Raw genomic sequence first — 55,249 nt, 5'->3', positions numbered from 1 at the left:
TGTCCGCCGAGCTCGAGCATCGCGCCGTCGACGACGTCGGTCCACAGGCGACCGCCGACGCGCTCGCGGGCCTCGAGGACGGCGACCGACAGACCGGCCTTGCGCAGCTCGTTCGCGGCGGTGAGGCCGGCGGCACCGGCTCCCACGATCACGACGTCACGGGTGATCTCGGTCATTCACGACTCCTTCGTCAGAGAGCTGGTCGTCGGCGCGTGGTCGGGCCGGCGACGGAGGTTGCGCCGCACGAGCGGCCAGAACACGAGCAGCACGGCGGTCGCGATGAGGCTCGTCCACACCTGCGCGCGCCCGGACTCCGACGTCAGCATGATGGCGACGACGGCGGTGATCGCGGCGATCAGCAGGATGTTGAGCCACGGGTGCAGCCACACCTTGAGCTTGAGCGCGGCGACCTCGTCGGGCGTCATCTTCTGCCGCAGCCGCATCTGCGTGAGGGCGATGAAGACGTAGACGAAGAGGGCGACGAGGCCCGCGGAGTTCATGATGAAGTCGAAGATGCCCGAGCTCGGGGCGACGAAGTTCACGAGCGTCGCGATGAGCCCGCCGATCGTCGAGGCGAGCAGGGCGAACACCGGCACCCCGGTGCGGGAACGGCGGGCGACGACCTTCGGGGCGAACCCCTTGTCGGCGAGCGCGGCGAACATGCGCGAGGCCGAGTAGAGGCCGGAGTTCAGGACCGAGATGACAGCCGTGAAGATGACGAGCTGCATGATCACGTCGGCGAACGGGATGCCGAACCGCGACAGCGCGATCGTGAAGGGCGCGTTCGCGACATCGGTCGGCACGGGCAGTTCGTCCCAGGGGACGACGGTGACGATGACGAGGACCGACCCCACGAAGAACAGCAGGATGCGCCAGATGATCGTGCTCGTCGCCTGCCGGATGCCCTTGGCGGGGTCGACGGACTCGGCCGAGGCCATGACGGCGATCTCGGTGCCGAAGTAGGAGAAGATCACGAGCGCGACGCCGGTGAAGGCGACGCCGATTCCGTTCGGCGCGAACCCGCCGTGCTCCCACAGGTTCGGGACGGCGAACGTTGCGTTCGGCCAGAGTCCGAGGGCGAAGAGGATGCCGGCGCCCAGGAACACGACGATGGCGAGCACCTTGATGCTTGCGAGCCAGAACTCGACCTCGCCGAAGGTGCGCACCGAGATGACGTTCGTGCCGACGAAGATCGCGATGAGGATGAGCGACCACGCCCACGACGGCAGCGCCGGGAGCCACGTGTGGAGCGTCTCGCCGCCGAGCACGGCCTCATAGGCGAGCACGCCGACCCAGAAGTACCAGTACAGCCAGCCGACGAGGTAGGCCGCCCAGTCGCCGAGACCGACGCGGGCGTACTCCATGAAGGAACCGATCGCGGGGCGGGATGCCGCCATCTCGCCCAGCATGCGCATCGCGAAGAAGACGAGCAGGCCGCCGATCAGGTACGAGACGATCGCGGCGGGTCCGACCTCGCGGATCACGTTGCCGGAGCCGACGAACAGGCTCGCCCCGATGATCCCGCCGAGCGTGATCATCGTCACATGACGCGAGCGCAGTTTGCTGGAGCGCGCCTGCGTCACCGCGCCGAGCCCCGCCGACGTCTCGGGCGAGACCGGCTGCGACCAGTTGTCGGACCCCGCCATACTCAGACCGTCTTCAGCGCCCGCGCGAGGACGTCGAGGCCCTCGGTCAGCAGGTCGTCGCTGATGGACAGCGGGGGCAGGAAGCGGATCACGTTGCCGTAGGTGCCGCACGTGAGCACGATGACGCCCTCGGCGATGCAGGCCTTCGCGACCGCGGACGTCAGCGCGCCGTCGGGCGCACCGGTGGTCGGGTCGACGAACTCGATCGCGATCATGGCGCCGAGCCCACGGACCTCCGCGATGCGGGGGTCGGATGCCGCCATGGCGCCCAGTCGCGCCGTGAGGAGCGCCTCGATCTGCTGCGCGCGCTCGATGAGGCCGTCGTTCTCGAAGGCGTCCATTGCCGCGAGCGCCGCCGCGCACGCGACGGGGTTGCCGCCGTACGTGCCGCCGAGGCCACCGGTGTGCGTCGCATCCATGATGTCGGCGCGACCGGTGACCGCGGCCAAGGGCATGCCCCCAGCGATGCCCTTGGCCGTGGTGATCAGGTCCGGCACGATGCCGAAGTGCTCGCTCGCGAACATGGCGCCGGTGCGGGCGAAGCCCGACTGCACCTCGTCGGCGATGAAGACGACGCCGTTGTCCCGGCACCAGTCGACGACGGCCGGCAGGAAGCCGTCGGCCGGGACGACGAAGCCGCCCTCGCCCTGGATGGGCTCGATGATGACGGCGGCCAGGTTGTCGGCACCGACCTGCTTCTCGATCATCGAGATCGCGCGGGCCGCGGCATCCGCCCCCGACAGTCCGTCGCGGAGCGGGTACGAACCGGGCACGCGGTAGATCTCCGAGGCGAACGGGCCGAAGCCGCTCTTGTAGGGCATCGACTTGGCGGTCAGGGCCATCGTGAGGTTGGTGCGGCCGTGGTACGCGTGGTCGAAGGCGACGACGGCCTGCTTGCCGGTGAACTTGCGGGCGATCTTGACGGCGTTCTCGACCGCCTCGGCGCCCGAGTTGAACAGGGCGCTCTTCTTCGCGTGGTCGCCGGGGGTGAGCCGGTTGAGGTTCTCGGCCACCTCCACGTAGGACTCGTACGGCGAGATCATGAAGCAGGTGTGCGTCAGCTGCGCGGCCTGGGCCGCGATCGCCTCGACGACCTTCGGGTGCGCGACACCCACCGTCGTGACGGCGATACCCGAGCCGAGGTCGATGAGCGAGTTGCCGTCGGCGTCGACCACGACGCCACCGCCGGCGGCGACGGCCGCGATCGGGACGGTGTGCCCGACGCCCGCGGCGACGGCCTCGGCCTTGCGCGAAAGGAGCTCCTGCGAGCGGGGCCCGGGGATCGCGGTCTCGAGGCGGCGCTCCTGCGGGAGGGACGGTCCGCCGAGGGGCGTGGTGACGGCTGCGGTCGAGGTGCTCATGCGGCGAGCGTAGAGGGGCGCGGGCGAGCGGTCACTCGCCGTTGCGTCTATCCTCAGCGCAGAGGTGTACATCGTGTACACACCGGAGGAGGCGAGATGGTCACGCGCGAGGCCGAGCCGACTCTGCGGGCGCTGCTCGCGCGCCGCGAGCTGGCGCTGCGCCTCGCCGACGACGAGTCCGCCTTCCGGCCGGGGGCGCTCGACCGACCGACCCGGTGGGTGCACAGCTCCGACCTCGACGATCCGACCCCGTTCCTCGCCGAGGACCTCGTCCTCCTGACTACCGGCACCCAGTTCCCGACCGACGGCGACTACCCCTTCGACGCGTACGTCCGGCGGCTCGTGGACCGCGGCGTGGCGGCGCTCGGGTTCGGTACCGAGGTGGTGCGCGACGGCATCCCGCCCGACCTCGCGGCGGCGTGCCGGGCGGCGGGCCTCCCCCTGTTCGAGGTGCCGTACAGCACACCCTTCATCGCCGTCGCCCGCGCCAACGCCGAAGCCGTCGCCGCGCAGGCCTACGCACGGCGCACGTGGGCGCTGTCGGCGCAGCGCGCCCTCGCCCTCGCCGCGCTCCGCCCCGACGGGCTCGGCGCGACGATCGCCGAGCTCGCCAAGCAGCTCGACACGTGGGTCGGGATGTACGACGCCGCCGGCGAACTCGTCCGAGAGCACCCCGCCGGCGCGCTCTCGCCCACCGCGGCGGACACCCTGCGCGCCGAGGTCGGCGCGGTGCTGCGGCGCGGCGCGCGCGCCGGCTCGTCGCTGCACTCGGACGCCGCCGCCTTCACGCTGCAGACCCTCGGACGCGGCGGCGAGCTGCGCGGCGTTCTCGCGATCGCCGCCGGCGAGCTCGACCGCGCCGGGCGCGACGTCGTCACCGCGGTGATCGCGATGGCGGGGCTCGCCCTCGAGCAGCATCAGCGCCTGTCGCGGGCGCGCAAGGCGCTGCGCTCGGGGATGGTGCGCTCGCTCCTCACCGGGGATCCGGCGCTCGCGCGGCAGATCTCCCGTGACGTCTGGGGCGCCCTGCCGCCCGCGCCGGTGGTGGTGGCAGTGACGGATGCCGCCGGTCGCCGCGCGGACGCGCTGCTCGACCTGCTGGAGCTGCGCGCCGAGGAGCGCCACGGCGGGCTGTTCTTCGGGAGCGTCGACGACGACGTCGTGATCGTGGTCCCGGCATCCGCGTCACCGGTCCTCGACGAGTTCGCCGAACGCTTCGACGCGCGGCTCGGGGTGTCGGATCCGACGCCCTACGCCGGCTTCGCGAAGGCGCTGGACCAGGCCCGCGCGGCGCGCGGACGGGCCGGGGGCGCGGGCGTGGTGGGATTCGCGGAGGTGCAGGCCGGCGGCATCCTGTCGGCGCTGTCGGCGGGGACCGCGCCGACGGTGGCCGCCGCCTTCCTCGAGCCGCTGCGCCGGCACGACCGCGAGCAGGGCGGCCGGCTCGAACAGACCCTGCGCGCGTGGGTGGCCGCCGACGGGTCGAACGACGGCGCCGCATCCGCGCTCGGCGTGCACCGCCACACCGTCCGCACACGCCTCGCCGCCGCGGAACGCGTGCTCGGCGTCGACCTCTCGTCGTTCGCCGGGCGCGCCGAGCTGTGGGCGGCGCTGCAGCTCGGCGGGTGAGGCCGGCGCGCGTGCCGTGCCGCGCCGTGCTCGGCTGCCGTGCCGAACGGCGGAGATTCCTGCGACACGCCGGGGACGGCGGGGCTCGAACGGCGTGTCGCGGCGCATCTCCGCTGCCCGGTCAAGGACTCCTCCACCGGTGCGGCACCGCGCCCGGGGTCCACGGATCCCCGGGCCGGCGGACCGCCGCGGCGGGGTCCGCGAGAGGGTGCCGTCGTGTGCGACGACGGTGCGGGGCTGATGACGACAGCGGACCTCCGGCGATCGGGGCTGCGCCGCTCCGCGATCGCAGCCGCGGTGCGGTCCGGATCGATCGCGCGGGTGCGCCGCGGGACGTATGCCGCCCGCGGAACGTGCAGGGCCGTGAGGGAGGCCGCCGTGCACGGCGGCGTCCTGGGCTGCGTGAGCGCGGCGCGGCACCTCGGCCTGTGGACCCTCGCCCCCGAGGGTGAGACGCACGTCTGGCTGCAGGCCGACGGCCACCGATTTCCCCATGACGGATGCCGGTGCGTCGACCACTGGGATGCGGCGCCGTCGCGCGGGCGGCTCGCCGCGGCATCCGTTCCCCGCATCCTCCGGCAGATCTGGCTCTGCCGCGGTGTCGAGGAGTTCTTCGTGGCGGTCGAGTCGGCGCTGCATCTCGGGATGCTGACGCCCGAGGGCCGCGCGTGGCTGCAGCGCACCTGCGGGGACGGCGCCCGCGAGGCGCTGGAGGCCGCCGGTGCGGACTCGGAGAGCGGCCTCGAGTCGCTCCTGCGGTGGCGGCTCCGAGGCACGGGAATCGCGCTGCGCGCGCAGGTCCTCATCGCCGGCGTCGGACGGGTCGATTTCCTCCTCGGCGATCGACTGATTCTCGAGGCCGACGGAGCCGAGCACCACGGTTCCGCCCCCGCCCGGCACCGCGATCTGCTGCGCGACGCGAACGCCGCCGCCTGGGGCTACGTCACGCTGCGGTTCGAGGACGCGATGATCGTGCACGACTGGGACACGGTGCGCGCCGCCATCGACGGTCTGGTGGCCGCCGGCATCCACCTCGATCACGGCTGAACCCGAGCCGAACGGCGGAGATCCCGTCCGACACGCCGCGGAACGGATGCCGCACCACGGCGCGTCGCGAGAATCTCCGCCGTTCGGCCCGGCGGCGGCCTCACTCCGGCGCGTGCGCCTCGAGGAACTCGTACAGGTCGGTCGTGTCGACGCCCGGGAAGGCCCCGGTGGGGAGGGTCGCGAGCAGGGTGCGCGGCGTCCGGACGTTCGGCCAGGCCTGGTCGCGCCACGTGCGTTCGAGTTCGGCGGGCGGACGTCGGCAGCAGACCTCGACGCCGTGGCGCGACACCCCGCGGTTCGGGGTCTCGCGGCCGATGAACCACTTCGTGTCATCGAAGCGCACCCCGACGCTCACCGAGTGGGCGCCGTCGCTCGAGGGTTCCACCCTCGCGGTGCACCAGTAGGTGCCGTTGCCGGTGTCGGTGTACTGGTAGTACGGGTTGAACTTGTCGGGGATGTCGAAGACCACCCGGCTCGTCCACCGCCGGCAGCACAGCTGCCCCTCGATCGACCCGAACCGGTCGGCGGGGAAGTTCACGTCGTCGTTCTCGTACGCCTTCGTGATCGTCCCTGACTCATGCACCTTCAGGAAGTGCACCGAGATGCCGAGGTGCCGCGTCGCGAGGTTGGTGAAGCGGTGCGCGGCGGTCTCGTACGAGACGGAGTACGCGTCGCGGAGGTCCTCGATCGAGATCGCGCGGCGCGATTTGGCGTCCTGCAGGAACGCCGCGGCGTGCGACTCGGGCACCATGAGTGCGCCGACGAGGTAGTTCGTCTCGACCCGCTGCCGCAGGAACTCGGCGTACGACCGCGGCTCGGCGTGCCCGAGGATCCGACCGGCGAGCGCCTGCAGCACGGGCGTGCGCGAATCCCCGCGCCCCGGGATGCTGCTCGAGAGGTAGAGCCGGCCGGTGCGGTTGTCGGCGACCGATCGGGTGGATGCCGGCAGGTCCGACACGTAGTGCAGCGAGTACCCGAGGTGCGCCGCGATCTCGGACGCGGTGCGCTGGGTGAGCGGCCCGCCGGGGTGGTCGACGGCCGCGAGGATGCGCTCGGCCTGCGCCTCGAGCTCGCCGAAGTAGTTGTCCTGCCGTCGCATCAGGTGCCGCAGCTCGACGTTCGCGCGCCGCGCCTCTTCGGGGGTCGCCGAGCGCTCGTCGTTCAGCCGCTCGATCTCGCCGTGCAGGGCGAGCAGCGTCTCGAGCACGCCGTCGGGGACCGACTTGCCGATGCGGAACGGCGGGATGCCGAGGGCCTGAAACGTCGGCCCCTTCATCGCGCGTTCGACCGCGATCTCGAGACTCGCGCGCTCGTCGAGCGGCTCGGCGGCGAGGAGCGCGTCGATCGTCGTGCCGAGCGCGCGGGCGATCGTCTGCAGCAGCGAGAGTTTCGGCTCGCGCTTGCCCGTCTCGATCATCGAGAGCTGGCTCGGTGCCCGCGAGACGGCGGCGGCGAGCTCGTCGAGCGTCATGCCGCGAGCGGTGCGCACCTGGCGGATCCGGCGGCCGATGCTGAGCGCGTCGGCCGCGGTCGAGACAGGGGCGGATGCCGCATCCGCCCGATCTTCATCGATCGTCATGTCCGGGAGTGTGTCACGAGAGCAGAAGAACGCGCAATCTTCACCTCGGAAACCTCGACCGGGGGCGCGCTTCTTCTCGCACAGTGGTGTCACGACCCGCTCCCGACCCCTCAGGAGGACGCCATGACCTTCCCCACCACCCCCTCGGCCCGGCCGATGCGCGCCGGCGACCAGACCCAGACCGCGGCCGAGCTGCAGGCCGAGTGGGATGCCGACCCGCGCTGGGACGGCATCGAACGCACGTACTCCGCCGAGGACGTCGTCCGCCTGCGCGGCTCGGTCCGAGAAGAGGCGACCCTCGCCCGGCGCGGTGCCGAGAACCTCTGGAACCTGCTGCACACGGAGGACTACGTGAACGCCCTCGGCGCCTACACCGGCGGCCAGGCCGTGCAGCAGGTGCGCGCCGGGCTCAAGGCGATCTACCTCTCGGGCTGGCAGGTCGCCGCCGACGGCAACCTGGCCGGCCAGACCTACCCCGACCAGAGCCTCTACCCGGCCAACTCGGTGCCGTCGGTGGTGCGCCGCATCAACAACGCGCTCGCGCGCCAGGACCAGATCGAGCACGCCGAGGGCGGCGCCACGCGCGACTGGCTGGCGCCCATCGTCGCCGACGCCGAAGCCGGTTTCGGCGGACCCCTCAACGCCTACGAGCTGGCGCTGTCGATGATCCAGGCGGGGGCCGCCGGCATCCACTGGGAGGACCAACTGGCGAGTGAGAAGAAGTGCGGCCACCTCGGCGGCAAGGTGCTCGTGCCGACGCAGCAGCACATCCGCACGCTCAATGCCGCACGCCTCGCCGCCGACGTCGCGGGCGTGCCGACCGTCATCATCGCCCGCACCGACGCCCTCGCCGCCGACCTGCTCACGAGCGACGTCGACCCGCGCGACCAGGAGTTCACGACCGGCGAGCGCACGAGCGAGGGGCTCTACCGGGTCCGGCCGGGGCTCGAGGCCGTCATCAGCCGCGGCCTCGCCTTCGCGCCGTACGCGGACCTCCTGTGGGTCGAGACCGGCGAGCCCGACATCGAGCTGGCCCGCGCCTTCGCCGAGGCGATCCACGCGCGCTTCCCGGGCAAGCTGCTCGCCTACAACTGCTCGCCGAGCTTCAACTGGAAGCGCCACCTCGACGACGCGCAGATCGCGACCTTCCAGCGCGACCTCGGCGAGCTGGGCTACGCGTTCCAGTTCATCACCCTCGCGGGCTTCCACGCCCTCAACCACTCGATGTTCGACCTCGCGAAGGGCTACGCCGAGAGCGGCATGACCGCCTACGTGGCCCTGCAGGAGGCGGAGTTCGCCGCCGAGAAGGACGGCTACACCGCCACCAAGCACCAGCGGGAAGCCGGAACCGGCTACTTCGACCTCGTGTCCACGGCGCTCAACCCCGACAGCGCCACCCTCGCCCTGGTCGGATCGACCGAGACGGCGCAGTTCCACTGACCGGATGCCCCGGCATCCCCTTTTCTCAGGAGTACGACATGACCCTCATCGACACCCCTCCCCCGACGACCACGACCACGACCACGACGCTGACGATCCGCGGACCGCTGCGCGAGCGCTACGACGAGATCCTCACGCCCGGTGCGCTCGATTTCGTCGCGCAGCTGCACGAGCGCTTCGGCGGGCGACGCCACGACCGCCTCGCCGACCGGATGCGGCGGCGCTTCGAGATCGGCAACGGTCAGGACCCGACGTTCCGCTCCGACACGGCGCACATCCGCGAGGACCCGGACTGGCGGGTGGCCGGCGCCGGACCCGGCCTCGAGGACCGCCGCGTCGAGATCACCGGCCCCACCGACCCCAAGATGACGATCAACGCGCTGAACTCCGGTGCGCGCGTCTGGCTCGCCGACCAGGAGGACGCCACGAGCCCGACCTGGCGCAACGTCATCGAGGGGCAGCTGTCGCTGCGCGACGCGATCCGCGGCGAGCTGCGGTACACGAGCCCCGAGGGCAAGGTCTACGAGGTCACCGCCGAGCGGACGCCGACGATCGTCATGCGCCCGCGCGGCTGGCATCTGATGGAGAAGCACATCGACATCAGCGACCGGCACGGACGGACCCTCGCGGCATCCGGTTCGCTCGTCGACTTCGGTCTCTACTTCTTCCACAACGCCGAGCGCCTGATCGCCGACGGTCGCGGCCCCTACTTCTACCTGCCGAAGATCGAGTCGGCCGAAGAGGCGAAGCTGTGGGACGACGTCTTCACCTTCAGCGAGCGGTTCCTCGGGATCCCGCACGGGACGATCCGGGCGACGGTGCTGATCGAGACGCTCCCGGCGGCGTTCGAGATGGAGGAGATCCTGTTCGAACTGCGCGACCACGCCGCGGGCCTGAACGCCGGGCGGTGGGACTACATCTTCTCGATGATCAAGAACTACCGGGGGCGCGGCGCGCGCTTCGTCCTGCCCGACCGCAGCCAGGTGACGATGACGGTCCCCTTCATGCGCGCCTACACCGAGCTGCTCGTGCAGACCTGCCACAAGCGGGGCGCGTTCGCGATCGGCGGCATGAGCGCCTTCATCCCGAACCGCCGCGACGAGGGCGCGACGCGCACCGCGTTCGAGAAGGTCGCGGCCGACAAGCGGCGGGAGGCGGGCGACGGGTTCGACGGCACGTGGGTCGCGCACCCCGACCTGATCCCGGTGGCGCAGGCCGAGTTCGACGCCGTGCTCGGCGAGCGGCCGAACCAGGTCGACCGGCTGCGCGAGGACGTCGCCGTGACCCCCGCGCAGCTCATCGACTGCCACATCGGGCTGCCGATCACGGCGGCGGGCGTCCACGGCAACGTGTCGGTCGGCATCCGCTACATCGAGGCGTGGTTGCGGGGCCTCGGCGCCGTCGCGATCGACGGACTGATGGAGGATGCCGCGACCGCCGAGATCAGCCGGTCGCAGATCTGGCAGTGGATCCACCAGGGCCGCACGACGGAGGACGGCACCCGCATCACCCGCGAGTACGTCGAGGGCCTCATCGCGCGGGTGCTGGACGAGGTCCCCCGCCACGACCACGACCGGTTCGACGACGCCGCGGAGGTGTTCCGCGAGGTCGCCCTCGGGGCCGACTTCCCGACGTTCCTCACGCTCGGCGCGTACGCGCGCTTCCTCGTGGAGTGACCCGTCGTCGGGCATGCTGGAGCGCATGACCGACGATGACGTCGCCTTCCGCGCGAGCACGCAGGACGGCTCCTACCCCCGACCGCAGCTCGTCCGCCCGCAGTGGGCCGACCTGACGGGGACGTGGGGGTTCGCGTTCGACGACGAGGATGCCGGTGCCCACCTCGGCTGGGAGGGCACCGGCATCCGTTCGGGTCGCATCGTCGTCCCGTTCCCGCCCGAGTCGGCCGCCTCAGGTGTCGGCGACACAGGTCCGCACCGCGTGATGTGGTACTCGCGGGAGATCACGGACGCCGACCTGGATGCCGCGGGCCACGCGGAAGGCCGGCGACTGATCCTGCACTTCGGGGCCGTCGACTACCGCTGCGAGGTCTGGGTCGGCGGCCGGTCGGTGGGCCGGCACGAGGGCGGCCACACCCCGTTCGCGTTCGACGTCACGGACGCCGTGGCCGCCGGCCGCACGATCGTGGTGCGGGTCGAGGACGACCCGACCGACATCGCGCAGCCTCGCGGCAAGCAGGACTGGCTCGACCACCCGCACGTCATCTGGTACCACCGGACGTCGGGCATCTGGCAGCCCGTGTGGCTCGAGAGCGTGCCCGAGGCACACGTCGGCGCCCTTCGGTGGTGGACGGACCTGCGCGCCGGGACCGTCACGCTCGACGTCGAGCTGTCGGGCCCCGCCGCCGAGACCGAGGTCTCGGTGGAGCTCTCGTTCGAGGGGCGGCGGCTCGGCGCCGCGAGCGCGACGGCGACGTCGCGCGAGGCGACGATCGTCGTCCCCGTCGCGGCCCTCACGAACGGTCAGGCGTACGAGGACCTGCTGTGGTCGCCCGAGAACCCGCGCCTCGTGGACGCGACCATTCGGGTCGGTGACGACGTCGTGGCGTCGTACCTCGGCATCCGCACCGCCCATGTCGCCCGCGGACGCTTCTGGCTCAATGATCGCCCGTACTACGTGCGATCGGTGCTCGAGCAGGGGTACTGGCCCGACTCCCACCTCGCGGCGCCGTCGGCGCAGGCCCTGCGCGAGGAGGTCGAGCTCATCCGCTCGCTCGGGTTCACCGCCGCGCGGGTGCACCAGAAGTTCGAGGATCCGCGGTTCCTCTTCGCCGCCGACCGCCTCGGACTGCTCGTGTGGGGTGAGGCCCCCGGCACGTACACCTTCACGCCGACGGCGATCGAACGCACGACCCGCGAGTGGCTCGAGGTGGTGCGGCGCGACGTGTCGCACCCGTCGATCGTGACGTGGGTGCCGCTCAACGAGAGCTGGGGCGTGCAGCACATCGCCGCGGACCCGCGCATGCAGCACTTCGCGCGCGCGCTCGTCTCGCTGACGAAGGCGCTCGACCCGACCCGGCCCGTCGTCTCGAACGACGGGTGGGAACAGGTCGACACCGACATCGTCGCGATCCACGACTACGAGTGGCGCCCCGAGGTCATGCGGCAGCGGTACGCGACGGATGCCGACATTCACCGCCTCTTCGACACGGTCGGCCCCGCGGGCCGGACGCTCATCATCAGCGGCGACGTGTCGGACGCCCCGATCATGCTCACCGAGTTCGGGGGTGTCTCGTTCGACACCGAGGCGGCGGAGGATGCCTGGGGCTACTCGACGGCGACCTCACCCGACGACTTCGCCGAGCGCCTGTCGGGCCTCCTGGCGGCGGTGCACGCGAGCGAGGCCCTCGCGGGCTTCTGCTACACGCAGCTGACCGACACCCTGCAGGAGACGAACGGGCTCGTCACCGCCGACCGCACCCCGAAGATCCCGATCGACCGGATCCGCGCGGCGATCACGGGCGAGCCGGCCGAGTAGCGGCATCCGCTCGTCCCGGCCATGGCGCTGGGGGCGTCAACCGATGCAATGGATCCGAGCCGCCACGCCGCGTGCGCGTCCCGACGGGCGGCGTGTCGCACCGGATCCATTGCATCCGTGAACGCCGCCCCGGACGGGCAAGGGAGAGCGGATGCCGTCACTCGCGGCCGTGACGCGGCTTGCGCTCGGGCCGGTCGCCGTACGAACGCTTCGGCCGGTCGTCGAAGGAGCGCTTCGGGCGCTCCCCGCCGGGGCGGCCGCGGTCGGGACGGATCTCGATGAGCTGCCCCGAGATGCGGGTGCCCTTGAGGCGTTCGAGCACGGAGGCATCCATCGACGTCGGCAGCTCGACGAGCGAGAAGTCCGGGCGGATGGTGATGGCCCCGAAGTCGTCGCGGCCGAGGCCCCCCTCGTTCGCGAGGGCGCCGACGATCTGACGCGGCTCGACGCGCTGCCGGCGCCCGACCGCGATGCGGTACGTCGTGAAGTCGCCCTTGCCGCGACGCTCCCGGGGGCCGTCGGCACGCGCCGGACGGTCCTTGCGCGTGCCGCGCTCGGCGTCGGCGGCGACCGCCTTCGCGAGTTCGTCGCGCTCGGGGTCGAGCAGCAGCGGTGTCTCGCCCTGCGCCACGACGGCGAGCGCCGCGGCGACGTCCTGCTCGGGCACGTCGTGGTTGCGGACGTAGTGCGCGATGACGTCGCGGAACCCGCTGATGCGGTCGGTCTCGGCGAGCGCCGCCGTGATGGCGTCGTCGAAGCGCGCGAGACGGGTCGAGTTGATGTCCTCGGTCGTCGGCAGCTGCATCTGCGTGGGCGCCTGACGCGTCGCGCGCTCGATGTGGGCGAGCAGGTAGCGCTCGCGCGGGGTGACGAAGCTGATCGCGTCTCCGGTGCGGCCGGCGCGACCGGTGCGGCCGATGCGGTGCACGTACGACTCGGTGTCGGTGGGGATGTCGAAGTTCACGACGTGGCTGATGCGCTCCACGTCGAGGCCGCGGGCGGCGACGTCGGTCGCGACGAGGATGTCGAGCTTGCCGTCCTTCAGCTGCTGGATGCTGCGCTCGCGCTGCGGCTGCGGGATGTCGCCGTTGATGGGGGCGGCGCTGAACCCGCGGGCGCGGAGCTTCTCGGCGAGGGTCTCGGTCTCGTTCTTCGTGCGGACGAAGATGATCATCCCGTCGAAGTCCTCGACCTCGAGGATGCGGGTGAGCGCGTCGACCTTCTGCTGGTACGACACGATCAGGTACCGCTGCGTGATGTTCGTGTTGGTGGAGGTCTTGGTCTTGACCGTGATCTCCTCCGGGCCGCGCAGGTACTGCTGCGCGAGTCGGCGGATGGATGCCGGCATCGTCGCCGAGAACAGGGCGACCTGCTTCTCGGCGGGGGTCTGCGCGAGGATCTGCTCGACGTCCTCGGCGAAGCCCATCTTCAGCATCTCGTCCGCCTCGTCGAGCACGAGGTTCTTCAGCTGCGAGAGGTCGAGGGTGCCTTTCTCGAGGTGGTCCATGATGCGGCCGGGCGTGCCGACGACGATGTGCACGCCGCGGCGGAGAGCCGACAGCTGCACGCCGTAGCCCTGACCGCCGTAGACGGGGAGGACGTGGACGCCCTTCATGCGCGCGGCGTAGGACTCGAACGCTTCGCACACCTGGAGCGCGAGCTCGCGGGTGGGGGCCAGGACGAGGGCCTGCGGCGTCTTCTGCGTCAGGTCGAGGTTCTCCATGATCGGCAGCGCGAACGCGGCGGTCTTGCCGGTGCCGGTCTGGGCCATGCCGACGACGTCGCGGCCGCCGAGGAGGACGGGGATGGTCGCGGCCTGGATCGCGGAGGGCGTCTCGTAGCCGAGGTCTTTGATGGCGGCGAGGACGGGACCGGTGAGGCCCAGCTCGTCGAAGCCGGGGAGGGCGGGGGTGTCTGCGGGCTCGGTCGGGGTCTGGGGGTCACTCACCTATCCACCGTAGTGGAGCCGGGCTGGGAACCATCCGGGCGGGCGTAGGATGAGAGGTCGCGCCTGACGACCGGAACGGACTGCCTCGTGATCGAGATCCTCACCCCCGACCAGATCGACCGCGCCCGCACGACGGGCGGGCTCGTCGGCGACATCCTGCACGGCATCAAGGAGCGCGTGAAGCCGGGCACGAACCTGCTCGAGATCGACGCGTGGGCGAAGGACATGATCCTCGGCGCCGACGCCGAGTCCTGCTACGTCGACTACGCGCCGTCCTTCGGCCGCGGACCCTTCGGCCACTACATCTGCACCGCCGTCAACGACGCCGTGCTGCACGGCCGTCCGCGGGACCAGCGTGTCGCCGCGGGCGACCTCCTGACGCTCGACCTCGCGATCAAGACGGGCGGGGTCGCCGCCGACGCCGCGATCAGCTTCACCGTGGGCGGCGCGCCGCACGCCGAGAACGACGCCCTCATCCGTGCGACCGAGGAGGCCCTCGCCGCCGGCATCGAAGCCGCCCAGCCGGGCGCGCGCATCGGTGACATCTCCGCCGCGATCGGCGACGTGCTGACCGGGGCCGGCTATCCCGTGAACACCGAGTTCGGCGGGCACGGCATCGGCACGACGATGCACCAGGACCCGCACGTCTCGAACATCGGCCGTGCCGGCCGCGGGTACCGCCTGCGCCCCGGACTCATGCTCGCGATCGAGCCGTGGGTCATGGTCGACACCGACGAGCTGAAGGTCGACGAGGACGGCTGGACGCTGCGCAGCGCGACCGGATGCCGCACCGCGCACACCGAGCACACGGTGGCGATCCTCGAATCGGGCAACGAGATCCTCACGCGTCCCACGCGCTGACCCCCGACACACCCCTCGCCCGCGCGACGCCCGACGGTACGCTCGGAGGGTGACCGAACGCGCTCCCGTCTCCCGCAAACTCTCCGCCATCGCCGAGTCCGCGACCCTGAAAGTCGACGCCAAGGCCAAGGCCCTGCAGGCCGCCGGTCGTCCGGTGGTCTCGTACGCGGCCGGCGAGCCCGACTTCGCGACCCCGCAGTTCGTGGTGGATGCCGCGGCCGAGGCGCTGCGCGACCCCGCCAACTTCCGGTACACCCCCGCGGCCGGCCTGCCCGTGCTGCGTGAGGCGATCGCCGCGAAGACGCTGCGCGACTCGGGCCTCGAGGTCGCCCCCTCGCAGGTGATCGTCACCAACGGCGGCAAGCAGGCCGTCTACCAGGCCTTCCAGGCGGTCGTGAACCCGGGCGACGAGGTCCTGCTGCCCGCGCCGTACTGGACCACCTACCCCGAGGCGATCGCCCTGGCCGACGGTGTTCCCGTCGAGGTGTTCGCCGGCGCCGACCAGGAGTACAAGGTCACCGTCGACCAGCTCGAGGCCGCCCGCACCGACAAGACGACCGCGCTCGTGTTCGTGTCGCCGTCGAACCCGACGGGCGCCGTCTACACCGCCGACGAGACGAAGGCGATCGGCGAGTGGGCCCTCGCCCACGGCATCTGGGTCATCAGCGACGAGATCTACCAGAACCTCGTCTACGAAGGCGCTCGCGCGGTGTCGATCGTCGAGGCCGTGCCCGAGCTCGCCGGCCAGACGATCCTCGTCAACGGCGTCGCGAAGACCTACGCCATGACCGGCTGGCGTGTGGGCTGGATGGTCGGGCCCGCCGACGCCATCAAGGTCGCCGGCAACCTGCAGTCGCACCTCAGCTCGAACGTCAACAACATCGCGCAGCGCGCGGCCCTCGCCGCCCTCACCGGCCCGCAGGACGAGGCCGAGAAGATGCGCCAGGCCTTCGACCGCCGTCGCGGACTGATCGTCTCGGAGCTCGCGAAGATCCCCGGCGTCACGGTCCCGAACCCGCTCGGCGCGTTCTACGTCTACCCGGATGTCACGGGACTGCTGCGGCGCGAGTGGGACGGTGTGCGCATCGACACGTCGCTCGAGCTGGCCGACTACATCCTCGAGCGCGCCGAGGTCGCCGTCGTCCCGGGCGAGGCCTTCGGCCCGTCCGGTTACCTGCGTCTGTCGTACGCGCTCGGCGAGGAGCAGCTGCTCGAGGGCGTCCAGCGCCTGCAGCGCCTCTTCGGCTGACGCGCGCCCTCCGGGCGGCGATCTCCGAGGTCCCACTCCAGCCGGGAATGGGCCCGCCGTTCCCGGCCGGATCGGGACTTCGGTCGAAGCTCCGAGTCAGAGCTCGACGTCGAAGAGCACCGGCTCGGGCTGCAGCAGCACCCCGAACTCGGACTGCACGCGCTGCTGGATGAGTCGCGCCAGCGCGGCGACCTCCTCTGCGGTGGCGCGTCCGCGGTTCGTGAGGGCGAGCGCATGCTTCGTCGACAGCGACGCGCGCGAGCCCGGCAGGCGGAAGCCCTTGCGCATCCCCGCCTGCTCGATGAGCCACGCGGCGCTGATCTTCACCGGCGCAGGTCCGTCCGCCCGCGGCGGGATGAACCCGTCGAACCGGTCGAGCGGGATCACCCGGTCGGCCTCGGGCTCGGGCGCCATCGACCAGCGCGGCGCCTCGGGCGGCAGCGTCGCGGCGAACTGCGCCGAGACGATCGGGTTCTGGAAGAACGACCCCGCACTCCACGTGTCGTGGTCGTCCTCGTCGAGCACCATGCCCTTGCGGGAGCGGATGTCGAGCACCGTCTCGCGGATCCACGCGAGCGAGACCGCGGCATCCGGTTCGAGGCCCAGCGCCGACCGCAGCTGCGCACCCCGCACGGGGACGTCGCCGTGACCGACCTGCGTGAGCTCCAGCGTGACCGAGAGGATGACGGCGGAGCGCTCGGGGACCGACCCGTAGTGCTTCTTCAGCACCGAGGTGCGGAGCCCGAGTCCCAGATCGGATGCCGGGACCACCGACACCTCGCCGGTCGCCTCGTCGATGAGCTCGACCTCGACGAGCGTCTCGACGATCTCCTGGCCGTAGGCGCCGACGTTCTGGATGGGGGCGGCGCCGGTGGTGCCGGGGATCCCCGACATGGCTTCGATGCCGCTGAGTCCTGCGGCCACGGTCTGCGCGACGAGGTCGTCCCAGTTGTGACCGGCCTGCACCTTCAGCCGCACGCGGCCGGGGTGCGGCGACGGCAGGCGCTCGATGCCGCTCGTCCGCACGAGGACGGCGGTGCCGTCGAACTCGTCGTCGCCGAACAGCAGGTTCGATCCGCCGCCGACGACGAGCCAGCGGTCGCCGTCGTCCCACACGTCTCGGAGGGCGGCGACGAGCTCGTCGGTCGTGGTGACCTCGACCATGCGGCGCGGCATCCCCCCGACGCGGAGCGTCGTGAGCTGCGTCAGCGGGACGGGGGCGATCTCGGGCATCAGGATGCCGCGCGCACGCGCACCTGCGCCTTGCCGAGAACGGTCGTGCCGTCGTGCGAGACGGTCAGGTCGATGCGCACCGCGTCGTCCTCGATCGCGCCGACCTTGGCGACGACGGAGACGTCGGCCCCCGCATCGGTGTCGACGACGACGGGGCGCGTGAAGCGGACGCCGTAGTCGAGGATGCGGCCCGAGTCCCCCAGCCACGACACGATCGTCTCGACGGCGAGGCCCATCGTGAGCATGCCGTGGGCGAGGACGCCCGGCAGCCCCACGCGCTCGGCGACGGCGTCGTTGTAGTGGATCGGGTTGAAGTCCCCCGAGGCGCCCGCGTACCGCACGAGCGCGGCGCGGGTCAGGTGCACGGTGCGCTCGGCGACGACCGCGCCGACCTCGAGGTTCGGGCCCATGGCGGTCATTCGTCGCCTCCCACCAGCAGGACGGAGGTCGCGGTGACGACGTGGTCACCGGCGGCATCCGTGATCTCGGCCTCACTCGTCACCATCGCACCCTTCCCGAAGGCGCGGATGCCGGTGACCGTCAGGCGTCCCGTCAGCTCGTCGCCGGCGACGATGGGCCGCGTGTAGCGGAAGCGCTGCTCGGCGTGCACGACGCGTTCGAGCACGATGCCGGAGTCCGGCTCGCTCAGCAGCTGCTGCAGCGTGGCGTCCTGGATCACCATCGCGAAGGTCGGCGGCGCGACGACGTCGGCGTAGCCGAGCGAACGCGCGACCTCGGGATCGTCGTGCTGCGGGTCGGTCGCGAACACCGCGCGGGCGAACTCGCGCACCTTCTCGCGGCCGACGAGGTACGGGGCGGTCGGCGGGAAGGCACGACCTTGCAACTCGGGATTCACGGGCACCGGTCGATCCTACCGTCCGGGTCCGGCGCCGGCCCGGTTCAGCGGGCGCGGTGGGCCCGCACGGCCTTGATCGACAGCTGCACGGCGATGAAGGTCAAGTAGACCGCGAAGAGGACGTTCGCCGTGAACGGGTCGACGAGGGTCGCAAGCCACGCGCCGAGGGCGGTGGTCGTGCACGCGGCGATGCCGATGACGCCGGCGGCGACGAGGTCGACGTTGTGGCGGCGGAGGTTGCCGATCGTGCCCGAGATCGCGGTCGGGATCATCATGAGCAGCGAGGTGCCCTTGGCCACCAGGTCGCTCGCGCCGAAGAGGAACATGAGCGCGGGCACGACGATGACGCCTCCGCCCACCCCAAGCAGCCCCGCCATCACGCCGGTGAAGACACCGAGGACGGCCAGGCCCGTTCCCGTGAGCCACGTCAGCGGCAACTCGGCCTCGCGGGACGGCACGACGATGAAGAGCATCACGATGACGACGACGAGGAAGGCGATGAAGCCCCAGCGGATCGCGTTCTGGGGCAGGCGGGCGAGGAGCCACGTACCGATCTGCGCGCCGACGACCGCGGCGGCGGCGAGGATCAGCGCAGGCACCCAGGCGACGGCCCCGACGGCCGCATACGACACGACGCCGACCGCGGCGGTGGGCACGATGGCGGCGAGCGAGGTGCCGGCGGCGCGCTTCTGATCGAAGACCAGCAGCGTCAGCAGAAGGGGCACGATGACCGTTCCGCCGCCCACGCCGAACATGCCCGACATGAGCCCGGCGAGCAGGCCGATGCCCAGCGCGCCCAGGTAGTAGCGGGGGGTGCGGGCGACGGGGGGTGTCGTGGTCACGAGGCGGGGTCCGACACGAAACGCATGCCTCGACCCTACTCCCGGCCCGGCGGACGCCCGCGCGGAGCCTCGGCCTACGATCGAAGGATGTCCCCTTCGCTCGTCCTCGTGGCCAATGCCGGTGAATCCTCGATCAGCACGTTCCGTGTGACGGATGGCGGGCTCGAGCGGCTGTCGGTCACGACCGGCACCACCGGATGCTCGAACTTCGCCGTCGACCCCGAGCGCGGCCTCGTCTACGCGTCGGTCAAGGCCGACGACGAGAACACGGATGCCGGCATCCTCACCCTCTCCCTCGACCGCGAGACGGGCGACCTCACCCCGCTGACCCGCGTGCCGCTGCCCGGTGGCGCGATGAACTACCTCTCGCTCACGCGGGACGGCGCGGTGCTGCTGGGCGCGGCGTACTCCGGCGGGTACGGGATCGTCTGCGCCGTCGACGCGTACGGGGTGGTCAGCCCGCCCGCCGCCGAGGTCCGCTTCCCGCGACTGCACTCGGTGCTCGCGAGCACCGACGGCCGCCACGCCTACTTCGTCTCGCTCGAGAGCGACCTCCTCGCGCAGTTCTCGCTCGGCGACGACCTCGGGCTGACCCCGCTCGACCCGCCGGTCGCCGCGGCTCCGACCGGCAGCGGCCCGCGTCACCTCGCGTTCGGCGACGACGAGCAGACCCTGTACGTCTTGACGGAGTTCACCGGCGAGGTCCTGCGTTACCGGCGCGACGCGGCGGCGGGGACGCTCGAGCTGCTGTCGGCGACGCCCGCGCACGACCCGTCCGAGAAGCTCCGCCACAGCGTCATCGACGAGGACCCCCGCGAGAACCGCTACGTCTGGGGTGCCGACATCCACCTCACCGACGGCGTCGTGTGGGCCTCGGAGCGGACCGCGAGCACGCTGGCGGCCCTGCGCATCGCGGCGGACGGCTCCCTCTCCGAACCGACCGGCTTCGTCGTGACCGAGGAGCAGCCGCGCGGCTTCGCCGTCAGCGACGACCGCACGCTGCTCGTCGCGGCGGGCGAGCGCTCGACGACCGTCTCGCTCTACCGCGTCGACGGCGCGGACCTGCACCTGCAGGGCCGATACGAGACCGGCCGCGGCGCGAACTGGGTCCGCTTCGCCTGAGCGCGCTCAGCGCAGGAACTGCTCCGGGTCGAACTCGGCGATGGGGATGATGCGCACGCGCGGCAGCTGCGCGTCGAAGGCTCCGGCGTCGTACTCGAGGTCGAAGAAGCGGATGCCGGGGATCTGGGCGAAGCCGGCGTTGCGGAACTCCTCGAAGGCGAGCACGCCGACGCGGCGCGAGCCGTCGGCGAGGACGCCGAGGTCGTCGACGAAGTCGCCGTCGTGACTGACGAGGACGACGTCGTCGCCGTGGTCCTGCAGGGCGCGGAGGGTGCGCTGAATGGCGAGGTCGACGACCTTCTCGTCGGGGTCTCCCGACAGCGGCACGGGCTGGTAGCCGAGGGCGAGGAGCGCCTGCACGAACGACATCGGCAGGTTGATGGACGCGTTCAGGAAGAAGAGCCCGCGGGCGTCCTGGTTCCAGCTGTCCGCGACGAACGAGAGGATGCGGTCCCACCGCGGCCGCTCATCGGGCTGCGGACGCCGGCCGAGGATCGATCCGCCCAGGGTGGCGTCGATGTTCTCCCCGTCGACGAGCACCCAGGTCCTGCGATTGCCGGCCATGCCGCCTCCTCCGCGCACCGCCACCAGCGGACCGGTGCGCCCGACTCATCCTAGGCGCCGCGCCCCGCTCACCAGCGGCGGCCGAAGACCCCCGCGAGCACCGCGTGCGCGAGCGGCAGGAGCGACCCCGTCATGAGGACACCGCCGAGCACCGGATCATCGGGGCGGATCACCGCGCCCCCGACGAGAAGGCCGGCGAACAGCATGCCCGATAGGGTGCGACGGCCGAGCTGCTCGAGCCGCGCGACGCGACGCTCCAGCGCCGGGTCGGGCAGGGTGATGCGATGGTCCTCGACGCGGGTGATCAGGTCGTCGACGCGGCCCGGCAGGCGCGAAGCGGTCGTCAGCGAGGTCACCGCGCGCCGCAGCACGTCGGTCACGGCGTTGCGCCCCTCCTCCCGGACGAGGCGCGACGCGTACGGCTCGACGGCATCCCACAGGTTGAACGCGGGGTCGAGGGCGCTGCACACACCCGAGGTCAGCGACATGGCGCGCACGATGAGCAGGAAGTTCTCCGGCAGCTGGAACGGCAGCGTCCGCACGACGTCCTGGAACTCGATCGCGAACGCGCGGAACTCCCGCGGGTCGACCTCGCGCAGCTCGGCGAAACCCATCCCGCCGAAGCGCGCGAACAGCTGGGTCATGGCGCGCTCGAGCTCGCTCGTGTCGGCGCTCGGCAGCAGGACGCCGACATCGCGGATGCTCTGCACGAGGGCCACGCCGTCGCGCGCGGCGACGGCGATCATGAGGCGGCGGAGACCGGCGCGCAGGCTCGGCGGGACCTCGCCCATCATGCCGAAGTCGATGAACGTGAGCCGCCACGGCGGGGTCGCGGGAGCCGCGGCATCCGTCGTCGGCATCGGCGTGACGAAGATGTTGCCCGGATGCGGGTCGGCGTGGAAGAACCCGTGCGTGAACACCTGGTCGAACATGACGGAGGCGAACACCTGCGCCACCTCGGCGGGATCGATGCCGGCGGCCCGGAGCGACTCGTGGTCGGTGATCTTGATGGCCGTGACGTCCTCGAGGGTCAGGGTGCGCCGCGAGGTGCGCTCCCAGACGACGGCGGGGACGCCGACGCGCGGGTCGCCGGCGAAGTCCGCCGCGAACCGCTCGCCGTTGGCGGCCTCGTGCAGGTAGTCGATCTCCTCGAGACTCGTCTCGGCGAACTCTTCGACGAGCTGCGGCGCGTCGACGCGGTCCGACACGATCCGTACGTGACTCAGCCACCTGCCGACCCGGCGGAGTGCCGCGAGGTCGGTGTCGACGATGTCCTGGATGCCCGGGCGCTGCACCTTCACGACGACGGAGTCCAGCCCGGTGAGGGCCGCGTCCTCCGGCGACAGGCGTGCGCGGTGAGCCTGGCCGAGGGATGCCGCGGCCACCGGCACGGTCTCCATGGCGGCGAACGCGCGGTCGAGGGTGACCCCGAGCTCGCCTTCGGCCTCGGCGCGGATGAGCGGGAACGGGACGGCGGGGACCTCGTCCTGCAGACCTTCGAGCTCCTTGGTGATCTCGGGCGGCAGCACGTCGAGGCGCGAGGACATGAACTGCCCGACCTTGATCATGAGACCGCCGAGGTCGATCGCGAGCGCGTGGAAGCGCCGGGCGATGCGCTGCATGCGCGCCGAACGGCCGCGCACGCCGAGCCAGCCGAGACCGATCCGGGGAAGGAACAGCTCGAACCACCACGTGACCACGAGGGCCCTCGCGGCGAAACGGAGGATGCGGCGGTAGCGCGCCCGTGCGTCGCGGTCGTCGGGAAGGTCGTCGCCTTCCCGACGACGTGCTGCCACGCGGGTCAGCCCTGCGCGAGCAGGGCGTAAAGCCGGCGGCGGGCCTCGTCGAGGATCTCGACGGCCTGTGCCACCTGCTCGGGAGAGCCGGAGCGCGCCACCTGCGCGGCGGCCTGGGCGAGCTCGACGCCCGCCTTGGGCAGCGCGGTCGCGCGGTGCGGGTGCTCCTTCTGCGGCGCGGCGGTCTCCCACGGGGCCGATCCCACGGCCTCCTCGGCGACCATACGGCCGGCGTCCGTCAGCGAGTAGGTCTTGCGACCGTTCGCCTCCTCGGCGACGATCAGGCCCTCGTCGGCAAGGAGCTGAAGGGTGGGGTAGACCGAGCCGGCGCTCGGCTTCCACGACCCGCCGCTCCGCGAGTCGATCTCCTGGATGATCTGATACCCGTGCATCGGCTTCTCGGCGAGGAGGGCGAGCACCGCGGTGCGGACGTCGCCGCGGCTCATCCGGGGGGACGCGGGACGCTGGTCGAACTGGGTGCGGAACTGTTCGAACGCCTCCATGAGATTCGCGCCGAGGCCGCTGAGGTCGAAGCCCTGGGACCCCGATCCGAAGCCGCGACCGCCGCCGCCGAAGCCGCCCGAACCGAAGCCCTGCGAGCCGAATGAGCTGTTCATGATGTCTCCTTCAGATGGTGACCGATAGCCAACGATATATCGCTGACGACACCCGAGGGGCCGCGTCAGCAACTTCCCAGGGATCGTGATCAGGCCTTTTTCGGGCACCGTCGATGGCGTGACTGCCCAGGTAACGTTCGGGTAACGCCCAGGAACGTGGGACAGAGTGGGCGACTCGTGCCCGCCCGAACGGACACGCGCGCTCCATCGGAGCGTGTTCTCGCTACACGGAACCTTTCTTTCTGCATGCCTACAGACACGCCATCCACCCCCACCCGCCGATCCATCCGCACGACCCGCACCGACGCACGCCGACTCCGGCGCCGTCCGGTCCTCGTCCTCACGACGTTGACCACTGCGTTCGCCATCGCCGCGAGCGCCACCGCCATGGCCCCCGCTCCGGCCACGGCACGTGCCGAATCGACTCCGGCGATCGCGCTGGCCTCGTTCACGAAGGCACTGCCCGACTCGATCACCGCCGGCGTCGCCACCTCGGTCCCCGCCTCGAAGATCCAGTCGACGCTCGACCGCGCCGACGACGCGGTCGCGGCCTCGAAGAAGGTCACGGCGGACATCGCCTCCTCGAAGCTGGACGTCGGAACGGACGACACCACGGTCGAGACCGATGACCTCGCTCAGGCCGTCTCGGACCTCGAGAACGTCTCCGCCCTCCCGCTGCTGCTCGACACGCGCGACGCCACCGCCGCCGTCGAAGAGGCCGTGGCCGAGGTGAACGAGCAGACGGGCGCGCTCCAGGGCCGCCTGGACGCCGCCATCCAGAAGGAGAAGGAGCGCCTGGCCGAGGAGAAGCGCAAGGCCGAGGCTGCCGCGAAGGCCGCCGCCGAGAAGAAGGCCGCCGAAGAGGCTGCCGCGGCCGAGGCATCCCGGTCCACCTCCTCCAGCTCGTCGTCGTCGGGCTCGTCGAGCTCCGCCGGTACGACCAAGCGCGCCGCCTCGGGCACGTCCGCCGGCGCCGCGCAGGCGACCGCGCGCAGCATGCTCGGAAACTACGGCTGGGGCGACGACCAGTTCTCGTGCCTCGTCTCGCTGTGGAACAAGGAGTCGGGCTGGAACTACCAGGCCTACAACTCCTCGAGCGGCGCCTACGGCATCCCGCAGGCCCTGCCCGGCAGCAAGATGGGCAGCGCCGGCTCCGACTGGAAGACGAACCCCGCGACGCAGATCGCCTGGGGCCTCGGTTACATCGACGGCCGCTACGGCAGCCCCTGCGGCGCGTGGGGCCACTCCCAGTCCAACGGCTGGTACTGACCCCCGCACGACCCCGGATGCCGCGGGTCCCCGACACCACGTCGGCGGACCCGCGGCATTCGCCGTTTCAGGAGGTGAAGACCGCCTCGGCGACGCGGGCGAGGTCGTACAGGTCGGTGACGCCAGCGAGCTCCCGCGCCGAGTGCATCGACAGGATGGGGATGCCGACGTCGACCGTCGCGATGCCCAGTCGCGTCGCCGTGATCGGTCCGATGGTCGAGCCGCACGGCACCGCGTTGTTCGAGACGAACTCCTGCGAGCCGACACCGGCGGCCTCGCACCAGCCGTGCCACGCGGCGGCCCCGGCGCCGTCGGTCGCGTAGCGCTGGTTCGCGTTGATCTTGAGGATCGGGCCGGACCCGAGCCGCGGCTGGACGACGGGGTCGTGCTTCTCGGCGTAGTTGGGGTGCACGGCGTGGCCGACGTCGCTCGAGACGCACCACGACGACGCGAGGGCGCGCAGCTGCTGCTCGCGGTCGGCGCCGAGGCTCAGCTGGATCCGCTCGAGCACGTCGGCGAGGAAGGGCCCGGCGGCACCCGAGCGGGTGGCGGAGCCGACCTCCTCGTGGTCGAAGACGGCGAGCATCGCGATGCGCTCCCCGTCGAACCCGTCCGCCGCGCGCGCGAGCGCGACGACACCGGCGTGCACCGATGCGAGGTCGTCGAGCCGCCCCGAGGCGAAGAACGCATCGTCCTTGCCGAAGACCGCGCCGCGTGCGGCATCCGCCGTGACCACGTCGTATCCGCGGATGCGGGTCGCGTCGACGTCGGCCTGCGCCGCGAGCTCGCCGAGCAGATCCGCCGAGTCGGCGTCCCCCAGACCCCAGACCGGCTGGGTCTGCCGCTGCCGGTCGAGGGCCAGCCCGTCGTTGACCTCGCGGTCGAGGTGGATCGCGAGCTGCGGCAGGCGCAGGAGCGGTCCGGTCGCGGCGAGGACGCTCGTGCCGTCGTCGAGCACGAGGCGACCCGCGAGGCGCAGCTCACGGTCGAGCCATGAGTTCAGCAGCGGCCCGCCGTAGACCTCGACGCCGGCCTGCAGCCATCCGTGCGACCCGGTCGTGGGGCGGGGCTTGAGCTTCAAGGCGGGTGAGTCGCTGTGGGCCCCGAAGACGTGGACGCCGGTCGCGGCATCCGCTCTCTCCGGGACGATCCAGGCGAGCACCGCACCGTCGCGGACCACCAGGAACCGGCCACCGGGCTGCGCCGGCCAGGCCTCGCGCTCGTCGAGCTCGCGGAAGCCGACCTCGCGCAGTCGACGGGCGACCTCGGCTGCGGCGTGGTAGCTCGACGGCGAGGCAGCGACGAAGTCGGCCAGGTCGGCGGCGTGGTCGAGTGCGGCCGTGCCGGACACGGGCGTGGACATGGGACCTCCAGGAGGGATGCCGGACGGGACCTCTCGATCGTAGACACAGCCGCGCCGCAACCCCGTGGCGGGGCCGGCCCGGGCGGGGTAGACCGGGCGCATGGCGAAGAAGGACGACGCGGTCACGCTCGAGGTCGACGGGCACGAGGTGCGGCTCTCGAGCCCCGACAAGGTGGTGTTCCCCGAGCCGGGCATCACCAAGCGCGACCTCGCCGACTATTACCTCGCCGTCGCCGACGGCGCCCTCCGCGGCGTGGCCGATCGCCCGATGGTGCTGAAGCGCTTCGTGAAGGGCATCGGCCAGGAGGCGTTCTTCCAGAAGCGCGTGCCCGAGAACCGGCCGGACTTCGTGTCGACCGCGACGCTCCGCTACGCCTCGGGGACGAGCGCCGAAGAGGCAGTGATCCGGGATGCCGCGGGCCTGGTCTGGGCGGTGGGGCTCGGATGCCTCGACCTCAACCCGCATCCGGTCCGCGCCGACGACCTCGACCACCCGGACGAGCTCCGGATCGACCTCGACCCGATGCCCGGCGTGGACTGGACGCAGATCGTCGACGTCGCCTTCGTCGCGCGCGACGTGCTCGCCGACGTGGGGCTCGTGGGCTGGCCGAAGACGTCGGGGTCGCGCGGCATCCACATCCTGGTCCGCACCGACCGTGCCCACGACTACCCGCAGGTGCGACTGGCCGCGCAGGCGTTCGCGCGCGAAGTCGAGAACCGCGCGCCGGGGCTCGCGACGGCGCACTGGTGGAAGGAGGAACGCGGCGAGAGCGTGTTCGTCGACTTCAACCAGAACGCGAAGGACCGCACGGTCGCCTCGGCCTACTCGGTGCGCCCGCTCCCCGACGCCCGCGTGTCGATGCCGGTCGACTGGGACGACCTGCGCGAGGTCCGCCCCGAGGCGTTCACCATGCGCACGGTTCCCGCCCTGTTCGCCGAGCGCGGCGACGCGCACGCGGGCATCGACGACGCACCCGGTTCGCTGGGCCGACTGCTCGACCTCGCCGAGCGCCTGGGACCCGCGGAGAAGGCGCCCCGGGGCGGCGACGGCACCGGGCGCCGCCAGTCGACGATGCCGCTCATCGAGATCTCGCGCGCCGCGACGAAGGACGAGGCCCTCGAAGGTCTCGAGCGGTGGAAGGCGCGGCATCCCGACGTCGTCCGGCACCTCTCCCCCGCCGACGTGCTCGTCGACGGCATGCGCGGATCGAGCTCGCTCTGGTACCGCGTCCGCGTCAACTTGCAGCACGTCCCCGAACCCGAGCGGCCCCCGCAGGAGCCGCTCGAGGTCGACTACGATCCCTGGACGCGCTCCGCCAGCCGCGGCTCCTGAGACTCCTCACGCCGGCGCCCTGAGCCAAGGGCGAAGGTCGCGCCGAGGCCGATCACCAGGAAGCCCGCGGCGGTCAGCGCCGAGGCGCGGGTGCCGTCCGAGAACGCGGTACGCGCGGCATCCGCGATCTGCGCCCGCGACGGGTCCGCCTCGAACCCGGCGATCGCGGCGCCGGCCGAGTCGACGACGGCCGAGACGACGGTGTCGGCCTGCGCGGCGGGCACCCCGGCGTCGTCGAGGGATGTCGCGAGCACACCTCCGGTGGTCGTGAACAGCACGGTCCCGAGGATCGCGACGCCTAGCGCCGAGCCGACCTGGCGCGCGGTGGACTGCATGCCCGACCCCTGACCCGACTTCTCGACCGGGACATCCTGCAGGATGACGCCGGTGAGCTGCGCGGTCGCGAGTCCGACGCCGAACCCGTACACGGCGAGCGCCGGAATGAGCCAGCCCCAGGCGGCATCCGGTCCGATGATGAACCCGGCCCACGCGATGCCGACGATCTCGGCCAGGATGCCGACGCGCACCACGACGACAGCCGGAACCTTGCCGCTGAACGCGCCCGCGGCACCGCTCGCGACAAACGAGCCGCCCGCCAGGGCGAGCAGCAGGAAGCCCACCTGCAGGGCGTCGAAGCCGAGGACGAACTGCAGCCACAGCGGCAGGGCGAGGATGAGTCCGAACTCGCCGAGCGAGACGACGAGGGCGGCAATGTTGCCGTTGCGGAACGACGAGATGCTCAGCAGCGAGAAGTCGATCAGCGGGTCCTGTCCGCGGCGGGCACGGCGCAGGCCCCACCAGACGAAGAGCACGAGCGCGACGAGGGTCACTGCGAAGGCGAACGGGATCGGCGAGATCGTCAACGGCCACTCCCAGCCGCCGATGGTGAGCCCGTCCTCGGCCGTCCACCACCCGAACGTGCGGCCCTCGATGAGACCGAACACGAGCGAGCCGAAGAGGATGACCGACAGGAGCGCTCCGACACCGTCGATGGACCGCTTGCGGGCCTCGCGGGATTCCGCGACGGTCAGCAGGACGCCGATCACGATGATGATCCCGAGCGGCACGTTGATGCCGAACGCCCACCGCCACGAGAACGCGGTCGTCAGCCATCCGCCGAGCAGCGGCCCGACGGCGGCCATGCCGCCGATCGTGGAGCCCCAGACAGCGAAGGCGATGCCGCGTTCGCGGCCGCGGAAGGTCGAGTTGATGAGCGACAGGGTGGTCGGCAGGATCATGGCGCCGCCGATGCCCTGCACGAAGCGGGCGAGGATCAGCAGCTCACCGGTCGGCGCGAAGCTCGCGAGCACCGACGAGGCGGCGAAGATCGCGACGCCGAGCAGCATGATCCGCCGTCGCCCGAACCGGTCCGCGAAGGCGCCGAACAGCAGCAGCAGCGAGGCGAAGACGAGGGTGTAGACCTCCTGCACCCACTGCACCTCGGTCGAGCTGATCTTCAGCTCCTCGACGATCGAGGGCACCGCGACGTTCACGATCGTCGAGTCGACGATGATGAGCGAGACCGCGACGCTGATGAAGACGAGACCGAACCACCGCCGGGAGTCCTTCGCCATGAGATTTACCTCGCTTTTCTAGCAATCCGACAGCGATAGTACTCCTCCGGCGGCAGAGGGCACCTCGTCAGATGCTGTGGAGTCGGACAGAGCGGATGCCGCCGTCCGCGAGCTCCAGCGTCACGAACGTGTGGTCCGGCTGCCGACGGCGATCCGTCGGTGAGCCGGGGTTGAGCAGCCGCATGCCGCGCGGCGTCGTCGTGTCCCACGGGATGTGACTGTGGCCGAAGATCAGGAGGTCGGCATCCGGGTAGGCGACGTCCATCCGTTCCTCGCGACGCTGCTTCTGCCCCGTCTCGTGCACGACCGCGATCCGCACGCCCTCGACCTCGCGGCGCGCGACCTCCGGCAGAACGGCCCGCAGGTCCTCGCCGTCGTTGTTGCCGTAGACCCCGAGGACCTCGCCGTGCTGTCGCAGGTCGTGGAGGACGGATGCCGCGACCCAGTCCCCGGCATGGACGGTGAGGTCAGCGGCATCCGCTTCTCGCACTACCGCGTCGGGCAGGCGTCGCGAGCGGCCGGGGATGTGCGTGTCGGAGATCAGGAGCAGCCGGGTGGTCATCGCGGCAGGGTAGCCGAGGCGCCCGGTGGGCGACAGCCCCTGCGGACCGATGGCGAGGAAGCGCAGAGTGGATGCCCCGGTGCGACCGCCCGGGCACGCGAGGAAGGACCGCGACATGAGCACACCCGAGACCGGCGACAACGACGGCATCCGCCTCGACCCGGCCGATGCGCCGCTCGGCGACACGACCGTCGGCGACACCGCCGCGGCCGACGCGGAGTTCGAGGGGCGCCCCCTCGACTATGCCCCGGCAGAGGATCCCGAAGAGACGTATGCCGCGAGCGACATCCAGCCCGAATCGCAGGGCGAGGACCCCGTGGTCGTCGAGCTGGGCGAGGAGGGCGAAGGCGACCTGTCGCCCGAGGACCTCTGACCCGTTCACGGTTGCAATAGATCCGGCGCGACACGCCGACGCCCGCTCCGGCGGTGCGGCGTGTCGGGCCGGATCTGTTGCGTACACGTACGTGAACCCGGCGGCATCCGCGCACATCGTTCCGCGCGATAGCGCTGACTCGGGACGCACGCAAGCCCCCTCGGACCTGTATTCGAGCGCCCGCACACTGCGGGCATGAGTCAGCGGGCACGTTTACGGAACGCCACGGTCGTCGTGACCGGGGCGACCAGCGGCGTCGGCCGCGGAACCGCCCTCGCTCTCGCGGACAGGGGCGCGCGGGTCGTCCTCGCGGCACGCCGAGACACAGGTCGAGGCGTTCCGCTGACCTCGAGGCGAGGGCCGGTCAGGACTCGCGAGGCGGCGTGACCAGCAGCGCGACCAGGTTGAGGCCGGCCGCCACGACGATCGCGACGCGCAGGTCGGTGAGGTCCGCGATCCACCCGATCAGCGGGGATCCGAGCGCCTGACCGATCGCGAGCGCGAGGAAGGCGACGCCGACGCCGGTCGCGGGGCTGTCGACGAAGACGCGGGTGCTCCAGACGAGCAGCACGCCCGTCACCGCGATGTAGACCGCGCCGAAGACCCCGCTCGCGAGGGCCGCGGCCGCGAACGACGACGGGGCGAGGGCGAGGACGGCGGTGGCGACGGATGCCGCGGCCACGAGCGCGCGCCACGTCGCGACGATGCCGACCCGGCCGATGACGCCGCCCGCGAGCGCGCCGACGAGCCCGCAGACGCCGAGGACGATCCACACGATTGCCGCCGACCCCGCGCTCTGACCGCCCACGTCGCGGAGCAGGTCCTGCCCGAACGTCCAGACGGGCCCCGTCCCCGATCCCGACACGGCGGCGGCCAGCGCGAGCGACGTCGCGCCGGCGACGAGCCTCGAACGTCGCCGCTGCGTGCGCGGCCGGGTGGTGCGCTCGGACGGCACGACCATCGCCGCCCACACCGCGGCGGCGGCGCACATCCCGGCGAACACCGCCCACGCGAGACGCCACTGCTCGTCCGCGAACAGCGCGACCGGTCCCGACACGAGCACGCCGAGCCCGGTGCCCGCGTTGACGACGGTCTGCACGCGGTCCCGACGCGCCTCTCGGACGCGGCGAGCGACGACGTGCGCGAGGGGTGGCGAGGCGACGCCGGTGCTGGAGCCGGCGACCGCGACCCCGAGGGCGAGGATGCCGGGGTCCGGCGCGGCGGCGATGAGGCCGCATCCGATCGCACCGAGCACGCCCGCGGAGGTCGCGACGAACCGCGCTCCCAGACGAGGGGTCGCCACCGTGGCGTAGAGGATGCCGACCGCGTACGCGGCGTAGCTCGTGGCGGCGATCGCGCCGATCACGGCGCCGTCGAGGTCGAAGGCGACGCGGAAGGCAGGCACGAACAGGCCGTACGCGAATCGGGCGAGCCCGTAGCAGACGGCGATCAGCGTGATCCCTGCCGCGGACAGGACCACCGTGCGCCGCGCCGTCAGAGTGTCGTCGGTCACCGGCATCCTCACTTCACAGATCTGTGAAGTAGCCTAGGTGCATGATCAGCACGCCGGAAACCGCTCCCCTCACGCCGGGGGCGACGAAGGTCCTGGATGCCGCGACCCGGCTGTTCTACGCGCGCGGCATCGCGTCGGTCGGCGTCGACACGATCGCGGAGGCCTCGGGGGTGACCAAGCGCACCCTGTACGACCGCTTCGGGTCGAAGGATGCGCTCGTGGTCGCGTACCTGCAGCGCCGTGACACCGCGTGGTGGGAGCGCTGGGAGGAGCGCATCGCCGTGGCATCCGCTCTGCGCACCCTCACCGTGTTCGACGCGTATGCCGAGGATGCGGATCCGTCAGGTCAGGGATGCGCGTTCCTCAACGCCGCCGCGGAGCTGCCGCCCGGACACCCCGGCTGGGGCGTCATCCGAACGCACAAGGCGCGTGTGGCGGATCGCCTCCGCGAACTCGTCGCGGCCGACCTCGGACGACCGGCACCGGATGTCGCCGAGCACGTCTTCCTGCTCGTCGAGGGCGCGATCGCGCATCAGCGCCTCGACGGGGATTCGCACCGTCTCGGTCGTGCGCAGGAGCTCGCGGGGGCGCTCATGGCCGCGGGCTGACTCCCGGAAACAACAAAACCCCCGGGTGGAGCCGGGGGTTTTGCGTAGCGGGAGCGGGGCTTGAACCCGCGACCTCACGATTATGAGTCGTGCGCTCTCACCAACTGAGCTACCCCGCCACGAGCATCCGAGAGATGCTGCGAGCCCCGAGTCAGGATTGAACTGACGACCCCTTCCTTACCATGGAAGTGCTCTGCCACTGAGCTATCGGGGCGTGCTGCCCGCACGCGGGCAACTAGAAGAGGATACCAGAGTCGCGGCATCCCCGATGTCACGGGTCAGCCCTCCGTGTGCTCCTTGAGCCACGGCACGGGGTCGATCCGGGTGGTGCCGCCGAGCAGCACCTCGAGGTGCAGGTGGGCACCCGTCGACTTGCCCGTGCTCCCCACCCGCCCGATGACGTCACCGGCGTCGACCGTCTCGCCGGGCGAGACCCGCAGCGACCCGTACTGCATGTGGCCGTACCGGGTCGAGACGAGCTTGCCGTCGATGATGTGGTCGATGACGACGGTGACGCCGTAGTCGCCGCCGGCCTCGGTCGCGATGCGGACGGTGCCCGCGGCGACGGCGTGCACTTCGGCGCCGGCGCCCGGCGTGAAGTCCGTGCCGTGGTGCGCGCGCGAGAACTTCGACAGGTACGACGTGGATCCGAACTGCGCCGAGATGGGCACACCCACCGGGAACGGCCACTGCACGGCGGCCGTCTCGTCGTTGACCCATGTGCCGGCGAACTGCGTCACACCCGACTGGGCGGCGACGTCGGTCATGGACTCGATGTCGTACTCCCCCGACCGGGCGAGCGTCGTCTCACCGGCGTCCGAATTGGCGACGTACGCCTGGATCTCGGGGGCGTCAGCGTCGGTCGCGTCGGAGGCGAGCGAGATGTCCCCGGTGACGTCCTGTCCGAACGAGCCGACCGCCGTGACGGGGGTGGTCGTGCCGATCGCGAGAAGACCGACGACGCCGACCACACTGAGGGAGAAGGATGCCGCGGCGGCCCGCTTCAGCAGGACGCGGCCACGCCGCGGGCGGCGCGGCTGCTCGGCCATGCGGACGCGGGTCGTGCGCCGCGCATGCTCTTCGGCGTCGACGGCGGCACGGGCGACCTGGACGGGCGTCTCACCGGTGAAGGAGAACACCTTCGCCGCCAACTCGAACTCGTCGACGGCGGGTCCCGCATCCTGCGGCGAGGTGTGGGTCGAGGACGCCGACGGCAGGACGATCGTCTCGTCGAGGAACTGGGGCACCCGCGGAGCTTCGGGGGCGGGCGGAACGACTGTCGCCGTACGCGGGGTGCGCGTACGGCGACGAAGAGGAAGGGTGGCGGCGGAGGTATCCGAGAGCGCCTCGGCGAGGGTCTCAGCGACGACCGACTCGACGATCGAGGGGGACGCGGACTCGGCGCTCGATCCGGCATCGGTCGACACCGCTGCCGACGCGGCGGCACGGTCGCGACGACGGCGCAGCGCCGGGGTCTCGCTCGCCTGGACCATTGCGATGACCTCGCCCATCGCCGCGACAGCCTGCACCGCAGCGACCTCGGCCTCGCTCGCAGCCGGAGCGGCGGCGGCGCGGCGCCGAAGCTCCGCACGGGTCAGCGGCGTGGCGCCGGACACAGGGGACTGCCGGTCGCGACGCGTTGCGGGCGCGTCGGTGGGGGAGGTCTCGAAAGTCAAACGTGCGGGCTCTCGGGTAGAGCGGCGGGGGCCGCGGGCTGCAAGGTCAGAATCCTCCGCTCGGGCAGCGAAGGTAACGATCAGATAAACACGCTACACGACGGGGCTGAGAATGGCATGTCCGTTCACAACCCGATCGCGGCGACGATCCTGTGGAGGAGGTCCGGTCCGGCGGCGACCGTCATCTCGCGGCCGGGGAATCCGTCCGGCGCACCCGTCACGAGACCGCCCGCCTCGGTCACCAGCAGCGCACCCGCGGCGTGGTCCCACGGGTGCAGACCGCGCTCGAAATAGCCGTCCAGACGCCCCGCCGCGACGTACGCGAGGTCGAGCGAGGCCGCGCCGGCACGGCGGAGGTCCCGCACGAGCGGCATGACCGCCGCGACGCGGGCGAGGTCGCCCTGATGGTGCTTCGGGTCGTACCCGAATCCGGTCGCGACCAGCCCGCCGGCTTCGCCGACCTGCGACACCGTGAGGCGCTGCTCGCCCCGCCAGGCGCCGCCGCCGCGGACGGCGTGGAACGTCTCCCCCACCGCCGGGTTGTGGACGACGCCCGCGAGCGCTGTCCAGGTGGGCGGTGTCGGCTCACCGGAGACCGCGGCGATGCTGACGGCGTAGTGCGGCATCCCGTAGGCGTAGTTCACCGTGCCGTCGATCGGGTCGACAACCCAGGTGATGTCCGAGGTGCCCCGCTCGGCGCCGGACTCCTCGCCGAGGAAGCCGTCGTCCGGGCGCTCGGCGGCGAGCCGCGCCCGGATGAGCGCCTCGACCTCGCGGTCGGCCTCGGTCACGATGTCGGCGATCGCGGACTTCGTCGCGGCGATGGCCACACCCTCCTCGCGGCGCTGCCAGGCGAGGGCACCGGCTTCGCGGGCGATGTCGAGGGCGAGGTCGGCGAGCGCAGCGGCATCCATCCCTCCACGCTACGCCGCTAGGTTGGGCACCATGAGCGCCAGCCGCGACGTCGTCATCATCGGCGGAGGCCACAACGCCCTCGTCGCCGCCGCGTACCTCGCCCGGGCAGGACGCACCGTCACAGTGCTGGAGCGACAGGACCACGTCGGCGGCGCCGCGGTCTCGGAGCGGCCGTGGGCGGGTGTCGACGCGCGCCTCTCGCGCTACTCGTACCTCGTGAGCCTGCTCCCCCGCACCCTCATCGACGACCTGGGGCTGCGCATCCGCCTGGAACGCCGCCGCTACTCGTCGTACACGCCCCTGCCGGACGACCCGAGCCGCGGCATCCTCATCGACAACGCGGATGCCGGGGCCACGGCGGTGAGCTTCGCCCGGGCCACCGGCGACGCCGACGAGGCGCATCGGTTCGCACGGTTCTACGAACGGATCGCCCCGCTCGGCGCGGCGCTGTTCCCCACCGTGACCGCGCCGCTGCCACGGGAGCACGACGCCCGCGCGGCCGTCGGCGACGACGCCCTGTGGGAGGCCGTGACCGCCCGTCCGCTCGCGGAGTTCCTGCGCGACGGCCTGCAGACCGACGTCGCACGCGGTATCGCCTTCACCGACGGACTGATCGGCACGTTCGCGCGCTCGGACGACACCGCCCTGCGCCAGAACCGGTGTTTCCTGTACCACGTCATCGGCGGCGGGACCGGGGACTGGGACGTCCCGGTCGGCGGCATGGGTGCGGTCAGCGGCGAGCTCGAGCGGGCCGCACGCGCTGCCGGCGCCGAAATCCGCACCGGCGCAAAGGTCGTCGCGGCCTCACCGGACGGCGAGGTCGTCCTCGCCGACGGCGAGCGGCTCGGTGCCCGCGTGCTGCTCAGCGGCGTCGGTGCGGCGGTTCTCGACCGCCTCCTCCGCGCGGGCGGCGCCGCGGGGACGGGAGCCCCGACGCCCGAGGGCGCGCAGATCAAGGTCAACATGCTCCTCTCGCGACTCCCGCGTCTGCGCGACACGGCGGTGGACCCCCGCGCCGCGTTCGCGGGGACGTTCCACATCAACGAGGCGCTGTCGCAGCTGGATGCCGCCTACGACCGGGCGGCGGGCGGCGGCATCCCGGATCCGCTGCCGGCCGAGATCTACTGCCACTCCCTGACCGACCCGTCGATCCTCGGGCCGGAGCTGCGGGCCTCGGGGGCGCAGACCTTGACCCTGTTCGGGCTGCAGGTGCCGCACCGGCTCGTCGCGGACGGCGCCGTCGACCGGGACGCCCTGTGGACCGCCGCGCAGCGTTCGCTCGACGCGGTGCTCGCCGAACCGATCGCCGACGTGCTGTACCGCGCACCGGACGGCTCGCCGTGCGTGGAGGCGCGGACGACGGCCGACCTCGAGCGGGATCTCGCGATGCTGGGCGGCGACATCTTCCACGGCGACCTGTCGTGGCCGTGGGCCGCGGACGACGAACCGCTCGAGACCCCCGCGGATCGGTGGGGGGTCTCGAGCGGTGTCGAGGGTGTTCTGCTGTGCGGGTCGAGCGCCCGGCGCGGCGGCGCCGTCAGCGGGATCGGCGGCCACAACGCCGCGATGGCGGCCCTGGAGATGCTGTCGCGCTGAGGCTCAGTGCTGCTGCGGCGGGACGGGCGGCGCCGGGGGCGCGTCGGGCGCGCCCGGGAGGGGCGGCACCGGCGGGACCTGCGGCGAGCCAGCATCCGGAGCAGCGGGCGCGTCCGGCGCGGATGCGGGCGCCGGCGGAGCAGCGGGAGCTGCCGGGGCCGCCGGAGCCGCCTCGGGAGCCGACGCTCCGTCGGGCGTCGTGGCGCCGTAGGGCTGCTGCGGGTAGGTGGGCCAGCCGGTGTAGTACGCGTTCCAGTCGGGGCTGCCGTCGGGCATGACCGGCAGGGGCGTCCGACCGTCGGCGTACGTGGGCCACGCCTGCGGGGGCGCCGTGGCCGACGCCGTGTACGCAGCACCGTCGGGCTGACCCGACGTGGCGTACACCTGCGCGCCGTAGGGCGCCGCGACCTGCGGACGCTCCTTCTTCGGGGCGAAGAGGGCGTTCACGAGCGGGACGAGCGCCGTGCCCACGGCGGCGAGGATCGCGACCGACACGAGCACGCGCCAGTAGATCTCGCGGAACTCGATGAACTCCTCGAGCATCAGCGGGATGATCAGCATGATCGCGAGGATCACGACGAGGCCCATCGTCACGTAGGTGACGATGCTCGTGAAGGTGGTCTGGTAACGCGCGAAGGCCTTCGCGTAGAGGCGGACGTGCAGCAGCGCGCCCTGCAGGATCAGCAGGATCAGCAGGAACTTGAAGAAGCGCTCGGCGCCGACGCCGTAGTCGCCGGCGGCCTCCGGCATCCAGATCATGAACGCGCCGATGATGAGCGCGACGACCCACGACACGATGCTCGCGAGGGCGAACCACGCGGGGCGACGGCTGGCGAGGGATGCCTCGAGGATCGAGATCCCGGCGAAGGCCGCGAGCAGCAGGATCGTCAGGAACGCTCGCCCGACGATGCCGTTCGAGTCCCCGAGGAGCACCCACACGACGCAGACGATCGCCGCGGCGATCAGGGCGCCGATCGCGACCCAGATCGCTGCGCGGAAGATCTTGCTCGAACGGGGGGCGGTGATCGGTTCGCTCATCCTCGACATCCCTTCGGCGGAGGCCTCCCCCGCACTCGCCCCCATCCTGTCAGACCGGCCGATGAGCAGGTCGGATGTCCACAGGGGTGGCGGCCCGTCACCGGGGTGTGGAGGACATCACCCGGGGAGGACGACCACCGGCAGCTCGTCGGCGCTCACCTGGTCGATCTGCGCGACGTCGGCGTACGCCTCCACCACGCGGGGCGACCCCCACTCGGTGCGCCACACGGTGGCGTCGGGCCACAGGACGACGTTGTCGTGCGGGCCGATCCAGATCGTCGTGATCTCGATCTCGCGGCCGTCGGTGAGGATCAGCCGACTGGACTGGGTCTGCGCGCCGTCGAACTCATCCGGCTCGTCGGGGGTGTACGCGCGCAGCGGCATGTCGGTGAAGGCCCGCATCCACTCCGTGATGAGCGCGGGGTCGCGCACCGTGAGCCGATCGACGGTGTCGGGCACGTCGGTCGAGGGGTACTCGAAGAACTCGATGGCGGCGACCTGGTCGGGGGCGACGGCGATCGAGCGTTCCGCGACCGGCGCGCATCCCGCGAACGCGACGGCGAGAGCGGCGGCTGTCGCGGCTGCGGCGGCGGCGCCGATCGATCGGTGCGTGGTCATCCTGCCCGCAGGCTACCGCGCGGCATCCCCCGCGGGAACGGGAAAGGGCTGCGGAGATCTCCGCAGCCCTTCGTGGTGGCGAGTGAGGGATTCGAACCCCCGAATGCAATGCAGTCTGATTTACAGTCAGATCCCTTTGGCCGCTTGGGTAACTCGCCAGGTGCGCACCCGCCCGGCTTGTGCAGTCGACCGGAGGCGCGATCCCCTACTCTACCCTCCCCGCGGGCGTGACGAAAACCGCGGCGTCAGGCGGCCGACGCGACGCGCTCGACGAAGGATTCGAGGCGGTGGCGGGTGCCGTCGATGCGGCGATCCACGCTCGCCCGGATCTCGCTCGGAGCCAGCGGCCCCGCGATGCGGACGTTGTCGTGGCAGGTCAGGTCGGCGCAGACGTAGGTGCCGACGCTGTCGCCGCGGTCACCGGCATCCCCGGTCCGTCGAGCGGTGAACATCGTGACCTGATTGCCCGGCTGCATCGTGTGGCAGATGTTGCACATGGCGGAGCGACCCTGCGTCGCGCCGTTCGCGGCGCGCAGCACGATGCCGGTCGGGTGCCCGTCGATCTCGGCGACGACGTAGCCGCGGCTGCGCGTCGTGGGATCGCGCCACGCGAGGAAGTCGAGGTGATCCCACTCGAGCAGCGGGAAGTCGTGGGGCGGCTCGAGGCGTTCCCGCTCGTCCTTCGTCGCATTCACCAGCACGTCGCGCAACTGGTCCTCTGTCAGCGGCCGCATCAGCCCATTGTACGAAGGGGCGGATGCCGCGGCTCCGCCGACGTCAGGCGCCGAGGTTCAGGATGAGCGAGGCGGTGCCGACGAGACCGATCCCCGCTGCTGTGCCGATCGCGGGCCACAGGAACCCGCGGCGGCGGATGCCCGCGAAGACGAGACCGACGATGCCGGTGAGCATCGCGACCGACCCGCCGCCGACGAGGAGGGCGAAGGCCGGGATCAGGAGCCACCCGTACTGCTCGTCGACGGTCGCGGCGAGCAGCAGGACGAACAGGGTCGGCAGCACCGAGAGCACGACGAGCACGACGGCGGCGATGCCCCACGCGCGCTGGGCAAGAAGCGGGACGGCGGGCGTGGTCACCCCGTCAGGCTACGGGTGGACGCGACGACGGATGCGGCGACGCGCGGAACGTCAACCCTGCGCCGCGATGGTGCGGCTCGTCGGCCGCAACTGCACGCGGTCGCCGGGCTGCAGGACGTGCTCCGGTCCGCCCGCCTCGTTGAACGCCTGCACGGTGATCGCATCGACGCAGAAGCGGTCGCCGATGCCACGGTAGGTGTCCCCCGGCTGCACGGTGTAGAACGTGGGCTTGCCGTCGACCTTCTCGACCGGACCCTCGGCGTACTCGCCCTTGCCGGTGTCGACGATCGTGCCCGACATGCTGACCGGGATCCGACCTTCGGCGTTGGGCTCTGCGAGCGAGATGCGCGCGATGGCGTCGCAGTCCTGATGCGTGCGGTAGCCGCCCTTGGCCGCCTCGTTGAGTGCCAGGGCCTCGGGCTGCCCCTCGGGGAGGACGGCGAGGTAGTCGCCGGCGTAGATGTCGCCCGCACCGCCGAAGTTGTTCGCGCTGTTGAAGTCCTCGCTGGCGAGGCAGAAGCGCTCGACGATCGCCCAGTACGAGTCGCCCGAGACCACCCGGTAGACCGTCGCGAGGCCCTTCCCATTGGAGCGCTCGACCACGCCGGTCGCTCCAGGCGAGATGTCGCCGCGGTCCGTGCCCGCCGGAACGCCCAGGCACTTGCTCTCGGGCGCCGGGGTCGTCTCGACGGGCGTGGGAAGGGGCGCGAGCCGCGTCGGCACAGGCGTGGGCGTGGGTGTCGCCGTCCGCGGCGGTGCCGCCGACGTGGGCGGCGCCTCGGCGACCACCTCGTCGGTCGGGATCATCCCGATGACAGCGGGCGCGGCGAGAGCCAGCAGGCCCACCACCGACCCCACGGCGATACCGAGCATGATCTTCCCCCGACGATCCATACCTCGACGCTATCCGTCCCGGGTCACGGGCGCGCAACGATCGTCCGGCGCTACGCGAATGACCGACACGCCGCGATTGATCGAATGGCGAGAGGCCCGGCTACGTTCGAACCGATGAATCGCGCTCAGAAGATCACCGTCGGCATCTGCGCCGCCGTCTTCGTCGGCCTCGCCGGCATGACGGTCGCTCCGCTTCTGGCTGTTCCCACCGCCGATCCGGAGGCTGTTCCCACCGCCGATCCGGCCCTGGTCGTTGCGCCGAAGCCAACCGCGGTTGCGTCAGCGACGCCGACCACCGCGCCGATCCCCCACGCGCCGCTCGACGACTACTCCTACGTCTCGATCATCTGCGACCAGCGACCTCCGGGGACCGACCTCGGAGAGATGTGGTCCAGCGGCGCTCAGGGTACGGTCGAGGACCGGAACGCTGATGGCCTCGCCACGCTCTACACCGTGGGCCGGGGTGATGTCTACACGTCGGTGGTGGAGCGCTTCTGCCTCGACGCCCGCGAGTTCAACCAGCTCAACGGCATCACCGACGGCCAGCTTTACTACGGCGACGTCGTCGCCTTCCATGAGGAGGCCGCAGGCCGCGCCCAGCGCGCCGACAGCATTCCGGGCGACAGTGGGCCGACTTACTACACCCACCAGGACTGCGACGGCACGGTCGCTCGCGTCGATCTCACGCGCTACGTCGAGACGGACCCCGAGGGCGAGTTCCGCGTCAGCATGAGCGGCACCCCGCGCGACACCCGCCCCGGTGAATACGCCTCGGGGACCCCCGAGATCCGCGACGGTGAGGTCATCCGCTACACCGTCGACGCGGGCGACACATGGCGTGGAATCGCTGACCGGTTCTGCACCGACGGCATGGCGCTCGCCAGCTACAACGAGTATGCCGGGATCGTCGGAGATCCCCTCCACCCCGGGGACGTCGTCGAGATCACACCCCAGCGCACAACGGTCATGATCCCCGAGCCGAGCGTCTGACCGTGCGGAACCGCGCGAACCTCGCCTCCGTCCTCGTCACTGGTCTACTCGCCGTCCCGCTCGCCGGATGCACCTTCGACACCGCCCAGACCGCTGCCCCGGACCCGTCGAGGACGATGGGCACCGTCCCGCCGCCCACCTCGGCTCAGCCGAAGCCGCTCCGCCCTGCCGGACCTGTCCCGACTGGCCTGGATGACGCTCCGACGAACTACGTCATCGTCGAAGGCGACACCGCCTGGGGGATCTCGCGGACGTTCGGCATCCCGATCACTCGCATCCCGAACGGCTGGCTCCACCCCGGTGACATCCTCGACCTCACCGTCGACCACTCCTTCCAGTGGCGCGAATACCTCGACAGCACGAACTGATCGAACGCTTCACGTCGTCGCGGGGCCTCGCCATCTCGACGGCGGTACCCTCGAACGCATGGCCAGCGACAGCTCATTCGACATCGTCAGCAAGATCGATCGCCAGGAGGCGGACAACGCGCTCAACCAGGCGCGCAAGGAGGTCGAGCAGCGCTACGACTTCAAGGGCACCGGCGCCTCGATCGAGTGGAGCGGCGAGTCGATCCTCATCAAGGCGAACAGCGACGAGCGCGCCAAGGCGGTGCTCGACGTCTTCCAGTCGAAGCTGATCAAGCGCGGCATCTCCCTGAAGAGCCTCGACTCCGGCGATCCCCAGCCCTCGGGCAAGGAGTTCCGGATCGTGTCGACCCTCAAGGAGGGCATCTCCTCCGAGGACGCGAAGAAGATCAGCAAGATCATCCGCGACGAGGGCCCCAAGTCGGTCAAGGCCCAGATCCAGGGCGACGAGCTGCGCGTGCAGTCGAAGTCCCGCGACGACCTGCAGGAAGTGCAGCGGATGCTGAAGGCCGCCGACCTCGACGTCGACCTCCAGTTCGTCAACTACCGCTGAGCACAGCGCCCGAGCACCGGGTCGGCGCGGGCGGGTTGTCAAGCCCGCGCGAGCGTCGGAGCCCTCACCTAGCGTGGCAGGTCAGCACCACGAGCTTGTGAGGTCCCCGCTGTGCCTGAGCACCACCATCCCACCCCCGGCACGGTCTGGGCGCGCGTCGAGGACGGCTTCCACGTCGGCAGTCGCGACGGCAACTTCCTGGGGTACATCGAACGGCGGGGGGACGGCCGCTACGTCGCGTTCGACATGCGCTCCACCGCGGTCGGCACCTTCGCCGACCTCGTCTCCGCGATGCGGACGCTGTCCGCCGAGACCGTTGCCGGGACCGCCGGCATCCTGACGATCCGGGAGAACCGATGACCGACTCCCCCGCCGTCTTCTCCGTCGTGTATTCGAGCATGGCGACCGCGCCGCTCGATGACGGCGCGCTGCGCGAACTCCTCGAGCAGAGCCGTGCCTCGAACGCCGAGCGGGACGTGACGGGGATGCTGCTGTACCGGAACGGCCGCTTCATCCAGATCCTCGAGGGCCCCGAACAGGCCGTCCGCGACACGATGGCGAAGATCGAACGGGACCCCCGCCACGACCACCTCCGGGTACTCATCGACGAGTTCATCGGCGAGCGCAACTTCGCCGAGTGGACCATGGGCTTCGAACCCATCACGACCCCGGACGCCGAGGCGCCGGAAGGATTCCGTGACACGTTCGACGACCTCGAAGCGCATGGCGACCCGTCGGCCACCCTTCGGGCGGCACGCGAGCTGAGCCTCTGGTTCCGCGTCCGCGCGACCCAGCCGCGCTGACCGGACGACGACGGCCCGGACCCCCTCAAGGGTCCGGGCCGTCGTCGCGTCAGCGGCTCAGAGCGTGCGGGCGAACGGGTCGAAGTCGACCGGCACCGGCGGGACCGGTGCGACCGTGCTGTCGATCTCGAGGTACTGGCCGGTCTCGGCCGAGTCCTGCGCCGAGAGCAGCACGTCGAGCACGTGGAAGCCGAGCTCGCCGGTCGCCACGTGCGGCCGGTTCTCCGCGACGGCGCGCACCATGTCGAGCACGCCGAGGCCGCGGCCGACGACCGTGCCCTGCTGCTCGACCTCGATCCACTCCTGCTCGGTCTTCATGCCGTCGCGGAACACGCCGAGCGGCTTGACGTACGCCGTGCGCCCCTCGAAGCGGTTGGGATCGGGCAGCACGATCGAGCCCTCGGTGCCGTGGATCTCCACGACGCCGTGACGCTCGAGCGCCGAGTCGAAGCTCAGCAGGTGCGTGCCGTGCTGGCCGCCCTCGAAGGTCGAGAGGACCTGCACCGACGAGGGCACCTCGACGGGGAAGGTCTCGCCCGCGCGGGGACCGGTGTGGATGTGACGCTCCGTGCGGAACCGCGACCCGCGCGCGGCGACGCCGGCGATGGGCCCCAGCAGGCTGACGAGGGCCGAGAAGTAGTACGGACCCATGTCGAGCAGCGGGCCGGCACCCTTCGCGAACAGGAACGCGGGCTCGGGATGCCACAGGTCGGGGCCCTGCGTCTGGAACGCGGTCTGCACGAACAGCGGGGTGCCGATGACACCCTCGGCGATCGCGCGCTTCGCGGTCTGGAAACCCGGGCCGAGGATCGTGTCGGGCGCCGAACCGACGCGGACACCCGCAGCCTCGGCATCCTTCAGCAGCTGACGCGCACCCTCGCGGTCGAGGCCCAGGGGCTTCTCGGTCCAAACGTGCTTGCCGGCGGCGACCGCCTGCACCGAGACCGCGATGTGCGACTCGGGAATCGTGAGGTTGACGACGAGCTCGACCTCGGGGTTGGCGAGGACGTCCTCGAGCGTGCCCCACGATGGCACCCCGTGCTCCTCGGCCTTCGCCTTCGCGCGCTCGGGGATCAGGTCGCCGATCGCGACCACCTTCACGTCGGGGAACGACGTGAGGTTCTCGAGGTAGGTCTGGCTGATGACACCGGCACCGACGATGCCGACTCCGACGGGACCGGTCATGCGATGAACCCGCCGTTCTTCAGGAAGGCGTACGAGGCCGCGATGTCCTCGAAGACGTCGCCGGGAGCCTTGTCGTACTCGATGACGGCGAACTTGATGCCCGTCCCCGCCTGCAGCGACTCGGCGAGGGGCACGTCGCCCGTGCCGGCGCGCAGCTGCTCGAGCGAGTCGGAACCGAACGCGTCGGCGCCGGGCGCCCACGGGTTGGATGCCGGGGCGATGCCGTCCTTGACGTGCACGGCGACGAGCCGGTCGCCGAGGCTCTTCACGAGCGCCGGCACGTCCTGGCCGCCGGTGAGCGCCCAGAACAGGTCGAGCTCGATCTCGACGCGGTCGTCGGTCAGCTCGAGGAAGCGCTCGTAGGCGGTCTGACCGCCGAAGTCCGCCACGAACTCCTGCGCGTGGTTGTGGTACCCGACCGTGAGGCCGAACTCCGCGGCCTTCTCGGCGGCGCGGTTCATGCGCTCGGCGATGTCGGCGACACCCTCTTCGGTGAGCCAGCGCTCGGCGGGCACGAACGGGTCGATGACCGTCGTCATGCCGATCTTCGCGGCCGCCTCGAAGACGACCTCGGGAGCGGGGGTCGGGATCGAGCCGTCCGGGGTCCAGAGCTCGTCCGAGAGCAGGGGCGCGTGGCCGGTGGGAGAGGCGAGGCCGCTGGCGTCGAGGGCCGCGCGGATCTCGTCGGGACGCCGCACGAAGTCGAACGCCTCCACGTTGCGCAGGCCGATCGCAGCCAGCTTGTCGAGCGATCCGGACATGTCCTCGCTGAACTCTTTGGCGAGTGTGTAGAGCTGGACAGAGGCGAGTGGCAGAGCCATGGGCCTTCCTTCGTACGTCGTTGTCGGATGCCGCGGGGCGGCGTGGCCACGACGATAGCAGAAAAACCTCCAGTTGGAGGTTTTTCGTCGACGGCCCTACTCTGTCCCCATGGGTCAGGACGACGAGGGCGTGATTGGCCGCCGCGGATCGCAGCCGAAGGGCGTCGCCCGGCGGCAGGAGATCCTCGATCGCGCGATCGAGGTCTTCCGCGAGCGCGGGGCGCACGGCACGTCGCTCCGCAAGATCGCCGAGGCCATCGGCGTCTCGCACGCCGCCCTCCTGCACTACTTCGACTCGCGCGAACAGCTGCTCGTCGCCGTCTACAAGCACGCCGAGGACAGCCGCGTCGACTCCCCCGACCTCCGCCCCGGCATCGACACGATGATCGAGGCGGCGATCAAGAACGTCGAGGTGCCCGGTCTCGTCACGCTGTACTCCACCCTGCTCGCCGCCTCGCTCGAGACGGAGTCCGGAGTCGGACGCGAGTTCTTCACGGCCCGTTTCACCGGGCTCCGCGCCACGATGACCGAGAGCCTGCGGCGGCAGCAGGCCGAGGGTCTGGTGCGCGACGACGTCTCGGCCGAGCACCTCGCGTCGCTCCTCATCGCGGCATCCGACGGTCTGCAGATCCAGTGGCTGCTCGATCCGACGGTCGGGCTGGAATCGACGCTGCGCACCCTGGGTGCGCTCCTGCGCCCGCCCGTATGACCGGGCCGCACCTCACGCGCCGGCTCGTCGTCGTCCTCGGCTTTCTCTCGGCGGTCGGTCCGTTCGCGATCGACATGTACCTCGCGTCGCTGCCGCAGATCGCCCGCGAGCTCGACGCCGCACCCGCGACGGTGCAGCTGACGCTGACGGCGTTCCTCCTGGGCCTCGGTGTCGGCCAACTGCTGCTCGGACCGCTCTCGGACACGTGGGGACGCCGGCGGGTGCTCCTGCTCGCGACGAGCGCCTTCACCCTCGCGAGCATCGCCCTCGTCGCCGCGCCGACCATCGAGGTGTTCATCGCCCTGCGGCTGGTGCAGGGGCTGGCCGGCGCGGCCGGCGTCGTGATCGCCCGCGCCATCGCCGTCGACCTCAGCACAGGACGCACCGCCGTCCGGGCGCTCAGTCTGATCGCGACCGTCGGCGGCCTCGGCCCCCTCGTCGCTCCCCCGATCGGCGGACTGGTCGCCTCGTTCTCGGGGTGGCGCGGGGTGCTCACGGCCCTCGCGGTCATCGCCGTCCTGATGCTCGCGCTCGCCTGGCTCGTCGTGCCTGAGTCACTGCCCCGCGAACTCCGCCACACCGGCGGGCTGCGCGCCATGCGATCGTCGTTCGCCCACTTCGTGCGGGACCCGATCTACCTCGGCTACACCGGTGCGTACGTCGCCGGGTTCGCGGGCCTGTTCGCCTACGTCGCGGCATCCCCCTTCGTCGCCCAGGTGATCCTCGGGATGCCGCCCTTCCTCTACGGCCTCGGCTTCGCCGGGGGCGGGGTCGCGCTGCTCGTCGCGAACCTGATCAACGCGACCTACGCGCCGCGCATCGGACCGGAACGGATGCTGGTGGTCGGCGCCGCGCTCGGCGTCGCGTCCGCGTCGGTCATGACGGTCTCGGCGGCCACCGGCATCCTGTCGATCCCGCTCTTCCTCGGCTGCGCCTTCGCCACCATGGGGGCGGCGGGTCTCACGTTCGGCAACGCGAACGCGCTCGGCCTCGCCCGGGCGACGCCCCGTAATCGCGGCGCCGGCGCGGCCCTCATGGGCGCGTGCCAGTTCGCGACCGGCGCGCTCATCACCCCCGTGGTGGGTCTGTGGGGCGAGGAGACCGCGGTGCCGATGGCGTGCGTCATGCTCGTCGGCGCGCTGATCAGCCTGACGCTCGGGATCGCCTCGAACCGCGCGAGCGCCCGATCGCACTCGTCGTGAGCCACCGCTCGAGCGCACGGTAGGCCTGCTCGCGAGGGCCCGGACGCGACAGGAAGAGGTCGTGGATGCCGCCCTCGATCCGCGCGAGCGTGATGTCGCGCCCGATCCGGGTGGCGGCGCGGGCGATGTCGTCGACGACGAGCACAGAGTCGCTTCCGGTCATCTCGGCGTTCCACGCGAACGGATTCGTCGACGCGGTCGACAGCATCACGAGGGTCGGAACGCCCACGTCGATGCCCGCCGACACCCGACGGTGCCCCTCGACGATCGCGGCGAGCCAGCCCGGGTGCGTCGGGAACCCGCGCTCGGGCCGCCACTCTCGCCGGTAGCCGCGGACGGGCAGTGCGCCCACCTCGGTCTGCGCGCGGGTGTAGAAGCCGAGGTCGACGACGGGGTGCGCACCCAACGGATCGACGCGCGCCCGCATCTGCACGAGCGGCGACAGCGCCTGGCGCCCGAGGGTGCCGATCTGCAGCTCGAGCCACGGGCTGTTGAGGACGAGCCCCGCAAGGCGCCCGTGGTGCCGCGAGGCCCAGAGCGTGGCGGTGAGGCCGCCCGTCGAATGCCCCATCATCACGAGCCGGCGCCGCGACGGCGCACCCTCGAGACCATGGCCCATCGCTTCGAGGGCTGTGGCGATGTCGGCGTCGTACACCTCGAGCGACGTCACGAAGCCGGGCGTCTGTCCGGGGCGCAGGCTGCGGCCGTACTTGCGCAGATCGAGCGCGTGGAACCGCGCTCCGTGCGAGGTCCAGAACCGGGCGAGCTCGACCTGGAAGAAGTAGTCGGACCAGCCGTGGAGATAGAGGACGTCGACGTCGCGCAGCGGTCCCGTCAGCCGCGCGAGCGTCGGCGGCTCGAGGCGGACGAGCGTCGCGACGACCTCGCCCTCCTGGTCGGCGCCGAGGGGCAGCGTCAGGGACTGGAACGGACGCCCGAGGACGTCCGTCTCCCACTCGCGGCTCATCGGAGCCTCACTCCCCGCGCGAGACCCGCACCATCTCGTCGCGGTCGACGACCTTGATCCGCTCACGCTCGTGCGGTGCACCGAGGGCGACCTCGTGCTCGTCGAGCCGGTGCCAGCCGTCGAGGTCCGTCCATGCGACCTGCCGCTCGGCGAGGAGCGAGATGATCGCGTCGTCGGACGGGTCCTCGGGGGTCCACCACGAGGCCTGGTCGTTGATGAGGTGACGGATGGTCTCCATCGCGTCGGACTTCGTGTGACCGATGAGACCGACCGGGCCGCGCTTGATCCAGCCGGTCGCGTACACGCCGGGGACCCGCTCGTTCGAGCCCTTCTTCAGCACCTGACCCTCGTGGTTGGGGATGACGCCGTGGCGCTTGTCGAACGGCACGTCCGGCAGCGGCGAACCGAAGTAGCCCACGGCACGGTAAACCTGGCCGACCGGGATCTCGCGGAGCTCGCCCGTGCCCTCGACCCCGCCGGAGCCGTCGGGACGGGTGCGCTCGGTGACGATCGCCGCGACGCGGCCGTCGGCATCCTTCTTGATCTCGACGGGACGCGCCCAGAAATGCAGGTGCAGCCGGCGACTCGCCTCGCCGCCGGCGTTGTTGACGCTCGGCCGCTGGCGCCACGACTGCAGCACGCGGTCGATGACCATGACCTGCTTGTTCGAGGCGATCGCGGCCTTCGACGCCTCGTCGTAGTCGAAGTCCTCGTCGTAGACGACCATGTCGACGTCGCGCAGCTCGCCGAGCTCGCGCAACTCGAGGGGGGTGAACTTCACCTGCGCGGGACCGCGGCGGCCGAACACGTGCACGTCGGTGACGGGCGAGGCCTTCAGGCCCTCGTAGACGTTCGCGGGGATCTCGGTGGGCAGCAGGTCGTCGGCGTGCTTGGCGAGCACGCGAGCGACGTCGAGCGCGACGTTGCCGTTGCCGAGGACCGCGACGGATGCCGCATCCAGCGGCCACTCGCGCGGGAAGTCCGGGTGGCCGTCGTACCAGCTGACGAAATCCGCGGCGCCGAACGAGCCCTCGGCGTCGATGCCGGGGATGTCGAGGTCGGCGTCCTTGATCGCACCGGTCGCGAAGATGACCGCGTTGTAGTGCTTCTTCAGGTCGGCGAGGGTGATGTCGGTGCCGAAGCGGACGTTGCCGAAGATGCGGATGTCGCCGCGGTCGAGCACGTCGCGCAGGGCGTTGATGATGCCCTTGATGCGCGGGTGGTCGGGGGCGACGCCGTAGCGGACGAGACCGTAGGGCGCCGGCAGGTGGTCGAACAGGTCGATCGAGACGTCGAACTTGCGCTCGGCCTTGAGCAGGATGTCCGCCGCGTAGATGCCGGCGGGTCCTGCGCCGACGATGGCCAGCCGGAGCTTGGTCATGGGTGTCCTTTCCGAGAGCCCGCGCGCGGGCGTGACGAAGAAGCGGCGGTTCCGCCGGTGATCAGCTGGAGCGGTCGACGACGACCTGCGCGAAGCGCGTGAGCGCCTCTCGGACGAGGCCGTCCGGGAGGGGCGAGAGGGCGGCGACGGCGCGGTCCGACCACTCGTGCGCGAGGCGGCGGGTGGCCTCGGTCGCGGGGTGGTCGCGCAGCTGCGCGAGCGGGGCGTCGAGGATGACGGGGTCGGCGCCGTCGGAGATGCGGGCGACACCCTCGTCGATCGTGACCTTGAGCGCCTGCGAGGCCGGGTCTGTCGCACGGCCGAGGAGCAGGTAGGGCATCGTCGGCACGCCGGCGCGCAGGTCGGTGCCGGGGACCTTGCCGGTCTCCTCGGCGTCGGCCGACAGGTCGATGACGTCGTCGAGCAGCTGGAAGGCGACACCCACGCGCTCACCGAACTCGCGCACCGGGGCGGCGTACTCGTCGGAGGCGTCGGAGAAGACGACGCCGGTCTCGGCGGCGGCGGCGATCAGCGAACCGGTCTTGTCGCTGAGGACCTGCAGGTAGAAGTCGACCGGGTCGTCGCCCGGCTGGGCGCCCACGGTCTCGTGCATCTGACCGAGCACGAGGCGCTCGAAGGTGTCGGCCTGCAGCCGGATGGCGCGCTCGCCCACCTGGGCCATGAGCTGGCTGGCACGCGAGAAGAGCAGGTCGCCCGTGAGGATCGCGACGCTGTTGCCCCACACCGCGTGGGCGCTGGGAACACCGCGGCGACGGTCGGCCTCGTCCATGACGTCGTCGTGGTACAGCGAGCCGAGGTGGGTCATCTCGAGCGCCGTCGCGCCGGCGAGGACGTCGTCGGTGACCCCGGAGCCGAGCTGCGCCGTGAGGATCGCGAGCATCGGCCGCATCCGCTTTCCGCCCGCCTCGTAGAGGTAGCGCGAGGTGACGTCGGCGAGCGAGTCCCCGACCTTGAGCTCACCGGCGAGGCGGGCTTCGACGAGGTCGAGCCCCTCTTCGACCGTGGTGAGCAGCTTGCGCATGCGCGGGCCCACGAAGATGCGCTCGGTTACGCCGAGACGGCTCGCGATCTGCGAGCCCGGAGTACCGGGACGGGGGGTCATGCCTCCAGCGTACCCGTCGCGCCTCAGGCCCGGCCCGGGGTTGCGGGCTTGCGCGCGCGGTGCAGTGCGACGATCCCGAAGCTCAGGTCGCGCCAGGCGACCTGCTCCCACCCCGCGGCGCGGATGCGGCCGGCGAGGGTGCGCTGATCGGGCCAGTCGCGGATCGACTCGTTGAGATAGTCGTAGGCGTCCGCGTTCGAGCTGAACGCCCGCGCGACGACGGGCAGGACGCGGTCGTTGTAGAAGCGGTAGAGCCCCCGCATGAGCGCTGCCGGCGGGTGCGAGAACTCGCAGATGACGAGGCTTCCGCCGGGCTTGGTGACGCGGAGCATCTCGCGCAGGGCCTTGTCGGGGTCGTTCACGTTGCGCAGCCCGAACGAGATCGTCACGGTATCGAACTCCTCGTCGGCGAAGGGCAGGGCCGTCGCGTCCGCCTCGACGAAGGACAGGTTCGGGATGCCGCCGTGCCGCCGCTTCCCCTCGGCGATCATCCCCGCCGAGAAGTCGCCCGCGACGACCTCGGCACCCGAGCGGGCGAGCGAGACCGAGCTGGCGCCGGTGCCGGCGGCGAGGTCGAGGATCCGCTGGCCGCGACGCGGGGCGATGGCGCGGGTCGTCGCGATGCGCCACAGCTTGTCGTTGCCGAGGCTGAGGATCGTGTTGGTGCGGTCGTAGCCGGCCGCGACCTCGTCGAACATGCCGCTGACGCGCGCGGGATCCTTGCCGAGGTCCGCGCGGGTGGACGGGGTGCGGGAGGGCTGTTCGGTCACGTGTCGAGCCTAATCGGGGCGGGATGCCGAGGGGCTGCGCGCGAGGCTCGGGTGGGTGCGGCCGGATTAGGCTGAGATCGTGACTTCGACTGCGCTCGGCGCTCCCCGGCTGCGCGCCGTCACCCGCCGCATCGAGCCGGTCGACGACCCCCTCTCGTACGCCGCGCCCGACGATCCGACGGTCTGGTCGCGTCGCGGCGACATGCTCGTCGGCTGGGGCCGCGCCGCGGAACTCCCGGCGGGTGCATCGGCGGTCGCCTGGTGGCGCGCCGTGTCCGCCGCCGCGGAGGTCGACGACAAGGTGCGGATGCCGGGGTCCGGCCTCGTCGCGTTCGGCGCGCTGCCGTTCGACCCGGCCCACAGTGCGGCGACGCCGACGCTGACGGTGCCGAAGATGATCATCGGCCGCCGCGGCGACACGAGCTGGGTCACCCACGTCTTCACCGACGGCGAACCCGAGCGCCCCGAGCCCCAGTCCATCCCCTTCGGACCGCACTGGTCGGCGATCGTCGGACCGGGGGCCTGCACCCCCGACGGCTACCAGGCGGAGGTGCGCGCGGGGCTCGAGGCGATCGCGACCGGCGAAGTCGCGAAGGTCGTTCTCGCCCGCGACCTGGTCGGGTCGGTGCCCGCCGGGTCGGACCTGCGCCGGCTGGTCCGCGCCCTCGCCTCGGCCTACCCCGACACGTGGACCTTCGCCGTCGACGGCGCGATCGGGGCGAGCCCCGAGACCCTCGTCACCGTCTCGGGCGGCACCGTGACCGCCCGCGTGCTGGCGGGGACCGCCGCGCGCGGGGCCGACGCCGACGCCGACACCGCGGCATCCGTCGCCCTCGCCACCAGTGCGAAGGACCTCGACGAGCACCGGTACGCCGTGCAGAGCGTGCTGACCGCGCTGCGCGAGCACACGACCGCGCTGGTGGCCGAGCCCGAGCCGTTCATGCTGAAACTGCCGAACGTGTGGCACCTCGCGACGGATGTCGAGGGCACGCTCTCGGGCTACGCGTCGGCGCTCGATCTCGTCGAGGTGCTGCACCCGACGGCGGCGGTCGCCGGAACTCCGACGCAGGCGGCGCTCGAGGTGATCCGTCGGGTCGAGCCGTTCGACCGCGGGCGCTACGCCGGGCCGGTCGGGTGGATCGACGCGAACGGCGACGGCGAATGGGCCATCGCGCTGCGGTGCGCGCAGTTCGACGTGCACGGCGAGGGCGACATCGCGCTCATCGCCCACGCCGGCGCCGGCATCGTCGCCGGGAGCGACCCCGAGACCGAGATGCTCGAGACCCGGGTGAAGTTTCGCCCGATCGTCGACGCGCTCGCCTGAGGGCGGTCAGACGTCCGCGAGGAACGTCTCGACGGTCGCGGCGAAGTCGGAGTGGTCCTGGGGCCGGTGACCATGGCCCGTCAGGGTCCGGCGATGCGCACCGTGTTGCTCGAGCACCTCGGCGATCGCGTCGTACTCGGCGTTCCACCCGCCCGTGACGACGAGGGTCGGGATGCCGCGCAGCATCGCGGCGTCCACGCCGAACCCCCACGGGGGTCGCCTCGCCGCGAAGCGTGCGACCCCGGCACGCTCGGATTCCCAGCGCGCCGGGTCGGCGGCGCCGCCGAACATGAGCGGTCGCACGATGGACCAGTAGCCGAAGAGGTCACTGGTGTCGGCGAAGGCTTTCGCGCGAGTGATCTCGGCGATGTGGGCCTCGATCGCGGGGTGTCCGCGAGCGATGTCGTAGAGCGCGGGCTCGACGAGGACGAGAGCTCGGGGCGACAGCCGGGCTGCGGCGAGCGCGACGGGGACGGCGGCGGCGGAATGGGCGAACACAGTCACGCCTCGCGGTGCGGCATCCATCGGCGCGGCGGAGAGCGAGTCGAGCGGGAGGGTGAGGTCGAGCGGGAGGTACTGCGCATCGCCAGGCCCCGACGAGGGCCAGGCGGATGCGCCGTCGCGGTCGGCGCTGTGGACGTACAGTCGCATCCGATCAGGGTACGACTGGGGCGTCCTCGGAGAGACCGATCAGCTCCGCGATGACGCGCGGGTGGGCGAGCACCCGGAAGTGGCCGCCCGTGTCGAGGCGCACGTTCTTGGCGGCGCCAGGCAGTTCGCTGCCCTCGGGGATGTGCGGATCGAACTGCCCGTACACCGACACGATGCGCGCGTTGACCTCGTGCTCTCGCGACAGGGCGACGATCGTGGCGCTGCGCGGGGAGAAGATCCGCAGAGACGGAAGGACCATGAGTCGGCCGTAACGTGATCCGCCGAACGGGGTGGCCACGGCGAGCATTGCGCGCACCCGGCCGGTGGGCGCGTCGATGACCATGGCGCGTTTGCCGACCAGTCCGCCCTTGCTGTGCGCGAGCAGCACGCAGCCGCGCAGGTCGTGCTCGGCGAGGTAGTCGACGACCCGGGCGGCGGCGGCGTCGACGGGTCGCCGGTTGCGGCGGAGCACCGGCAGGACGTGCACGGGATGCCCGCGGTCGTGCATCGCGCGGATGAGCGGCGTCATGAACCGCCACGTCTCGTACACGCCGGGGAGGATGACGATGGGCGTGAGCTCACCCGCCAGGAACTGCCGCGAATCGGTGCGCGTCAGGGTCGCGGCGACCTGCCAGCGCAGCGCGTAGAGGTGGTCGCACGCCCACCACGCCGCGTTCCGGACGAGGGAGGTCATCGCGCCTCCTGCCGTGTGCGGAACGCGACGATCGCCTCGGCGACGCGTCGCGGGGCGCTGTGCTGGACGACGTGTCCGCTGCCGGGGATCTCCGACGTCTCGGCATCCGCGGCACCGGCGGAGAGCCGTCGACACCACGCCGCCCCCGCGATGGGGTCGCGCGCACCGCGGATCACGAGCAGAGGGCGTGCGAGCGCTCGCACCCGGTCCTCGGTGCGGTAGGCGAGCATGTGGCGCAGTTGCCGCAGGTACCAGGGGATGCCGCACCTCACGTAGTCGCTGAGGACGAGCCAGTTCGCGAGCGGCGGCTCGCGGAAGACGTCGAGCGCCAGCGCGAGTGCCTGGGCTGTGGGTGTGCGGTGCCGGTCGTCGGCGACGGGACCCATCGCGACGACGTGCGTGATCAGATCGGGACGCTGCGCGGCGAGTTCGATCACCCACTGGCTGCCCATCGAGTGGCCGACCGCGACCACCGGCGGGAGGTCGAGGTGCGCGAGGAGGCGGGCGATCGCGGCGGCCATCGCCGGGACGTCGAGCTCCCGCGGGGGCTGAGGGAGCCCCCCGAAACCGGGCAGATCGATCGAGACGACGGCATGGTCGTGCGCCAGCTCGGCGTGGAGGCGGCGCAGATAGCGGTGCGACATGCCGATGCCGTGCACCAGGAGGTAGGTGTGCGCCGCGTCGGCGCGCGGCGAGAGGACGACGCGGAAGGTGTTGCCGCCGACCGTGACCTCCTGGATCGACGGCCCGTCTGGACGTGCCCTCACGCGATGCCTTTCGTCGCCGGAGAGGCTCACGGTAGCCGGGTGCGGGAGGTGTGGCGCGGGGGTTGACCTGGCGGGTTGGGGTTGGGGTTGGGTGTGGTGGGGTGCGGGGTGCGGACTCGGAGGACGGCGCGGATTCGGAGGAGGTGGCGGCATCCGGTCCGAACACGGTGACGATGTCCGAATCCGGCGCGGTGATGGTGTGCGCTGAAGGGTGGATGCCGGGGCTGCGGCGCTGGACGGTTCGGGATGCGGCCGGTGCGCGGCCTCTCATGCGGGGCTGCGCCGGTACGGAGGGTGCGGGGGGGGGCATGCCGCCGATCGAACCGCAAAGAATGAGAGGACTCTCATTTTAGGGGTGTGCACAACGTGAGTTCTGGGCCCGTTTTGGCGGGGTCGATGTCGGAGGTCAGTGGCAGAGTGCAGGTATGACGGATGCGGCGGAAACCCCCGGTGGCGAGGACTATCTTGCCATCCTTGCGGGCGTCGTCGCGGACGCGGGTGATGTCGCCGTCGAGCTTGCGAAGGCGCAGGTCCGTGAGCTGCGGATGCTGGCCGCAGCCGGCCGTCTGGCGGAGGCGCAGACCGCGCAACGCAACGCGCGGGTCCAGGTCCACGACATGGCCCTGCGGTCGATCGCCGCGGAAGTCGGTGGGGTCATGCGGGTCACCGACCGGACCGTGCAACGCCGAATCGGTGAGGCGCGGACTCTGGTCGAAGGGTTCCCCGCGACGGTCGAAGCGTGGGAGCAAGGCCGGATCGTCCGCGGGCATGCGATCGCGATCGTCGAGACCGGGACGAGCCTGCCGGCCGAGCTGTGGACCGAGTTCGAGCAGGTCGCGATCAGCCGGTGCGAACGGGACACTCCGAACCGTGTGCGAGGCGCGCTCGAGATCCTCGCCCATCGGATGCATCCTCGCTCTTTCGCCGAGCGGCATGAGGAAGCCGCCGCTGGGCGGTGCGTGCGGATCGTGCCGGGACAGAACGGGATGAGCGACGTGATCGCAACCGTCCCGACGGTGATCGCCGAAGGGATTCACGACCGACTCACGCAGCAGGCGCGGGCGATCATCGACACCCGCGACGAACGGACTGCCGCGCGCGGCGGGGCGGGTGTCGCGTTCGGGGAAGCCGCCGCGACGCACAGCGACAACGACAACGACAACGACAACGACAACGACAGCGAAGATGCCGCCGCCATCGTCGCCACCGACCAGCGCTCCATCGACCAGGTCCGA

55 protein-coding genes and 3 tRNA genes (1 of these 58 cut by a window edge) are annotated in these 55,249 nt (G+C 71.6%); 23 read left to right on the top strand and 35 right to left on the bottom strand.

Translation table 11 applies throughout. From position 1 onward, the window contains the following. The 3 genes in view from AYL44_RS09035 to gabT are tightly spaced (at most 2 nt apart) and all read right to left on the bottom strand, a layout consistent with a single transcriptional unit that may run on beyond the window. A protein-coding gene (locus AYL44_RS09035; RefSeq protein WP_064002971.1) for a flavin monoamine oxidase family protein crosses the window boundary here: on the bottom strand, positions 1-176 show its beginning. It extends 1,183 nt beyond the left edge of the window; only the first 176 of its 1,359 coding nucleotides appear in the window; it begins with the start codon at positions 174-176; its stop codon lies beyond the left edge, outside the window. Further along, positions 177-1,646, bottom strand: coding sequence for an amino acid permease (locus AYL44_RS09030; protein ID WP_064002970.1), 1,470 nt, complete (start codon positions 1,644-1,646; stop codon positions 177-179). It lies immediately after the preceding gene. 2 nt (positions 1,647-1,648) lie between these two features. Beyond that, entirely contained in the window at positions 1,649-3,007 is a 1,359-nt protein-coding gene (gabT, locus tag AYL44_RS09025) for a 4-aminobutyrate--2-oxoglutarate transaminase (RefSeq protein ID WP_064002969.1), read from the bottom strand. 96 nt (positions 3,008-3,103) lie between these two features. Between gabT and AYL44_RS09020 the strand changes: the two genes are divergently transcribed. Then, positions 3,104-4,636 carry a PucR family transcriptional regulator gene (locus AYL44_RS09020; RefSeq protein ID WP_064002968.1) on the top strand — a complete coding sequence of 511 codons (1,533 nt, stop codon included), beginning with the start codon at positions 3,104-3,106 and terminating at the stop codon, positions 4,634-4,636. A gap of 240 nt (positions 4,637-4,876) precedes the next feature. Next, positions 4,877-5,683, top strand: coding sequence for a DUF559 domain-containing protein (locus AYL44_RS09015; protein WP_064003237.1), 807 nt, complete (start codon positions 4,877-4,879; stop codon positions 5,681-5,683). A gap of 100 nt (positions 5,684-5,783) precedes the next feature. Here AYL44_RS09015 and AYL44_RS09010 read toward each other — a convergent pair whose 3' ends face one another. After that, the gene (locus tag AYL44_RS09010) at positions 5,784-7,262 is read right to left on the bottom strand and encodes a helix-turn-helix domain-containing protein (RefSeq protein WP_064002967.1); all 1,479 of its coding nucleotides are present in this window, start codon (positions 7,260-7,262) and stop codon (positions 5,784-5,786) included. A 123-nt stretch (positions 7,263-7,385) separates the two neighbouring features. Between AYL44_RS09010 and aceA the strand changes: the two genes are divergently transcribed. The 3 genes from aceA to AYL44_RS08995 are packed head-to-tail and all read left to right on the top strand — an operon-like array spanning position 7,386 to position 12,197. Then, the gene (aceA, locus tag AYL44_RS09005; protein WP_064002966.1) at positions 7,386-8,702 is read left to right on the top strand and encodes an isocitrate lyase; all 1,317 of its coding nucleotides are present in this window, start codon (positions 7,386-7,388) and stop codon (positions 8,700-8,702) included. A gap of 38 nt (positions 8,703-8,740) precedes the next feature. Next, positions 8,741-10,378 (top strand): malate synthase A, encoded by a 1,638-nt coding sequence (aceB, locus tag AYL44_RS09000; protein WP_064002965.1) that lies wholly within the window; start codon positions 8,741-8,743, stop codon positions 10,376-10,378. Positions 10,379-10,403: 25 nt separating this feature from the next. Beyond that, positions 10,404-12,197 (top strand): glycoside hydrolase family 2 protein, encoded by a 1,794-nt coding sequence (locus AYL44_RS08995; protein ID WP_064003236.1) that lies wholly within the window; start codon positions 10,404-10,406, stop codon positions 12,195-12,197. Positions 12,198-12,354: 157 nt separating this feature from the next. Here AYL44_RS08995 and AYL44_RS08990 read toward each other — a convergent pair whose 3' ends face one another. Then, entirely contained in the window at positions 12,355-14,145 is a 1,791-nt protein-coding gene (locus AYL44_RS08990) for a DEAD/DEAH box helicase (protein ID WP_064002964.1), read from the bottom strand. A gap of 87 nt (positions 14,146-14,232) precedes the next feature. On the opposite strand from AYL44_RS08990, the gene map reads away from it, so the two are divergent. Together map and AYL44_RS08980 are read left to right on the top strand one after the other, a co-directional pair. Then, a complete protein-coding gene (map, locus tag AYL44_RS08985) occupies positions 14,233-15,006 on the top strand; it encodes a type I methionyl aminopeptidase (protein WP_064002963.1) in 774 nt (257 codons plus the stop codon). Between the two features lie 49 nt (positions 15,007-15,055). Further along, a complete protein-coding gene (locus AYL44_RS08980) occupies positions 15,056-16,255 on the top strand; it encodes a pyridoxal phosphate-dependent aminotransferase (RefSeq protein WP_064002962.1) in 1,200 nt (399 codons plus the stop codon). Positions 16,256-16,351: 96 nt separating this feature from the next. Here AYL44_RS08980 and AYL44_RS08975 read toward each other — a convergent pair whose 3' ends face one another. The 4 genes from AYL44_RS08975 to AYL44_RS08960 are packed head-to-tail and all read right to left on the bottom strand — an operon-like array spanning position 16,352 to position 19,186. Then, positions 16,352-17,488: a UDP-N-acetylmuramate dehydrogenase gene (locus AYL44_RS08975; RefSeq protein WP_064002961.1), complete on the bottom strand. Its 1,137-nt coding sequence runs from the start codon at positions 17,486-17,488 to the stop codon at positions 16,352-16,354. Continuing rightward, a complete protein-coding gene (locus tag AYL44_RS08970; RefSeq protein WP_064002960.1) occupies positions 17,488-17,907 on the bottom strand; it encodes a MaoC/PaaZ C-terminal domain-containing protein in 420 nt (139 codons plus the stop codon). Before AYL44_RS08970 ends, AYL44_RS08975 begins: the two co-directional genes overlap by 1 nt. Next, positions 17,904-18,350, bottom strand: coding sequence for an FAS1-like dehydratase domain-containing protein (locus tag AYL44_RS08965; protein ID WP_064002959.1), 447 nt, complete (start codon positions 18,348-18,350; stop codon positions 17,904-17,906). Before AYL44_RS08965 ends, AYL44_RS08970 begins: the two co-directional genes overlap by 4 nt. 38 nt (positions 18,351-18,388) lie before the next feature. After that, complete coding sequence (locus AYL44_RS08960; protein WP_064002958.1) at positions 18,389-19,186, bottom strand: sulfite exporter TauE/SafE family protein; 798 nt, start codon at positions 19,184-19,186, stop codon at positions 18,389-18,391. A gap of 87 nt (positions 19,187-19,273) precedes the next feature. On the opposite strand from AYL44_RS08960, the gene AYL44_RS08955 reads away from it, so the two are divergent. After that, positions 19,274-20,308 (top strand): lactonase family protein, encoded by a 1,035-nt coding sequence (locus AYL44_RS08955; protein ID WP_064002957.1) that lies wholly within the window; start codon positions 19,274-19,276, stop codon positions 20,306-20,308. Between the two features lie 6 nt (positions 20,309-20,314). Here the strand turns inward: AYL44_RS08955 and AYL44_RS08950 are convergent, their stop codons facing one another. The 3 genes from AYL44_RS08950 to AYL44_RS08940 all read right to left on the bottom strand — a co-directional run bounded on the left by AYL44_RS08950 (position 20,315) and on the right by AYL44_RS08940 (position 23,285). After that, positions 20,315-20,872 carry an NYN domain-containing protein gene (locus AYL44_RS08950; RefSeq protein ID WP_064002956.1) on the bottom strand — a complete coding sequence of 186 codons (558 nt, stop codon included), beginning with the start codon at positions 20,870-20,872 and terminating at the stop codon, positions 20,315-20,317. 68 nt (positions 20,873-20,940) lie between these two features. Further along, a complete protein-coding gene (locus AYL44_RS08945) occupies positions 20,941-22,668 on the bottom strand; it encodes an ABC1 kinase family protein (protein ID WP_064002955.1) in 1,728 nt (575 codons plus the stop codon). A 5-nt stretch (positions 22,669-22,673) separates the two neighbouring features. After that, positions 22,674-23,285 (bottom strand): PadR family transcriptional regulator, encoded by a 612-nt coding sequence (locus tag AYL44_RS08940; RefSeq protein WP_064002954.1) that lies wholly within the window; start codon positions 23,283-23,285, stop codon positions 22,674-22,676. A 348-nt stretch (positions 23,286-23,633) separates the two neighbouring features. On the opposite strand from AYL44_RS08940, the gene AYL44_RS08935 reads away from it, so the two are divergent. Further along, on the top strand, positions 23,634-24,554 hold the full coding sequence (locus tag AYL44_RS08935; RefSeq protein WP_231872765.1) for a hypothetical protein: 921 nt from the start codon (positions 23,634-23,636) through the stop codon (positions 24,552-24,554). Positions 24,555-24,621: 67 nt separating this feature from the next. Here the strand turns inward: AYL44_RS08935 and AYL44_RS08930 are convergent, their stop codons facing one another. After that, positions 24,622-25,917 (bottom strand): M18 family aminopeptidase, encoded by a 1,296-nt coding sequence (locus AYL44_RS08930; protein WP_064002952.1) that lies wholly within the window; start codon positions 25,915-25,917, stop codon positions 24,622-24,624. Positions 25,918-26,017: 100 nt separating this feature from the next. On the opposite strand from AYL44_RS08930, the gene ligD reads away from it, so the two are divergent. Further along, entirely contained in the window at positions 26,018-27,250 is a 1,233-nt protein-coding gene (ligD, locus tag AYL44_RS08925) for a non-homologous end-joining DNA ligase (protein ID WP_064002951.1), read from the top strand. Here ligD and AYL44_RS08920 read toward each other — a convergent pair. Then, the gene (locus tag AYL44_RS08920) at positions 27,211-28,824 is read right to left on the bottom strand and encodes a DHA2 family efflux MFS transporter permease subunit (RefSeq protein ID WP_064002950.1); all 1,614 of its coding nucleotides are present in this window, start codon (positions 28,822-28,824) and stop codon (positions 27,211-27,213) included. The two genes, ligD and AYL44_RS08920, sit on opposite strands and share 40 nt — an antisense overlap. A gap of 67 nt (positions 28,825-28,891) precedes the next feature. Next, positions 28,892-29,386 (bottom strand): metallophosphoesterase family protein, encoded by a 495-nt coding sequence (locus tag AYL44_RS08915; RefSeq protein WP_197471641.1) that lies wholly within the window; start codon positions 29,384-29,386, stop codon positions 28,892-28,894. Between the two features lie 115 nt (positions 29,387-29,501). Here AYL44_RS08915 and AYL44_RS08910 point away from each other — a divergent pair, with 115 nt between their 5' ends. Together AYL44_RS08910 and AYL44_RS14855 are read left to right on the top strand one after the other, a co-directional pair. Then, positions 29,502-29,759 (top strand): hypothetical protein, encoded by a 258-nt coding sequence (locus AYL44_RS08910; RefSeq protein ID WP_064002949.1) that lies wholly within the window; start codon positions 29,502-29,504, stop codon positions 29,757-29,759. 195 nt (positions 29,760-29,954) lie between these two features. Beyond that, entirely contained in the window at positions 29,955-30,146 is a 192-nt protein-coding gene (locus AYL44_RS14855; protein WP_082886168.1) for an SDR family NAD(P)-dependent oxidoreductase, read from the top strand. On the opposite strand, the gene AYL44_RS08905 is transcribed toward AYL44_RS14855, so the two are convergent. Beyond that, the gene (locus AYL44_RS08905; RefSeq protein WP_231872764.1) at positions 30,124-31,272 is read right to left on the bottom strand and encodes an MFS transporter; all 1,149 of its coding nucleotides are present in this window, start codon (positions 31,270-31,272) and stop codon (positions 30,124-30,126) included. The two genes, AYL44_RS14855 and AYL44_RS08905, sit on opposite strands and share 23 nt — an antisense overlap. 41 nt (positions 31,273-31,313) lie before the next feature. Here AYL44_RS08905 and AYL44_RS08900 point away from each other — a divergent pair, with 41 nt between their 5' ends. Further along, positions 31,314-31,880 carry a TetR/AcrR family transcriptional regulator gene (locus AYL44_RS08900; protein WP_064002947.1) on the top strand — a complete coding sequence of 189 codons (567 nt, stop codon included), beginning with the start codon at positions 31,314-31,316 and terminating at the stop codon, positions 31,878-31,880. Positions 31,881-31,925: 45 nt separating this feature from the next. Here the strand turns inward: AYL44_RS08900 and AYL44_RS08895 are convergent. The 4 genes from AYL44_RS08895 to AYL44_RS08880 all read right to left on the bottom strand — a co-directional run bounded on the left by AYL44_RS08895 (position 31,926) and on the right by AYL44_RS08880 (position 34,470). Continuing rightward, positions 31,926-31,999, bottom strand: a tRNA-Met gene (locus AYL44_RS08895). A 23-nt stretch (positions 32,000-32,022) separates the two neighbouring features. Continuing rightward, a tRNA-Thr gene (locus tag AYL44_RS08890) sits at positions 32,023-32,094 on the bottom strand. Positions 32,095-32,158: 64 nt separating this feature from the next. Beyond that, positions 32,159-33,496, bottom strand: a complete 1,338-nt coding sequence (locus tag AYL44_RS08885; protein WP_064002946.1) for a M23 family metallopeptidase — start codon at positions 33,494-33,496, stop codon at positions 32,159-32,161. A 185-nt stretch (positions 33,497-33,681) separates the two neighbouring features. Beyond that, positions 33,682-34,470, bottom strand: coding sequence for an inositol monophosphatase family protein (locus tag AYL44_RS08880; protein WP_064002945.1), 789 nt, complete (start codon positions 34,468-34,470; stop codon positions 33,682-33,684). Positions 34,471-34,501: 31 nt separating this feature from the next. On the opposite strand from AYL44_RS08880, the gene AYL44_RS08875 reads away from it, so the two are divergent. Continuing rightward, positions 34,502-36,067, top strand: coding sequence for a phytoene desaturase family protein (locus AYL44_RS08875; protein WP_064002944.1), 1,566 nt, complete (start codon positions 34,502-34,504; stop codon positions 36,065-36,067). A gap of 3 nt (positions 36,068-36,070) precedes the next feature. Here the strand turns inward: AYL44_RS08875 and AYL44_RS08870 are convergent, their stop codons facing one another. From AYL44_RS08870 to AYL44_RS08845, 6 genes are all read right to left on the bottom strand, one after another. Continuing rightward, positions 36,071-37,105 (bottom strand): hypothetical protein, encoded by a 1,035-nt coding sequence (locus tag AYL44_RS08870; protein WP_082886167.1) that lies wholly within the window; start codon positions 37,103-37,105, stop codon positions 36,071-36,073. 117 nt (positions 37,106-37,222) lie between these two features. Beyond that, a complete protein-coding gene (locus tag AYL44_RS08865) occupies positions 37,223-37,723 on the bottom strand; it encodes a hypothetical protein (RefSeq protein ID WP_231872763.1) in 501 nt (166 codons plus the stop codon). A 73-nt stretch (positions 37,724-37,796) separates the two neighbouring features. After that, positions 37,797-37,881, bottom strand: a tRNA-Tyr gene (locus AYL44_RS08860). 87 nt (positions 37,882-37,968) lie between these two features. After that, on the bottom strand, positions 37,969-38,457 hold the full coding sequence (locus AYL44_RS08855; protein ID WP_064002942.1) for an FBP domain-containing protein: 489 nt from the start codon (positions 38,455-38,457) through the stop codon (positions 37,969-37,971). Between the two features lie 43 nt (positions 38,458-38,500). Continuing rightward, a complete protein-coding gene (locus tag AYL44_RS08850) occupies positions 38,501-38,815 on the bottom strand; it encodes a hypothetical protein (protein ID WP_064002941.1) in 315 nt (104 codons plus the stop codon). A 51-nt stretch (positions 38,816-38,866) separates the two neighbouring features. After that, on the bottom strand, positions 38,867-39,709 hold the full coding sequence (locus AYL44_RS08845; RefSeq protein WP_064002940.1) for a LysM peptidoglycan-binding domain-containing protein: 843 nt from the start codon (positions 39,707-39,709) through the stop codon (positions 38,867-38,869). 177 nt (positions 39,710-39,886) lie between these two features. Here AYL44_RS08845 and AYL44_RS08840 point away from each other — a divergent pair, with 177 nt between their 5' ends. The 5 genes from AYL44_RS08840 to AYL44_RS08820 all read left to right on the top strand — a co-directional run bounded on the left by AYL44_RS08840 (position 39,887) and on the right by AYL44_RS08820 (position 42,420). Beyond that, positions 39,887-40,699, top strand: coding sequence for a LysM peptidoglycan-binding domain-containing protein (locus AYL44_RS08840; RefSeq protein ID WP_197471632.1), 813 nt, complete (start codon positions 39,887-39,889; stop codon positions 40,697-40,699). A gap of 2 nt (positions 40,700-40,701) precedes the next feature. After that, positions 40,702-41,067 carry a LysM peptidoglycan-binding domain-containing protein gene (locus tag AYL44_RS08835; protein WP_064002938.1) on the top strand — a complete coding sequence of 122 codons (366 nt, stop codon included), beginning with the start codon at positions 40,702-40,704 and terminating at the stop codon, positions 41,065-41,067. A 58-nt stretch (positions 41,068-41,125) separates the two neighbouring features. After that, the gene (locus AYL44_RS08830) at positions 41,126-41,617 is read left to right on the top strand and encodes a YajQ family cyclic di-GMP-binding protein (RefSeq protein ID WP_064002937.1); all 492 of its coding nucleotides are present in this window, start codon (positions 41,126-41,128) and stop codon (positions 41,615-41,617) included. A gap of 111 nt (positions 41,618-41,728) precedes the next feature. Further along, entirely contained in the window at positions 41,729-41,977 is a 249-nt protein-coding gene (locus AYL44_RS08825; protein WP_064002936.1) for a hypothetical protein, read from the top strand. Then, positions 41,974-42,420, top strand: coding sequence for a BLUF domain-containing protein (locus AYL44_RS08820; RefSeq protein ID WP_064002935.1), 447 nt, complete (start codon positions 41,974-41,976; stop codon positions 42,418-42,420). Before AYL44_RS08825 ends, AYL44_RS08820 begins: the two co-directional genes overlap by 4 nt. Before the next feature lie 57 nt (positions 42,421-42,477). Here AYL44_RS08820 and AYL44_RS08815 read toward each other — a convergent pair whose 3' ends face one another. Both AYL44_RS08815 and AYL44_RS08810 read right to left on the bottom strand, forming a co-directional pair. Beyond that, positions 42,478-43,605 carry a Gfo/Idh/MocA family protein gene (locus AYL44_RS08815; RefSeq protein WP_064002934.1) on the bottom strand — a complete coding sequence of 376 codons (1,128 nt, stop codon included), beginning with the start codon at positions 43,603-43,605 and terminating at the stop codon, positions 42,478-42,480. Continuing rightward, positions 43,602-44,426, bottom strand: a complete 825-nt coding sequence (locus tag AYL44_RS08810; RefSeq protein ID WP_064002933.1) for a sugar phosphate isomerase/epimerase family protein — start codon at positions 44,424-44,426, stop codon at positions 43,602-43,604. Before AYL44_RS08810 ends, AYL44_RS08815 begins: the two co-directional genes overlap by 4 nt. Positions 44,427-44,535: 109 nt before the next feature. Between AYL44_RS08810 and AYL44_RS08805 the strand changes: the two genes are divergently transcribed. Continuing rightward, a complete protein-coding gene (locus AYL44_RS08805) occupies positions 44,536-45,135 on the top strand; it encodes a TetR/AcrR family transcriptional regulator (RefSeq protein WP_064002932.1) in 600 nt (199 codons plus the stop codon). Beyond that, positions 45,132-46,337 (top strand): multidrug effflux MFS transporter, encoded by a 1,206-nt coding sequence (locus tag AYL44_RS08800; RefSeq protein WP_064002931.1) that lies wholly within the window; start codon positions 45,132-45,134, stop codon positions 46,335-46,337. The genes AYL44_RS08805 and AYL44_RS08800 overlap by 4 nt, the downstream gene beginning before the upstream one ends. Here the strand turns inward: AYL44_RS08800 and AYL44_RS08795 are convergent. From AYL44_RS08795 to AYL44_RS08780, 4 genes are all read right to left on the bottom strand, one after another. Continuing rightward, positions 46,279-47,304, bottom strand: coding sequence for an alpha/beta hydrolase (locus AYL44_RS08795; RefSeq protein ID WP_064002930.1), 1,026 nt, complete (start codon positions 47,302-47,304; stop codon positions 46,279-46,281). The two genes, AYL44_RS08800 and AYL44_RS08795, sit on opposite strands and share 59 nt — an antisense overlap. A 7-nt stretch (positions 47,305-47,311) precedes the next feature. After that, entirely contained in the window at positions 47,312-48,685 is a 1,374-nt protein-coding gene (locus AYL44_RS08790) for an FAD-dependent oxidoreductase (RefSeq protein WP_064002929.1), read from the bottom strand. Positions 48,686-48,746: 61 nt separating this feature from the next. Then, positions 48,747-49,808, bottom strand: a complete 1,062-nt coding sequence (locus AYL44_RS08785) for a polyprenyl synthetase family protein (RefSeq protein WP_064002928.1) — start codon at positions 49,806-49,808, stop codon at positions 48,747-48,749. Between the two features lie 23 nt (positions 49,809-49,831). Next, complete coding sequence (locus AYL44_RS08780) at positions 49,832-50,578, bottom strand: demethylmenaquinone methyltransferase (RefSeq protein WP_064002927.1); 747 nt, start codon at positions 50,576-50,578, stop codon at positions 49,832-49,834. A 79-nt stretch (positions 50,579-50,657) separates the two neighbouring features. Here AYL44_RS08780 and AYL44_RS08775 point away from each other — a divergent pair, with 79 nt between their 5' ends. Beyond that, the gene (locus AYL44_RS08775; protein ID WP_064002926.1) at positions 50,658-51,902 is read left to right on the top strand and encodes an isochorismate synthase; all 1,245 of its coding nucleotides are present in this window, start codon (positions 50,658-50,660) and stop codon (positions 51,900-51,902) included. 6 nt (positions 51,903-51,908) lie between these two features. On the opposite strand, the gene AYL44_RS08770 is transcribed toward AYL44_RS08775, so the two are convergent. Genes AYL44_RS08770 through AYL44_RS08760 form a run of 3 tightly spaced genes read right to left on the bottom strand, consistent with a single transcriptional unit; the run spans position 51,909 to position 54,014 of the window. Then, complete coding sequence (locus AYL44_RS08770) at positions 51,909-52,553, bottom strand: hypothetical protein (protein WP_064002925.1); 645 nt, start codon at positions 52,551-52,553, stop codon at positions 51,909-51,911. A 4-nt stretch (positions 52,554-52,557) separates the two neighbouring features. Beyond that, complete coding sequence (locus AYL44_RS08765) at positions 52,558-53,247, bottom strand: esterase/lipase family protein (protein WP_064002924.1); 690 nt, start codon at positions 53,245-53,247, stop codon at positions 52,558-52,560. Beyond that, positions 53,244-54,014 (bottom strand): alpha/beta fold hydrolase, encoded by a 771-nt coding sequence (locus AYL44_RS08760; protein WP_064002923.1) that lies wholly within the window; start codon positions 54,012-54,014, stop codon positions 53,244-53,246. Before AYL44_RS08760 ends, AYL44_RS08765 begins: the two co-directional genes overlap by 4 nt. 425 nt (positions 54,015-54,439) lie before the next feature. Between AYL44_RS08760 and AYL44_RS08755 the strand changes: the two genes are divergently transcribed. Then, positions 54,440-55,249 (top strand): DUF222 domain-containing protein (locus AYL44_RS08755; RefSeq protein ID WP_157532609.1); only part of this gene is annotated, 810 nt, incomplete at its 3' end.

It is taken from the genome of Microbacterium oleivorans, from assembly GCF_001644225.1.
In the GTDB taxonomy this organism is placed as follows: domain Bacteria; phylum Actinomycetota; class Actinomycetes; order Actinomycetales; family Microbacteriaceae; genus Microbacterium; species Microbacterium gawkjiense.
This window is presented reverse-complemented; position numbering and strand designations above follow the sequence as displayed.

What these genes read in the sequence shown, in the direction of transcription:
- AYL44_RS09030 (WP_064002970.1), bottom strand. Translation starts at nt 1,646, where the DNA reads ATGGCGGGGTCCGACAACTGGTCGCAGCCGGTCTCGCCCGAGACGTCG.
- gabT (WP_064002969.1), bottom strand. Translation starts at nt 3,007, where the DNA reads ATGAGCACCTCGACCGCAGCCGTCACCACGCCCCTCGGCGGACCGTCC.
- AYL44_RS09020 (WP_064002968.1), top strand. Translation starts at nt 3,104, where the DNA reads ATGGTCACGCGCGAGGCCGAGCCGACTCTGCGGGCGCTGCTCGCGCGC.
- AYL44_RS09015 (WP_064003237.1), top strand. Translation starts at nt 4,877, where the DNA reads ATGACGACAGCGGACCTCCGGCGATCGGGGCTGCGCCGCTCCGCGATC.
- AYL44_RS09010 (WP_064002967.1), bottom strand. Translation starts at nt 7,262, where the DNA reads ATGACGATCGATGAAGATCGGGCGGATGCGGCATCCGCCCCTGTCTCG.
- aceA (WP_064002966.1), top strand. Translation starts at nt 7,386, where the DNA reads ATGACCTTCCCCACCACCCCCTCGGCCCGGCCGATGCGCGCCGGCGAC.
- aceB (WP_064002965.1), top strand. Translation starts at nt 8,741, where the DNA reads ATGACCCTCATCGACACCCCTCCCCCGACGACCACGACCACGACCACG.
- AYL44_RS08995 (WP_064003236.1), top strand. Translation starts at nt 10,404, where the DNA reads ATGACCGACGATGACGTCGCCTTCCGCGCGAGCACGCAGGACGGCTCC.
- AYL44_RS08975 (WP_064002961.1), bottom strand. Translation starts at nt 17,488, where the DNA reads ATGCCCGAGATCGCCCCCGTCCCGCTGACGCAGCTCACGACGCTCCGC.
- AYL44_RS08970 (WP_064002960.1), bottom strand. Translation starts at nt 17,907, where the DNA reads ATGACCGCCATGGGCCCGAACCTCGAGGTCGGCGCGGTCGTCGCCGAG.
- AYL44_RS08955 (WP_064002957.1), top strand. Translation starts at nt 19,274, where the DNA reads ATGTCCCCTTCGCTCGTCCTCGTGGCCAATGCCGGTGAATCCTCGATC.
- AYL44_RS08950 (WP_064002956.1), bottom strand. Translation starts at nt 20,872, where the DNA reads ATGGCCGGCAATCGCAGGACCTGGGTGCTCGTCGACGGGGAGAACATC.
- AYL44_RS08940 (WP_064002954.1), bottom strand. Translation starts at nt 23,285, where the DNA reads ATGAACAGCTCATTCGGCTCGCAGGGCTTCGGTTCGGGCGGCTTCGGC.
- AYL44_RS08930 (WP_064002952.1), bottom strand. Translation starts at nt 25,917, where the DNA reads ATGTCCACGCCCGTGTCCGGCACGGCCGCACTCGACCACGCCGCCGAC.
- ligD (WP_064002951.1), top strand. Translation starts at nt 26,018, where the DNA reads ATGGCGAAGAAGGACGACGCGGTCACGCTCGAGGTCGACGGGCACGAG.
- AYL44_RS08920 (WP_064002950.1), bottom strand. Translation starts at nt 28,824, where the DNA reads ATGGCGAAGGACTCCCGGCGGTGGTTCGGTCTCGTCTTCATCAGCGTC.
- AYL44_RS08915 (WP_197471641.1), bottom strand. Translation starts at nt 29,386, where the DNA reads ATGACCACCCGGCTGCTCCTGATCTCCGACACGCACATCCCCGGCCGC.
- AYL44_RS08910 (WP_064002949.1), top strand. Translation starts at nt 29,502, where the DNA reads ATGAGCACACCCGAGACCGGCGACAACGACGGCATCCGCCTCGACCCG.
- AYL44_RS14855 (WP_082886168.1), top strand. Translation starts at nt 29,955, where the DNA reads ATGAGTCAGCGGGCACGTTTACGGAACGCCACGGTCGTCGTGACCGGG.
- AYL44_RS08900 (WP_064002947.1), top strand. Translation starts at nt 31,314, where the DNA reads ATGATCAGCACGCCGGAAACCGCTCCCCTCACGCCGGGGGCGACGAAG.
- AYL44_RS08880 (WP_064002945.1), bottom strand. Translation starts at nt 34,470, where the DNA reads ATGGATGCCGCTGCGCTCGCCGACCTCGCCCTCGACATCGCCCGCGAA.
- AYL44_RS08875 (WP_064002944.1), top strand. Translation starts at nt 34,502, where the DNA reads ATGAGCGCCAGCCGCGACGTCGTCATCATCGGCGGAGGCCACAACGCC.
- AYL44_RS08870 (WP_082886167.1), bottom strand. Translation starts at nt 37,105, where the DNA reads ATGAGCGAACCGATCACCGCCCCCCGTTCGAGCAAGATCTTCCGCGCA.
- AYL44_RS08865 (WP_231872763.1), bottom strand. Translation starts at nt 37,723, where the DNA reads ATGACCACGCACCGATCGATCGGCGCCGCCGCCGCAGCCGCGACAGCC.
- AYL44_RS08855 (WP_064002942.1), bottom strand. Translation starts at nt 38,457, where the DNA reads ATGCGGCCGCTGACAGAGGACCAGTTGCGCGACGTGCTGGTGAATGCG.
- AYL44_RS08845 (WP_064002940.1), bottom strand. Translation starts at nt 39,709, where the DNA reads ATGGATCGTCGGGGGAAGATCATGCTCGGTATCGCCGTGGGGTCGGTG.
- AYL44_RS08840 (WP_197471632.1), top strand. Translation starts at nt 39,887, where the DNA reads ATGACGGTCGCTCCGCTTCTGGCTGTTCCCACCGCCGATCCGGAGGCT.
- AYL44_RS08830 (WP_064002937.1), top strand. Translation starts at nt 41,126, where the DNA reads ATGGCCAGCGACAGCTCATTCGACATCGTCAGCAAGATCGATCGCCAG.
- AYL44_RS08820 (WP_064002935.1), top strand. Translation starts at nt 41,974, where the DNA reads ATGACCGACTCCCCCGCCGTCTTCTCCGTCGTGTATTCGAGCATGGCG.
- AYL44_RS08815 (WP_064002934.1), bottom strand. Translation starts at nt 43,605, where the DNA reads ATGACCGGTCCCGTCGGAGTCGGCATCGTCGGTGCCGGTGTCATCAGC.
- AYL44_RS08810 (WP_064002933.1), bottom strand. Translation starts at nt 44,426, where the DNA reads ATGGCTCTGCCACTCGCCTCTGTCCAGCTCTACACACTCGCCAAAGAG.
- AYL44_RS08805 (WP_064002932.1), top strand. Translation starts at nt 44,536, where the DNA reads ATGGGTCAGGACGACGAGGGCGTGATTGGCCGCCGCGGATCGCAGCCG.
- AYL44_RS08800 (WP_064002931.1), top strand. Translation starts at nt 45,132, where the DNA reads ATGACCGGGCCGCACCTCACGCGCCGGCTCGTCGTCGTCCTCGGCTTT.
- AYL44_RS08795 (WP_064002930.1), bottom strand. Translation starts at nt 47,304, where the DNA reads ATGAGCCGCGAGTGGGAGACGGACGTCCTCGGGCGTCCGTTCCAGTCC.
- AYL44_RS08790 (WP_064002929.1), bottom strand. Translation starts at nt 48,685, where the DNA reads ATGACCAAGCTCCGGCTGGCCATCGTCGGCGCAGGACCCGCCGGCATC.
- AYL44_RS08785 (WP_064002928.1), bottom strand. Translation starts at nt 49,808, where the DNA reads ATGACCCCCCGTCCCGGTACTCCGGGCTCGCAGATCGCGAGCCGTCTC.
- AYL44_RS08770 (WP_064002925.1), bottom strand. Translation starts at nt 52,553, where the DNA reads ATGCGACTGTACGTCCACAGCGCCGACCGCGACGGCGCATCCGCCTGG.
- AYL44_RS08765 (WP_064002924.1), bottom strand. Translation starts at nt 53,247, where the DNA reads ATGACCTCCCTCGTCCGGAACGCGGCGTGGTGGGCGTGCGACCACCTC.